This window comes from Bacillus sp. 22446, from assembly GCF_052044955.1.
GTDB lineage: Bacteria > Bacillota > Bacilli > Bacillales > Bacillaceae > Bacillus > Bacillus altitudinis.
Map to the genome: position 1 here is coordinate 156,848 of NZ_JBQEOD010000006.1, position 57,671 is coordinate 214,518.

General features: G+C 42.2%; 51 protein-coding genes, 2 pseudogenes and 1 riboswitch (2 of these 54 running past the window's edge). Of the genes and pseudogenes, 40 read left to right on the forward strand and 13 right to left on the reverse strand.

Going from position 1 to position 57,671, the window contains the following annotated elements; genetic code table 11:
- The 6 genes from ACTJJD_RS13585 to ACTJJD_RS13610 all read left to right on the forward strand — a co-directional run.
- Positions 1 to 272, forward strand: partial view of an HAD-IIB family hydrolase gene (locus ACTJJD_RS13585; RefSeq protein ID WP_440608530.1) — the final stretch only. The gene continues 595 nt to the left of window position 1, outside the view; 272 of the gene's 867 nt are visible here — the last part of the coding sequence; the start codon falls outside the window, past its left edge; it ends in the stop codon at positions 270 to 272.
- Entirely contained in the window at positions 269 to 1,315 is a 1,047-nt protein-coding gene (locus ACTJJD_RS13590; RefSeq protein WP_007498302.1) for a Gfo/Idh/MocA family protein, read from the forward strand. Before ACTJJD_RS13585 ends, ACTJJD_RS13590 begins: the two co-directional genes overlap by 4 nt.
- Positions 1,316 to 1,372: 57 nt before the next feature.
- On the forward strand, positions 1,373 to 2,560 hold the full coding sequence (locus tag ACTJJD_RS13595; RefSeq protein WP_065459787.1) for an MFS transporter: 1,188 nt from the start codon (positions 1,373 to 1,375) through the stop codon (positions 2,558 to 2,560).
- 125 nt (positions 2,561 to 2,685) lie between these two features.
- Positions 2,686 to 3,315, forward strand: a complete 630-nt coding sequence (locus tag ACTJJD_RS13600; protein ID WP_017358576.1) for a LysE family translocator — start codon at positions 2,686 to 2,688, stop codon at positions 3,313 to 3,315.
- A gap of 121 nt (positions 3,316 to 3,436) precedes the next feature.
- Positions 3,437 to 3,820, forward strand: a complete 384-nt coding sequence (locus ACTJJD_RS13605; RefSeq protein ID WP_138278070.1) for a UPF0715 family protein — start codon at positions 3,437 to 3,439, stop codon at positions 3,818 to 3,820.
- 504 nt (positions 3,821 to 4,324) lie between these two features.
- Complete coding sequence (locus ACTJJD_RS13610) at positions 4,325 to 5,083, forward strand: YqcI/YcgG family protein (protein ID WP_035703119.1); 759 nt, start codon at positions 4,325 to 4,327, stop codon at positions 5,081 to 5,083.
- Here ACTJJD_RS13610 and ACTJJD_RS13615 read toward each other — a convergent pair.
- Positions 5,078 to 6,427 carry an amino acid permease gene (locus tag ACTJJD_RS13615; RefSeq protein ID WP_025206708.1) on the reverse strand — a complete coding sequence of 450 codons (1,350 nt, stop codon included), beginning with the start codon at positions 6,425 to 6,427 and terminating at the stop codon, positions 5,078 to 5,080. The genes ACTJJD_RS13610 and ACTJJD_RS13615 overlap by 6 nt on opposite strands.
- Before the next feature lie 82 nt (positions 6,428 to 6,509).
- On the opposite strand from ACTJJD_RS13615, the gene ACTJJD_RS13620 reads away from it, so the two are divergent.
- The 3 genes and pseudogenes from ACTJJD_RS13620 (at position 6,510) to ACTJJD_RS13630 (ending at position 9,051) form a co-directional block, all read left to right on the forward strand.
- The gene (locus ACTJJD_RS13620; RefSeq protein ID WP_440600280.1) at positions 6,510 to 7,106 is read left to right on the forward strand and encodes a DUF1989 domain-containing protein; all 597 of its coding nucleotides are present in this window, start codon (positions 6,510 to 6,512) and stop codon (positions 7,104 to 7,106) included.
- Between the two features lie 195 nt (positions 7,107 to 7,301).
- Positions 7,302 to 8,123 (forward strand): ammonia-dependent NAD(+) synthetase, encoded by an 822-nt coding sequence (gene nadE, locus ACTJJD_RS13625; protein WP_007498287.1) that lies wholly within the window; start codon positions 7,302 to 7,304, stop codon positions 8,121 to 8,123.
- Between the two features lie 134 nt (positions 8,124 to 8,257).
- A pseudogene (locus tag ACTJJD_RS13630) lies at positions 8,258 to 9,051 on the forward strand (transposase).
- Between the two features lie 45 nt (positions 9,052 to 9,096).
- Here the strand turns inward: ACTJJD_RS13630 and ACTJJD_RS13635 are convergent.
- Complete coding sequence (locus ACTJJD_RS13635) at positions 9,097 to 9,675, reverse strand: hypothetical protein (RefSeq protein WP_440600281.1); 579 nt, start codon at positions 9,673 to 9,675, stop codon at positions 9,097 to 9,099.
- Between the two features lie 92 nt (positions 9,676 to 9,767).
- Here ACTJJD_RS13635 and ACTJJD_RS13640 point away from each other — a divergent pair, with 92 nt between their 5' ends.
- Positions 9,768 to 10,133: a hypothetical protein gene (locus tag ACTJJD_RS13640; protein ID WP_440608531.1), complete on the forward strand. Its 366-nt coding sequence runs from the start codon at positions 9,768 to 9,770 to the stop codon at positions 10,131 to 10,133.
- A 768-nt stretch (positions 10,134 to 10,901) separates the two neighbouring features.
- On the forward strand, positions 10,902 to 12,014 hold the full coding sequence (locus tag ACTJJD_RS13645) for a Rap family tetratricopeptide repeat protein (RefSeq protein WP_041106640.1): 1,113 nt from the start codon (positions 10,902 to 10,904) through the stop codon (positions 12,012 to 12,014).
- Positions 12,015 to 12,263: 249 nt separating this feature from the next.
- On the opposite strand, the pseudogene ACTJJD_RS13650 reads toward ACTJJD_RS13645, so the two are convergent.
- Positions 12,264 to 12,593 (reverse strand): annotated as a pseudogene (locus ACTJJD_RS13650) (sporulation protein); the annotation flags it as partial.
- A 305-nt stretch (positions 12,594 to 12,898) separates the two neighbouring features.
- On the opposite strand from ACTJJD_RS13650, the gene ACTJJD_RS13655 reads away from it, so the two are divergent.
- The 7 genes from ACTJJD_RS13655 to ACTJJD_RS13685 all read left to right on the forward strand — a co-directional run bounded on the left by ACTJJD_RS13655 (position 12,899) and on the right by ACTJJD_RS13685 (position 20,818).
- Complete coding sequence (locus ACTJJD_RS13655) at positions 12,899 to 13,756, forward strand: citryl-CoA lyase (RefSeq protein WP_268373360.1); 858 nt, start codon at positions 12,899 to 12,901, stop codon at positions 13,754 to 13,756.
- Complete coding sequence (locus ACTJJD_RS13660) at positions 13,753 to 15,186, forward strand: aldehyde dehydrogenase family protein (RefSeq protein ID WP_440608532.1); 1,434 nt, start codon at positions 13,753 to 13,755, stop codon at positions 15,184 to 15,186. Before ACTJJD_RS13655 ends, ACTJJD_RS13660 begins: the two co-directional genes overlap by 4 nt.
- Positions 15,187 to 15,195: 9 nt before the next feature.
- Positions 15,196 to 15,969: a type I 3-dehydroquinate dehydratase gene (gene aroD / locus ACTJJD_RS13665; RefSeq protein WP_242731513.1), complete on the forward strand. Its 774-nt coding sequence runs from the start codon at positions 15,196 to 15,198 to the stop codon at positions 15,967 to 15,969.
- Between the two features lie 38 nt (positions 15,970 to 16,007).
- Positions 16,008 to 17,768, forward strand: a complete 1,761-nt coding sequence (locus ACTJJD_RS13670; RefSeq protein WP_440608533.1) for a thiamine pyrophosphate-binding protein — start codon at positions 16,008 to 16,010, stop codon at positions 17,766 to 17,768.
- A gap of 23 nt (positions 17,769 to 17,791) precedes the next feature.
- Positions 17,792 to 18,172, forward strand: coding sequence for a cupin domain-containing protein (locus ACTJJD_RS13675; protein WP_017366575.1), 381 nt, complete (start codon positions 17,792 to 17,794; stop codon positions 18,170 to 18,172).
- 87 nt (positions 18,173 to 18,259) lie between these two features.
- The gene (locus ACTJJD_RS13680) at positions 18,260 to 19,462 is read left to right on the forward strand and encodes a CaiB/BaiF CoA transferase family protein (protein WP_017366576.1); all 1,203 of its coding nucleotides are present in this window, start codon (positions 18,260 to 18,262) and stop codon (positions 19,460 to 19,462) included.
- A gap of 45 nt (positions 19,463 to 19,507) precedes the next feature.
- A complete protein-coding gene (locus ACTJJD_RS13685; protein ID WP_008342087.1) occupies positions 19,508 to 20,818 on the forward strand; it encodes an MFS transporter in 1,311 nt (436 codons plus the stop codon).
- Between the two features lie 241 nt (positions 20,819 to 21,059).
- Here the strand turns inward: ACTJJD_RS13685 and ACTJJD_RS13690 are convergent, their stop codons facing one another.
- On the reverse strand, positions 21,060 to 22,421 hold the full coding sequence (locus tag ACTJJD_RS13690; protein WP_440608534.1) for a hypothetical protein: 1,362 nt from the start codon (positions 22,419 to 22,421) through the stop codon (positions 21,060 to 21,062).
- Between the two features lie 143 nt (positions 22,422 to 22,564).
- Here ACTJJD_RS13690 and ACTJJD_RS13695 point away from each other — a divergent pair, with 143 nt between their 5' ends.
- The 5 genes from ACTJJD_RS13695 to ACTJJD_RS13715 all read left to right on the forward strand — a co-directional run bounded on the left by ACTJJD_RS13695 (position 22,565) and on the right by ACTJJD_RS13715 (position 27,921).
- Entirely contained in the window at positions 22,565 to 23,338 is a 774-nt protein-coding gene (locus ACTJJD_RS13695; RefSeq protein ID WP_100325507.1) for an IclR family transcriptional regulator, read from the forward strand.
- A gap of 85 nt (positions 23,339 to 23,423) precedes the next feature.
- Positions 23,424 to 23,981: a shikimate kinase gene (locus ACTJJD_RS13700; RefSeq protein ID WP_025206715.1), complete on the forward strand. Its 558-nt coding sequence runs from the start codon at positions 23,424 to 23,426 to the stop codon at positions 23,979 to 23,981.
- Between the two features lie 410 nt (positions 23,982 to 24,391).
- On the forward strand, positions 24,392 to 25,339 hold the full coding sequence (locus ACTJJD_RS13705; protein WP_217816199.1) for a dihydrodipicolinate synthase family protein: 948 nt from the start codon (positions 24,392 to 24,394) through the stop codon (positions 25,337 to 25,339).
- A 77-nt stretch (positions 25,340 to 25,416) separates the two neighbouring features.
- Positions 25,417 to 26,424, forward strand: a complete 1,008-nt coding sequence (locus tag ACTJJD_RS13710) for a LacI family DNA-binding transcriptional regulator (protein ID WP_065459800.1) — start codon at positions 25,417 to 25,419, stop codon at positions 26,422 to 26,424.
- A gap of 120 nt (positions 26,425 to 26,544) precedes the next feature.
- Positions 26,545 to 27,921 (forward strand): MFS transporter, encoded by a 1,377-nt coding sequence (locus ACTJJD_RS13715; RefSeq protein WP_440608535.1) that lies wholly within the window; start codon positions 26,545 to 26,547, stop codon positions 27,919 to 27,921.
- 230 nt (positions 27,922 to 28,151) lie between these two features.
- On the opposite strand, the gene ACTJJD_RS13720 is transcribed toward ACTJJD_RS13715, so the two are convergent.
- On the reverse strand, positions 28,152 to 28,925 hold the full coding sequence (locus ACTJJD_RS13720) for a class I SAM-dependent methyltransferase (protein ID WP_327877968.1): 774 nt from the start codon (positions 28,923 to 28,925) through the stop codon (positions 28,152 to 28,154).
- 118 nt (positions 28,926 to 29,043) lie between these two features.
- On the opposite strand from ACTJJD_RS13720, the gene ACTJJD_RS13725 reads away from it, so the two are divergent.
- Positions 29,044 to 29,949 (forward strand): LysR family transcriptional regulator, encoded by a 906-nt coding sequence (locus ACTJJD_RS13725; RefSeq protein WP_440608547.1) that lies wholly within the window; start codon positions 29,044 to 29,046, stop codon positions 29,947 to 29,949.
- A 45-nt stretch (positions 29,950 to 29,994) separates the two neighbouring features.
- On the opposite strand, the gene ACTJJD_RS13730 is transcribed toward ACTJJD_RS13725, so the two are convergent.
- Positions 29,995 to 30,780: a carbon-nitrogen family hydrolase gene (locus ACTJJD_RS13730; RefSeq protein WP_181891158.1), complete on the reverse strand. Its 786-nt coding sequence runs from the start codon at positions 30,778 to 30,780 to the stop codon at positions 29,995 to 29,997.
- A 210-nt stretch (positions 30,781 to 30,990) separates the two neighbouring features.
- Here ACTJJD_RS13730 and ACTJJD_RS13735 point away from each other — a divergent pair, with 210 nt between their 5' ends.
- Positions 30,991 to 31,953, forward strand: a complete 963-nt coding sequence (locus tag ACTJJD_RS13735; protein WP_440608536.1) for an acetylxylan esterase — start codon at positions 30,991 to 30,993, stop codon at positions 31,951 to 31,953.
- A gap of 70 nt (positions 31,954 to 32,023) precedes the next feature.
- On the opposite strand, the gene ACTJJD_RS13740 is transcribed toward ACTJJD_RS13735, so the two are convergent.
- Positions 32,024 to 32,338 carry a hypothetical protein gene (locus ACTJJD_RS13740; RefSeq protein WP_008342068.1) on the reverse strand — a complete coding sequence of 105 codons (315 nt, stop codon included), beginning with the start codon at positions 32,336 to 32,338 and terminating at the stop codon, positions 32,024 to 32,026.
- A 60-nt stretch (positions 32,339 to 32,398) separates the two neighbouring features.
- Here ACTJJD_RS13740 and ACTJJD_RS13745 point away from each other — a divergent pair, with 60 nt between their 5' ends.
- The 5 genes from ACTJJD_RS13745 to ACTJJD_RS13765 all read left to right on the forward strand — a co-directional run bounded on the left by ACTJJD_RS13745 (position 32,399) and on the right by ACTJJD_RS13765 (position 38,638).
- Positions 32,399 to 33,202 (forward strand): nucleotidyltransferase domain-containing protein, encoded by an 804-nt coding sequence (locus tag ACTJJD_RS13745; protein WP_440608537.1) that lies wholly within the window; start codon positions 32,399 to 32,401, stop codon positions 33,200 to 33,202.
- A gap of 161 nt (positions 33,203 to 33,363) precedes the next feature.
- Positions 33,364 to 34,281, forward strand: a complete 918-nt coding sequence (locus ACTJJD_RS13750) for a proline dehydrogenase family protein (protein WP_007498256.1) — start codon at positions 33,364 to 33,366, stop codon at positions 34,279 to 34,281.
- Positions 34,282 to 34,304: 23 nt separating this feature from the next.
- Complete coding sequence (gene pruA / locus ACTJJD_RS13755; RefSeq protein ID WP_440608538.1) at positions 34,305 to 35,852, forward strand: L-glutamate gamma-semialdehyde dehydrogenase; 1,548 nt, start codon at positions 34,305 to 34,307, stop codon at positions 35,850 to 35,852.
- 125 nt (positions 35,853 to 35,977) lie between these two features.
- Positions 35,978 to 37,210 carry a PucR family transcriptional regulator gene (locus ACTJJD_RS13760; RefSeq protein WP_017358555.1) on the forward strand — a complete coding sequence of 411 codons (1,233 nt, stop codon included), beginning with the start codon at positions 35,978 to 35,980 and terminating at the stop codon, positions 37,208 to 37,210.
- A 129-nt stretch (positions 37,211 to 37,339) separates the two neighbouring features.
- On the forward strand, positions 37,340 to 38,638 hold the full coding sequence (locus ACTJJD_RS13765; RefSeq protein ID WP_008342056.1) for an arsenic transporter: 1,299 nt from the start codon (positions 37,340 to 37,342) through the stop codon (positions 38,636 to 38,638).
- A gap of 227 nt (positions 38,639 to 38,865) precedes the next feature.
- Here ACTJJD_RS13765 and ACTJJD_RS13770 read toward each other — a convergent pair whose 3' ends face one another.
- Both ACTJJD_RS13770 and ACTJJD_RS13775 read right to left on the reverse strand, forming a co-directional pair.
- Positions 38,866 to 39,543: an amino acid ABC transporter permease gene (locus tag ACTJJD_RS13770; protein ID WP_008347854.1), complete on the reverse strand. Its 678-nt coding sequence runs from the start codon at positions 39,541 to 39,543 to the stop codon at positions 38,866 to 38,868.
- A 12-nt stretch (positions 39,544 to 39,555) separates the two neighbouring features.
- Positions 39,556 to 40,371, reverse strand: a complete 816-nt coding sequence (locus ACTJJD_RS13775; protein ID WP_440608548.1) for a transporter substrate-binding domain-containing protein — start codon at positions 40,369 to 40,371, stop codon at positions 39,556 to 39,558.
- Positions 40,372 to 40,609: 238 nt separating this feature from the next.
- On the opposite strand from ACTJJD_RS13775, the gene ACTJJD_RS13780 reads away from it, so the two are divergent.
- Positions 40,610 to 40,939, forward strand: a complete 330-nt coding sequence (locus tag ACTJJD_RS13780; RefSeq protein WP_256688990.1) for a YckD family protein — start codon at positions 40,610 to 40,612, stop codon at positions 40,937 to 40,939.
- A 46-nt stretch (positions 40,940 to 40,985) separates the two neighbouring features.
- On the opposite strand, the gene ACTJJD_RS13785 is transcribed toward ACTJJD_RS13780, so the two are convergent.
- Positions 40,986 to 41,750 carry an MBL fold metallo-hydrolase gene (locus ACTJJD_RS13785; RefSeq protein ID WP_440608539.1) on the reverse strand — a complete coding sequence of 255 codons (765 nt, stop codon included), beginning with the start codon at positions 41,748 to 41,750 and terminating at the stop codon, positions 40,986 to 40,988.
- 115 nt (positions 41,751 to 41,865) lie between these two features.
- Between ACTJJD_RS13785 and ACTJJD_RS13790 the strand changes: the two genes are divergently transcribed.
- Both ACTJJD_RS13790 and ACTJJD_RS13795 read left to right on the forward strand, forming a co-directional pair.
- Positions 41,866 to 42,285, forward strand: coding sequence for an Lrp/AsnC family transcriptional regulator (locus tag ACTJJD_RS13790; RefSeq protein WP_024718958.1), 420 nt, complete (start codon positions 41,866 to 41,868; stop codon positions 42,283 to 42,285).
- Between the two features lie 24 nt (positions 42,286 to 42,309).
- On the forward strand, positions 42,310 to 43,116 hold the full coding sequence (locus ACTJJD_RS13795) for an aminoglycoside N(3)-acetyltransferase (RefSeq protein WP_440608540.1): 807 nt from the start codon (positions 42,310 to 42,312) through the stop codon (positions 43,114 to 43,116).
- 1 nt (position 43,117) lies between these two features.
- On the opposite strand, the gene comJ is transcribed toward ACTJJD_RS13795, so the two are convergent.
- From comJ to ACTJJD_RS13810, 3 genes are all read right to left on the reverse strand, one after another.
- Positions 43,118 to 43,504, reverse strand: coding sequence for a competence protein ComJ (gene comJ, locus ACTJJD_RS13800; RefSeq protein ID WP_050826928.1), 387 nt, complete (start codon positions 43,502 to 43,504; stop codon positions 43,118 to 43,120).
- Between the two features lie 137 nt (positions 43,505 to 43,641).
- Complete coding sequence (locus tag ACTJJD_RS13805) at positions 43,642 to 45,339, reverse strand: methyl-accepting chemotaxis protein (RefSeq protein ID WP_440608541.1); 1,698 nt, start codon at positions 45,337 to 45,339, stop codon at positions 43,642 to 43,644.
- A gap of 126 nt (positions 45,340 to 45,465) precedes the next feature.
- Positions 45,466 to 45,894 carry a NucA/NucB deoxyribonuclease domain-containing protein gene (locus ACTJJD_RS13810; RefSeq protein WP_007498233.1) on the reverse strand — a complete coding sequence of 143 codons (429 nt, stop codon included), beginning with the start codon at positions 45,892 to 45,894 and terminating at the stop codon, positions 45,466 to 45,468.
- A gap of 366 nt (positions 45,895 to 46,260) precedes the next feature.
- On the opposite strand from ACTJJD_RS13810, the gene ACTJJD_RS13815 reads away from it, so the two are divergent.
- The 7 genes from ACTJJD_RS13815 to ACTJJD_RS13845 form a co-directional block, all read left to right on the forward strand.
- Positions 46,261 to 48,330 carry a hydantoinase/oxoprolinase family protein gene (locus ACTJJD_RS13815; protein ID WP_440608542.1) on the forward strand — a complete coding sequence of 690 codons (2,070 nt, stop codon included), beginning with the start codon at positions 46,261 to 46,263 and terminating at the stop codon, positions 48,328 to 48,330.
- Positions 48,320 to 50,305, forward strand: coding sequence for a hydantoinase B/oxoprolinase family protein (locus ACTJJD_RS13820; RefSeq protein ID WP_406886713.1), 1,986 nt, complete (start codon positions 48,320 to 48,322; stop codon positions 50,303 to 50,305). Before ACTJJD_RS13815 ends, ACTJJD_RS13820 begins: the two co-directional genes overlap by 11 nt.
- Complete coding sequence (locus ACTJJD_RS13825) at positions 50,302 to 51,387, forward strand: ABC transporter substrate-binding protein (protein ID WP_242731530.1); 1,086 nt, start codon at positions 50,302 to 50,304, stop codon at positions 51,385 to 51,387. The genes ACTJJD_RS13820 and ACTJJD_RS13825 overlap by 4 nt, the downstream gene beginning before the upstream one ends.
- Positions 51,388 to 51,395: 8 nt before the next feature.
- A complete protein-coding gene (locus tag ACTJJD_RS13830; RefSeq protein ID WP_440608543.1) occupies positions 51,396 to 52,487 on the forward strand; it encodes an ABC transporter ATP-binding protein in 1,092 nt (363 codons plus the stop codon).
- Positions 52,487 to 53,356, forward strand: a complete 870-nt coding sequence (locus ACTJJD_RS13835; protein ID WP_008347830.1) for an ABC transporter permease — start codon at positions 52,487 to 52,489, stop codon at positions 53,354 to 53,356. Before ACTJJD_RS13830 ends, ACTJJD_RS13835 begins: the two co-directional genes overlap by 1 nt.
- On the forward strand, positions 53,349 to 54,152 hold the full coding sequence (locus ACTJJD_RS13840) for an ABC transporter permease (RefSeq protein ID WP_008347828.1): 804 nt from the start codon (positions 53,349 to 53,351) through the stop codon (positions 54,150 to 54,152). Before ACTJJD_RS13835 ends, ACTJJD_RS13840 begins: the two co-directional genes overlap by 8 nt.
- Positions 54,153 to 54,520: 368 nt before the next feature.
- Positions 54,521 to 54,614, forward strand: a riboswitch (cyclic di-GMP riboswitch).
- 147 nt (positions 54,615 to 54,761) lie between these two features.
- Positions 54,762 to 57,671 carry part of the coding region annotated (locus ACTJJD_RS13845) for an amino acid adenylation domain-containing protein (RefSeq protein WP_440608544.1) on the forward strand (this coding region is incomplete at its 3' end). Its footprint extends 5,725 nt past the window's final position, so 2,910 of the 8,635 annotated nt are shown.

Here is a 57,671-nt window from a genome sequence, read left to right on the forward strand (position 1 = left end):
ACGTTGATTTTTTACCAGTGGGAACAGGGAAGGATGAAATCGTTCGTTTTATGCTGAATCAATATAACCTGTCAAAAGATAAGGGCTTTGCTTTTGGTGATAGTGGGAATGATTTGCGGATGCTTCAATCCGTCACGCACGGCTTTCTTGTCCAAAATGCAACAGCGGAAGCCAAACGGCACCATCATCAAATTTGTCATCATGGGTATGCAAAAGGAATCTATGAAACATTGAAATCAGTGATGTATAAACATGAGGAGGCACATTCATGAAGAAAATTGGAATTGTTGGAGCAGGGAATATTGCAAAAGCACATGCTAGAGCATTATCAACGATCAAAGGTGCAGAATTATCTGGGGTCTATGACTTGCACGAATCCGTCGCACAAGGATTTATTAAACAGTACGGCGGACGGGTGTATGCCAGTATCGAAACACTAGCGGATGCATCAGATGGATTGATCATTGCTTCCCCTAACTTCTGTCACAAGGACCATGCCCTTCAGGCGCTTAGAGCAGGACAGCCGATTTTATGTGAAAAACCGATGGCTGTATCGTTAAAAGAAGCGAAGGAAATGGTGGAGACAGCCAAACAGTTCCAGGTTCAAGCCAGTATGGGCTTTAACTATCGCTATTTATCCTTTGTGAATATTTTGAAGAACTTGATCGCCAATGGTGAATTAGGACGCGTTTTGACAGTACGGACACATTTTAAGAAAAATAGTGCCCTTAGAAGAAAGACATTTTCGTGGAGAGATAGCGGCGAAAGTCTGCGTACAAGCGGTGCATTAGGAGATTTAGGGATTCATTTGATTGATATGCTGTGGTACTTATTTGGCAGTGAAATGAAAAAAGAATCCCTTAATACGAAGATGCTGACACATGTAAAGGAAAAAGAAGAGAAAAAGGTACAGGTTGATGACCATACCGAAATTTTTGGGCAAATGGAGAATCAAGTGTTCTTTCATTTGGTGACGTCCAAAAGTACGCAGCCCGAGGAATGTGGATTTAGTGTAGAAGTGGTGGGGCATGACAAGGTTTTTAAATACCATACAAACATGAAAAACGAATATGAGATCAGTGATGGTTTGTGTGTAGAGCGTCATCAAATGCCGCAAACATTGCTGACAGATCCGCCGAATGAATTTTATGGATGGTCTGATACATTCCGTGATCAGCTGATGCATTGGGTAAATACAAACTCATATCCATCTCATATGAAGGTAGCTGATTTTGAAGATGGTTATCGCGCGCAGGCTGCGCTGAATACATGCTTCGAGAGGGAAGAGGCTGTCGTCTCTGCCCGTGCATATTAATGAAGAGGTGGAGCGGAGGATATCATGACTCCGCTCCTTTTTAGAGGAAGTGAAAAGATGAAAAAGGTGTTTTATTTTGGCTGTATCTTTTATTTTTTTATTGGGACCATTCATGTGTTTTTTGGCAGTTTAACGCCTTATTTGCTGTCTAGTTATGATAAGGGTCCTGGGGAATTATCTTCTTTAATCTTCTTTCAGTTTATTGGCTTTTTGACAGGCGTTCTTTTGTCGCCCATTCTTGTGAGGAAAAAAGGCTACGGCGCTGTTCTGACGATGGGATTGCTGCTGATGATCGGAGCGCTTCTTCTTGGCCTTTTGGTACCAGGTTGGACGATTCTTGTGGTGGCAGGTTTTTTCCTTGGGAGCGGTGCTGGCAGTCTTGAGACAACGGCCGGGGCGTATGTCATTTCAATGGCAAACAGTGCAAAGCGAATCAGCATCATGGAGGTCTTTTTTGGATTAGGTGCATTATTATTTCCACTATTGATTCTGCTGACTGTGACAGAGGAAACGTGGCATTATGTATTTTTATTTCAAGTCGGTGCACTGACTTTTTTCCTTATGCTGTGGCTTACTTTTATGAATAAACTCCCTCGTGGACAGATGGCAGCTCCTTCTCAAGACATGAAGAAACCATCTTTGCTGTTTGATCGAGGGAATCGAATGATTGTGGTGATTATGATCTGTTTTGCGTTTTTCTACGCAGGAATTGAAACGAACTTTGCGAACTTTTTACCGTCGATCATGCTAGAAAAAGGGGGAGACAACTGGGGTCTTTTTGCGGTCTCTACTTTTTGGACAGCGATCGTCATTGGCAGAACTGTCATTGCGAGAAAAGCCGATCAGCTGCATCCGCTTCGTTTTTTAAAGTTAAGCGCAGCGCTGATGATTGTGCTGCTCGCCGTATTTGCTCTAGCCACCCACATCGCCGCGCAGCTAATTCTTATCTTTTTCATCGGTCTGTGCGCAGCTGGCATGTTCCCTATTGCCCTGACGGCTTCTGCATTAATGATTGAAAATGCCATCGACGAGGCCACGAGTTATTTTATTGCCGCCGCTAGTTTAGGTGGAGCTTGTTTGTCCTTTTTGATTGGGTTTAGCCTTGAGTGGGCAGGTGCGGCAAGCGCCGTCTTTGTTTTCGCCTTTTTAGCTGTTCTCCTTTTTGCGGCTGCCATTCAAATGAATCGATCTCGGAAAAAAGAAACCATACCCACACAGCCGCCGGCGATGAAAGCCGATCGATAAGCAGCTGCTCTGGTGGCTCCTCCTTTTGTATAGCATATCTTCAGAAAAGGTGACGAAGGACTTGTACTAAAACAACGAAAGCGTGAATAACATGTACAAGTCAGCATCAAAAGGAGGACGTCTATGTGGCGGTGTTTTTTGGTTATATCTTTTTAGGGTTGTCACTTTCAGCGCCTGTTGGGCCAGTCAATGCAGCCCAAATCGACAGAGGAATTAAAAGTGGATTTTGGCACGCTTGGATTTTTGGTGTGGGGGCTATGGCTGCGGATATTGTCTATATGCTCCTCATCTATTTTGGTGTCGCCCAGCTTTTGACTGCACCTCTTGTGAAAACCTTTTTGTGGCTGTTCGGCTTTTTCGTTCTGACCTATACCGGTATTGAAAGCCTTCGTAAAATCAATTTGCAGGAAAGCCCAAAGAAGGATGGAGGAAACACGTCGATCGGGCATTCGTTCATGACGGGATTTTTTATTTCTCTTTCCAATCCGCTTAGTATTTTATTTTGGCTTGGAATTTATGGAAGTATTTTGGCCAATACGATTGAAAAGTATGGAGCATCTCAAATGCTGATGTACAGCATGGCTATTTTTATCGGCATGCTCTTATGGGATTTCTGTATGGCGCTGCTTGCCAGTACGTTTAGACGGTATTTAAATGAACGAATTTTGCACGGCTTATCCGTTCTGGCAGGTCTCTCTTTACTTGGCTTCGGTGCCTATTTTGGATATCAAGGAATCATGGCGCTCATTGGATAGAATGGTTGATAAGAAAAAGGGCTAAAATCTAAATCATTTTAGCCCTTTTTTATATTTGACAGAAATAGGACACTCTTCAATAATGATGGAAGAGATACATAAAATTGAAGGAGTTTTTGCCATGCGTATGTTCCTGCCAGCATTCAACTATGTGTGTATGCTGATTTTGTCTGTGATCACAGCGACATTTGTTTATACCATGTTGTTTGCCCCACCTGAATCCAGATTCAGTTATGTGGAGGTCACCAGTCTTTTCATTTTGATCGCTTATGTCCTATTTGCTACACCTATCCAAATGGTTTTACACCGTCATCCTGAGAAGTTTCGACGCCGTGATTTATTGGTTTATTTTATCGGGGCGTGGGTGGTTTGTACGGCGCTCGCATTATGGATTGATTATGGTGTTGTCGTCTTTATTAGCTACAAAGTTTATCTATTTAGCTTTTGCGCGGCCTTCATTTATTGGCTGCTTGATTCCGCCTTTTTAAAGAAGAAACAATCATAAAGGCTTTTCCCGTTTTTTCTCTTGAACATGAACGTGTATGACCTTCGAGAATCCGCTTGATACAAAAGCAAAAGCCGTCATCAGAAGGACCCAATATAGATTGCTAAGGTCAAATCCAGTATAAGCGAAGATGAAAATCATCGAAATCACGGACGTTAATATGAGGACAGGCCATATCCGTTTAAATAGCAGATAACCAAAAAATCCCCAAAGGAAAGCCATCACTGGTAGTGTAAATAAGATCAGATACATCGGATGGAGAAAAAGAAGACGCATGTCATTCACCCATTTCTTTTATAATGACCAACTCTATTAGATAGAGGCGGCTAAATGATGATATGCAGAAGCATACTCATACATGATTAGATAAATGGAAGTGAATTCCTGCCTCATCTGGCAAATCAACCACCTTGTGAATGTCCGTGAAAGTCGTTGAAGGACAGTCACCACAGCTTTTTCCTCCTCATAGGCTATGGAGAAGACGCTAAAACGAGGTGGAAGAAAATGGCCCAGCTGTATGCAAAAAGTTGCCTTGATCAAAATCTACGATCACTCGAAGAATGGAAGCAGGATGCCTTCACACAGTTTGGAGAGATGGTAGGGGATGAGGCAGATACATTTCCGTGTGTACCAGGCAGACAAGGATTTTTTCTCGATCATTTACGCTATGGATTTGTCGGTGATCTGCGGGGAGACGGGGCAGTGAATGAGTTAGCAGAGCTGCTAAAAGAATATCAAGGCTGCGCTAAACAAACTGGTCAATACGCTTCATTTATCTGCTTTTTTGAAACTCCGCAGGATTTAAAGGAAAGCCCAATTGAAGAATTTGAGCAGCAGTTCTGGTCATTGCTTCAACGGTTACATCAAAAAGATGAAGTGCCATGGCCAGCGGAGATTCCACTGGACCCTCATCACCATGAATGGGAGTACTGCTTTCATGGCGAGGCTTATTTTATTCTGTGTTCAACACCAGCTCATAAGCTCAGAAAGAGCCGCCACTTTCCATATGTCATGATGGCATTTCAGCCCAGATGGGTGTTCGAAAAATTGAATGGATCGACCAAGTTTGGACAAAAAATGAGCCAGCTCGTTCGCAAGCGGCTCAAAGCATATGATCAAGTTGACGTCCATCCATCGTTAAAATGGTACGGTGATCCAACAAATCATGAATGGAAGCAATATTTTCTCCCAGATGAAGAGGCGGAGAAACCAGCCTCCGCCAAATGCCCATTTACTGCTTTAAAAAACATGATGAAATTATGATGCGGCCTGATCCTGTTTCCACTTTTTTCTCATAAAGAGTACCATGATGCCAATCACGGCGATGATCCCAATGCTTATAAAAAAGCCGGGGCGTCCGCTTGCCTCTGTCAGAGTGCCTGAAACAGCCGCACCAATCAAGAGCAGGGCAAGAACCGTTTCACACGTTTGACGAGTAGATGGTTTTGACAGCTTTTTGCTCGAAAGCAGAATAAACACCCATGTGTATAAAAGAGTTAAGCCGGCTGCTGTTGTGAGATGCTCATATATGTGTTTGGACAAAAAGAGTGCCAGCAAAATCGAGACAATCAATCCAGCAGCAGTTAACAAGATCGAAGACCATCTGACATGAGATGGTTCTTTTTGTTTAAAACAAGCAGGTGCATCGTGATGTTCCGACATCGTGCCAAGCAGCGTCGTGACTGCATAGAGGGAGGCAACCAATGTGGAAAACCCAGCAATAATGAAAATGCCATTAAAGATATGAAGAAAAATCGATAAATGAAATGGTTCCAGTGATGTAATGAATGGACTGCTATTCTCGTTAAAGGCTGTCACTGGCACAAGCAAAAGCGCAAGTCCGATGGAGACGATATAAATGACAGCAAGAATGATCAGCATCACACGTCCAGATTTTGCGGCATCTTTCGGGTCTTTTAAATGAACCGCCATCAGCCCCATGACTTCAATTCCCCCGAAAGCATAAAACGCATAAATCAGCCCATTCCATAGACCGAGCGGGCCGAGCGGCATCCATTCATGGTCTTTATTTGGCAGGTGGAGAGTGGGCCTATGCTCTGTGAGAATGCCGCATAAAACAAGAACGGCAAGGACGACAAACAATAGGATCGCCCCGGTTTTCAGCACGGCAAGAACATTTTCCGTCTTTTGAAAAGAAGAAAGCCCAATGATAATCACAAGCAGGGCAAGAGCGGAATAAATCGCTGAAAATACCCAAAGTGGAATGGATGGAAACCAGTGACGAGTAAAAAGAGAAATCGCCGTCAGCTGACTACCTGTAATCAGCATTTCTGAAAACCAATACACCCAGCCATTACTAAAACCCGCCCAGCGCCCATAGGCTTTTCGGGCATAGGAACAAAATGATCCCTTATCTGGGTTTTCGGCTGTCATCGCAGCCAGGTGTTTAAAGACGAGATATGTGCCGACTGCCGCAAGCAAAAATGAAATGCAGACGGAATAACCGGATTTTGTAATGGCGATGCTGGAACCAAGGAAGAAACCAGTGCCGATTGTACAGCCGACTCCGATAAGAGAAAGCTGCCACCAAGATAAAGATTGTTCTTCTTTCAATTTGTGTGCAACACCTTTCCGATTCAATAGCATTAGCTTGTGACCGCCTCTTTTTTTTATACATGATCAAGAGGACGTTTTGGGCATACTGTCAACATGGAAAGGAGTGCATGTGATGAACGGAGAATACGTGATTTTACCAAAGGATGGATTTGGCTTTCGGTTAGGAAAAGGACAATGTATGCGAGTGGTTGATGTCGAAGGGCAGCAAGTAGCAGACGTGATGGCCTATCATGAAAAGGATTTTTATGAAAAATTTGATCAAGGCGCTACAATGGATAGCCTGTTCTCTTCCAAGGTGAAAAGGGGAGATCAGCTTTATTCTAATTTATATAAACCAATGTTTACGGTCATTGAAGATACAGTCGAATGTCATGATTTATATATGCCTGCGTGCCGGCAAGAAATGTATCAGCTCTTATACGGCAGGACGCACCTAGAGGTCATGCATACATGCTACGATAATCTCAGAACGGCTTTTGAGCCATTCGGGATTCCAAAGGAGGATATGTATTATCCTTTTAATGCGTTTATGAATACAGTCATTGATGAGAAAGGAAAACTGTCTGTCGAGCTACCAAAATCGCTCCCTGGTGATTACATTCGTCTGCGTGCAGAAATGGACCTTATCGTCGCGGTGTCTGCATGTCCTGCCGACATTGGAAAATGCAATGGCTCAAGCTGTACATCCATCCGGGTGGAGATTGATTGAAAAGGAAAGACCAGTCAAAGAGACTTGGTCTATTTCGTTTGTGAATGTTTGATCATTTATGAAAAAGGGGAACGTCTAAAAAATATCTTTTTTCAAAACATGATATAATAAAGTGGCTAAAATCGTAGGTAAATCAATTGAAATGGAAGTAAAACCTGTTCTCTTCATGTAGAGGATGCTTAGGAGGAAAAGTGTATGAGTTTGCAGAAAAAAATCAGCCAAGAGTTGCATGTGCAGCCCTCAATTGACCCAAAGCAGGAGATCGAAAAACGGGTTGGATTTCTAAAGGCTTACTTGAAAAAGACCGGTGCAAAAGGATTCGTTCTCGGTATTAGCGGCGGACAGGATTCAACGCTTGCCGGCCGTCTCGCTCAGCTCGCTGTAAGTGAGCTTCGTCAAGAAGGAAAAGAGGATGCTGTCTTTATTGCAGTCCGCCTTCCGCATGGCACGCAGCAAGATGAAGACGATGCGCAGCTGGCTCTATCATTTATTCAGCCGGACAAGTCTTGGAAATATGATATCGCGCCTGCCGTGACGGCATTCAGTGAACAATATCAAAAGGAAACAGGCGGTGCGCTGTCTGATTTTAATAAAGGGAACGTCAAAGCACGCATGAGAATGATCGCACAGTATGCCGTCGGTGGACAGGAAGGCTTACTTGTCATTGGAACGGATCATGCAGCCGAAGCTGTGACGGGCTTTTTCACGAAGTATGGTGATGGCGGTGCAGATGTTCTCCCGCTCACAGGTCTGACGAAACGCCAAGGACGGTTGTTACTTGAGACTCTTCAGGCGCCGGAGCGATTATACTTAAAGAAACCGACAGCCGATCTGCTGGATGACAAGCCTCAGCAAACGGATGAAACAGAACTTGGTATTACGTACAATGAAATTGATGATTACTTAGAAGGAAAACCAGTTTCAGATCAAGCAGCAGAAGCGATTGAAAAACGCTATGTTCAATCAGAACATAAACGTCAAGTACCCGCTTCTATGTTTGATGACTGGTGGAAATAGAATAAGTGACCTCTCCAGAAGATGGAGAGGTTTCAGGCTGTCGAGAAAATCTCGACAGCTTTATTTTTTTCCTTAAAGTTTCCATCTCCAAATTTTATAATAGAGATAATCCACTAAAGGAGGTGTTTTTTCTTATGTTCCACACTAGAAATTCTTCTCAGCACGAAGCCGAATTTGTATTACTAGATCAACTGGTCGAAGGATCACCTGCTTCGTAAAATTGATCATTGATTTTTCATTTATCATAGACAAAGTCAAACCTTATTATAGTGAGAATAATGGTCGTCCTTCTCTTGATCAACTTATTTTGTTTAAAATGAAATTTATCGCATACCTGTACGGTATCCGTTCTGTATCTTGATCGATTGGATCACCAAATCACCCGATTTGATTTTCAAGTAGAAGCGGTTACCATTGATTCTGGTTATTTGACAACATCAATCTGTAAAGGATTTATCCGATCGCCGCATTTTTGGTGTCATCGCACATAGACGCTTTCATCGAACAAGAGGAAATTCCAGTATCATTTTGAACATGATCATTACATATGCCCAAATGGTGAAAAGCTATCATATACGACAACTGACCGAAAAGGTTATAGGTACTATAAATCAGACCCTAAAAAATGCGTTTCTTGTCCTTTCCTTGAAAGCTGTACAAGATCGAAAAATTATCAAAAAGTGATCTCAAGACATGTATGGGAGGAACAAAAAGAAAAGATTAGACAAAATCGTCTGTCTATCTCTGGAAAAAATTATATAAAAAGAGAAAAGAAAAAATAGAGCGAAGCTTTGCAGATTCAAAACAACTGCATGGGCTTCGCTACTGTTGGTTGAGGGGAAAACAGAATGTGAGTGTGCAAGTTCTCCTCACAGCTACGTGCCAGAACATGAAAAAGATTGCCACAGACCTAGCCAAGCTAGGCTAGGTCTGTGGGAGGCCTTTTTTATTTATTGTTGCTTAACAGTAATTTTTAAGGTATTTTTACAGTATATGCTAAATTAACAAACATAATATTTACGCCTACATCAACTTTCTTATATTTGTTTTTAACTGCCCATGCAACAGCACCAGAAGTTCCAGCAGTAATAGCCGCAGCGGCTCCAGCACCCCATGGTCCAGCAGCAGCAATTCGACTTGTGTACCAACCGATATATCCGGCTGCAAATCCACCTGCTACTATGGCATTCATGCTTCTAACTTTCGGTCCTAATTTGAGGTGTAAACCTACAAAACCTAATGTCTGCATGTCACCTTTTTTCTCATTCTCTTCAAAACTAAATTCTTCTGATTTCATTGAAGTCATTAGTAGACTGTCGTGTTCTGAAATTCCCATTTCCATAAGGGTTTCTTTATCAGCTGTAAAATGAATATTTCCATCCGCATCTAATTCAAAGAAATTAGATAGTTTCTCTGCTAATTCCAATTGTTTTTTATCTACACTGACTGGGGGGTTCTCATTATTACCTTGACTGGCATGACTAATCATTGGAGAAGAGAAACCAGATGTAATAGTAAGCACACATAACACTACTAGAAATTTTTTAAACATAGGTACCACTCCTATTTGTTTTTTGGGGTAACGCATACATGATATTTCCTTCTATTGGGGTGGAATACTTAGAGGTTAAGGAGAGTAATAAAATGTATTTATTCTTATTTACTTTGATTTATTGTGTAATCACACAAATGTTGAGTTTTTCCTTTGAGATGTCTTTTGGTGTGTACTTGATAGGGTTAGCTTTAATCAAAGGACTTTCCAGTGGGGAAATTAAAGACATCTTTAATTTCAAAAAGACAAGGGATGTGTTCAAAGAAAACAGATTTATAGATTCTTTGATGGAATTGTTTTCTTTGGTAATAGTGTTTATTAATGCATACTTAATTGATTATGAGCCATTCTCTCCCTTTGAGTTTGTTTATACTTTTTTCTTGCTTGTAGTTCTGTACAGGTTCCTATTTTGGGGGATCATAAGAGAGTCTAAAAAATGGTTGCATAAAGAGTCATAAGAGACATGGGCTTATAAAAATCACTCACTTTCTTTGATACATTCCAATGCTACCATTTATTTCTTTATAATTGGTAATTTGATGGGAATTTTATTTTTCAGTTGCGGTGTCCGCAATTATGGTTCTTTTAATTGGGAGGAGAAATTTCGAATAGAGAAGAATTAGATTGTCAATTATCGCTAATGAACAGGCTGGAGAGCCTGTTTTTAAAAAAAAATATTATGTTTTTGTTGAAAAATCCCATTTTGCTTGCGGTGTCCGCAAGCATTTTTTTTATTTTTCAGTGCTTCATTTTGACGGATTTTTTTGTGATAAAATCCAGTCACTGCGGAGGTGAATCATGTGAAGATAGAAGTAGGAATAAACCTGTTTGAGATAGGATTTCTCATTCTAGGTGTTTCAGTTTTGTTTTTAATCAAAGCTAATAAGGAACGAAAACGAAAGAGAAAGAGCTAGGGTGCTTCTTGAAAGGCGCTTGACGGAAATCAAGAGATTTTAACACTTACATAGAGGTATACTTAAAAATTTCAGTTGAGATCGCTCAGATTTGATTCTGATCGCTTTTTTGTTTAGGTATTAAAAGTAGGGGTGGTGTGTCAAAAACGCTTATAAGGGCTTTAAATGTGTTTTTTCGTTTTGGCTACTGAAATCAGTTTGAAAATCTGTTTGCGAGATACCAAAAATTTTCAAAATTGGAACTAAAATGGGTTTTGGGCGTATTTCATGTGCTAGGATTTAACATAAAACGGCAAAAATTGAGGGGGATGAATGGCAGCTGTATCTTCAGCGAAAATCGGTCAGAAGATTAATGAATGGTATCAGAATATCAAGAGGCTGAATGTAACAGATGCGGAAATGCTTCGGAGTGAGATCAGAAGGGATTTAGACATCATGGAGGAAGATGAGCAAGCTGTTCTTTATTTTCAGCTTATGGAATTCCGCCACGAACAAATGCTTGAATACATGAATCTAGGAGCTCGGAAATTAAATAAAGCGGAGTACCTGCGATCAGTTGAAGGGCAAGGGCGGAAGCTTACTGGAATCCTGGAATACTATTTTAATTTTTTCAAAGGGATGTATGAGTTTTCGCAAGGTGATTACATTACTGCGATTACTTTTTATCGACAGGCAGAAAAACGGTTGGATCGAGTGGCGGATGAAGTTGAAAGAGCAGAGTTTTACTTCAAGATGGCAGAGATTTTCTATCACATGAAGCAAACTCAAATGTCTATGTATTACATCATGCTAGCCCTTGATACATATAAGGCGCACCCGACTTATCTTGTCCGAGAAATTCAGTCTCGTTTTGTTGTTTCAGGAAATTATATTGATCTTAACAGTTCTGAAAAGTCTCTCCCGCATTTAGACAAAGCATTAGAAAAATCACATGCGATTAAGGATGAATTAATGATTGGTATAAGTTTGATGAACTTGGGTCACTGTTATTCTAGTTTGGAAAAATATCAGTTGGCATTAGATCATTTGGAGGAAGCTGAAATTTATTTGAAACGTCATTCTCACATACGAGCAATCCTTTATCAGCAGGCTCTGATCCATTTTAAATTGGGTAACGATGAATTGGCCAAGGAATATTTGCAGCGTGGCATAGATTATCTAAAATCAAACCCTGATCAATTATTCGAATCTTTGTACGATTTTCTTGTAAACCTATATATAAAGCCACTTAATCTTGATGATCTCAAGGATATTTTGAAACGATTTGATAACATTAGGGGTTATCCATATTTAGAAGAACTGGCATTAGAGTCCGCAGAATTTTATACTAAATGTGAGCGTATGGAGGAATCTGTATATTTGTATCAGCAAATGGTGTACGCTCAAAAACAAATTCGAAGGGGCGACTGTTTGTATGAACATTAGAAAAAGCTTTGTTTTAGCTGGTCTTGCGATCATGATGTTGGTTGGTGGTTCATATCTGAATCATACCGAGACTGCTATGGAGTTGGCTATTCGATTAGGTACATGAAAAATGGCAGACCTTTTGGGTCTGTCTATTTGGAAATTCTTCTGGAACAACACCAATGCACTAACAGACACTCAGAAAAAATCCCTTCCAATTGGATAGGGATTTTTTGAGTAAGCTGTGATCTAATTCAAAGTTGCATAACCCTAATCAACAACAAACAGTACTGCCGTTCCATCTTCGTATTCATTTAGTTGATGGGATACCCAATATCCCGCACCTCGATTGTCTGAAAGAGATATTTATTCAATATCGGCTCCTGCACCGCCTTCTTCACACATAGCCATAGGGAATTCATCTCGATCATATTCCCTTTTTACTTGTATGTTTTTCAATGATTCTTCTCCATTTTTATCGGCACCTTCTTTATCAATCGTGCAGACGGCAGAAGCGCCCTTTTTTATAGCATTTTTTATGTCTCGTGCTGTTTCTGGATACTTATCAAACGGAAACTTCAATTTCACATCATACTGAGACCTCTCCAGAAGAAGGAGAGGTTTTTTTATGTCGAAGTGGGTTTGACAAAACAACCAAAAATTCATTAAATTAGTAGAACGATCTACTTAAGTCCATTTAACTAAATATCAATTTTTTTGATTAAAAAAGAAAACATAATTAGTTCGATTCACTTAATTTCACTTATATTGACAGTATTTTCAGAAAAAATGATTGACGATAAAAACGAATGCGCTTACAATGAAAACACATTCCAAAAAGTGAAATTGAATTCCACTAGACGGAATAAAAGGAGTCGTTCATCTCCAAATAAGTGGCTAAAGGAATGATTCACACAATGAAAAATCGAAGTGCACTGGAAATATACAAAGAAGGAGGCGCTTGGTGGGAGACTGAGATTAGTCATATTCAAAAAAATTCAATTGAACTTCGGGGCTATCCAATTGAAGAGCTTATTGGTCAATTATCGTATCCACAGATGCTTTATCTACTGCTTGTTGGTGAATTACTAGATGATTCGAAGGCAGCTCTTTTTGAAAGTGTTCTTGTCGCAGGTGCGGATCATGGGCCAAGAGCACCGTCTATTGCAGCGGCAAGAATGGCGGTTACGTGCGGCATTTCGTTTAATTCTTCTGTTGCAACAGGGGTGAATCTATTAGGTGATATTCATGGCGGAGCCGGAGAAAAGGCGATGCGTATGTTATACGAAGCCAAAGCAGCCTACGATGAATACAAGGATATCAAGTCTGCTGCAAAGCAAGTATGTCAGACGTGGTTAGCCCGCAAGGAAAAAATTCCGGGAATCGGTCATCAGCTGCATGATGATGATCCGAGAGTGAGACGGCTGTATGAGCTGAGTCAAACATATGTGCAGCAAGGTGATATCAGCGGAACGTACTTACGGTTAGCTGAGGCGATTAGACATGAACTTGAACAATTAAAAGGGAAAAAAATCACGATGAACATAGATGGTGTATCTGCTGCGATCCAATGTGAATTAAACATTCCAGCTGAAGCGGCAAAAGGCATCTTTTCCTTATCCAGAGGAATGGGCATCGTGGCGCATGCATATGAAGAGCTGACAAAAGGTGCCCTAGTGAAAGGTCCTTGTCCGAATGAAGAAAGACTTGTTCGTTATGCGGGGGTCGGGACGCGTCACTTGAAGGAGGGTGAGAGAATTTGAGTGAATTGAAAGCGTTGTCATATATAAACGGCGAATGGCTGGATGCAAACCATGTCAAAGAAGGCATTATCAATCCATACTCTGGGGAAATGATCGGTACATCCTATCTTGCCTCCTCAGAAGATATAGAACAGGCGCTTTCTATTGCGCAGCAAGCTAAAAAACAATTAGCGGCAATATCAGCATTAGAACGCTCAACGCTTCTAACAAAGGCAGCTGCCTTATTGGAAGAACAAAAAGAGCATTTTGCAAAACTCATTTCTTTAGAATTAGGCAAACCGCTTAAAAATACAAGAGATGAAGTCTCACGATCAATTGAAACGCTGGTGCAGTCAGCCGAAGAAGCCAATCGACTAATCGGTGAGACCATTCCTGGCAATGTATCTTCCCGTGGACAGAGAGCAATGGCGATGACATTTAAAGTGCCGGTTGGGGTTGTGCTGGCGATTACGCCTTTTAATGCGCCTCTCAACTTAATTTGTCACAAAATCGGTCCAGCTTTTGCGGCAGGGAATGCCATTATTTTAAAACCAGCACCGCAAACATCAGCTGTTGCCACAGCGTTTGTTAAGCTCCTGCTTGAAGCAGGGTTTCCTGAAAAGAGCCTGCAGCTTGTGATTGGAGGAGTAGACGCCGGCAGACAGTTAGTCACGGATGAAAGAACCAATCTTGTTTCTTTTACTGGCGGTGCGGTGGGAGGAGAACATATTTCAAACTCGGCTGGATTAAAAAAGGTACTGCTGGAACTCGGAGGAAATGGAGCGACGATTGTTCATCATGATGCAGATATCGAGCAAGCCGCATCTCTTTGTGCCAAAACGGGCTTTAGCAACTCTGGTCAAAGTTGTATTTCTGTTCAAAGAATTTATGTTCACAAGCAAATTTTGTCGACATTTACTGAGACACTTAAACAAAAAGTAGAACAGCTTGTCGTTGGAGATCCGCTGTCTAGTGAAAGTGATATCGGCTGTATGGTTGATGTACAGGCAGCAAAACGTGTGGAGGCATGGATACAAGAGGCAGAGAAAATGGGTGCCGAGCTTTTATCTGGAGGACAACGAAATGGCGCAAGCATCACACCGGCTATTTTGCTAAACCCGCCAAAACAAGCCAAGGTCGTCTGTGAAGAAGTGTTCGGCCCAGTTGTCAGCATTCTCCCATATGAGGAGCTGGATGAGGCAATCAAAGAAGCAAACGATAGTCGATATGGTTTGCAGGCAGGTGTCTTTACGAATCAGCTAGATGTTGCGTTACACGCAGCAAAAGAGCTTGAAACTGGCGGCGTAGTCATCAATGGGACATCGAATTTCAGACTAGATCACTGGCCATATGGCGGGATTAAACGAAGCGGTATTGGAAGGGAAGGCCCGCGTTTCGCCATCGAGGAGATGACCGAAACCAAAATGGTTGTGCTGCCAAATGGGCTATAAAGGGGGCAGATGGTTGTGAATGTCTTTCAGCAAAAGGTAAAGAGTGCGCAGACAGGCGGTCAGCCAATGATTTGTACGCCGCTCATTGGACAAACAAAGGAAGAATTGTTTCTTGAAGTTGAGGTGTTAGCTGAGAAGAAACCTGATGTGATAGAGTGGCGAGCGGATTTTTTCAATCACCTCAATGACATGGAACAAGTCATCGACACCCTGAAAGGGATGATCGAAAAGGCAGATAACATCCCATTTTTATTCACCATTCGTTCTGAAAAAGAGGGCGGCGAACGCATCTCACTCTCAGAGGATGAAAAGGTTTCCCTGCTTGTCGAGCTTTGTTCCACTCAGCTTGTGGCTGCCGTTGATTTTGAATTAATGCATGATGTCTCGCATATCCAGCAAGTCAGTCAGGCGGCTAAGAGAAACGGGGTCATCTTGATTGTGTCGTACCACGATTTCCAGCGTACCCCTGCGGCGGATCGGCTCGTGGAGCTATTCACCCATGCAGAATCGGTTGGCGCCGATATCGCAAAGATCGCCGTCATGCCGTATTCCTATGAGGATGCATTGACACTGCTTTCTGCGACGGGCAAGGCGAACAAGCATCTGTCCATCCCCGTTATTTCGATGGCGATGGGGGAATATGGCGCCTTCACAAGAATGGTAGGTGGACTCTTTGGGTCTATCATGACCTTTGCTGTAGGGAAAGAAAGCTCAGCACCTGGACAAGTTGCGATACAGGATTTGAATACCGTTCTATCGATTGTGTTTTCAAAGAATCAGTGAGTAGCAGATTCATAGCTGCACCGTGAGAGGAGAGAAACATGAAGAAGAATATATCTACACAGGTCATTCAGTATTTAGAAAATCGAGGAGTTGAGCATATCTTCGGTCTGTGCGGTCATACGAATATTGCTTTTTTATCAGCGCTAGAAAAAAGCCGTATTCAATTTGTGAATGTCAGACATGAACAGATAGCTGCGCATGCAGCAGACGGTTATGCACGAGCGAAAAAACAGACGGCTGTTGTGCTCAGTCACTTAGGTCCTGGACTCACCAATGCGGCAACAGGCGTAGCGAATGCTGCACTCGATTCCATTCCAATGGTTGTCATTGCAGGAGATGTTCCAAGTCATTACTACGGAAAGCACCCACACCAAGAAATCAATCTTCATTCCGATGCTTCTCAATACGAAATTTATCGCCCGTTTGTGAAAAGAGCATGGCGAGTCGACATTCCAGAATTATTTCCAGAAATTCTATCAAAAGCGTTTCAATTAGCTGAAAGCGGCCGCCCTGGGCCAGTCCTGATTTCAGTTCCGATGGATGTGTTCTCAAAAGACTTAGATGTGTCGTTATTTGAACAAATCGCTCATCATACACACACCGTTGAAAAACCATCTATTGATGATCAAACAGCGAATCGGATATTAGATCGACTGCTGCAGGCAGACAAACCGCTCTTATATGTAGGGGGAGGCATTTTACTAGCCGATGCAGCAGAAGAGTTAAAGGCATTTTCTGACCATTTGAGTATCCCTGTTGCCCATTCTTTGATGGGGAAAGGGGCGATGCCAGATGATCATCCAATGACCCTTGGTATGACAGGGTTTTGGGGGACGAAATTTATCAATGATCAGTGTAAAGCAGCGGACTATATATTGGCTTTAGGCACCCGTTTTGCTGAAGCAGATGCGAGTTCGTGGGAATCGGAATATACGTTCAATTTCCAATCAACCAAGCTCATTCATATTGACATTGATCCGAATGAAATTGGCCGAAATTATCCTGTGGAAATTGGAGCGGTAGCAGATCTCAAGCAGGCCCTGACCGTACTCAATCGTGTGGCGAAAGAAAGGCTGCCAGAAGGTCTGGATCGCCCTCAATTGAAAAAGGATATTGCGGTATATCGTGAGGAATTTCAGAAGAGCAATTTGACGAATATTCAAGACGAGTCTTTCCCAATGAAACCACAACGTATTTTGCAGGAAGTGCGGGAAGTATTGCCGCCTGATGCCTTCATTACAACCGATGTTGGCTGGAATAAAAATGGGGTCGGACAGCAATTTCCTGTATACACGCCAGGCACTATTTTAACCCCAGGTGGTTTTGCGACGATGGGATTTGGCGCTCCCGCTGCACTTGGAGCAAAGATTGCCCAGCCTGACCGTGTCGTTGTATCACTTGTCGGGGACGGCGGATTCGGTCAAAATCCATCTGTTCTCGCAACAGCTATGGAAGAAAACATTCCTGTCGTGTGGATTGTGATGAACAACAGTGCGTTTGGGACGATCGCCGGCTTGCAAATGGCACACTATGAAACGACATACGGCACTGTTTTTAGAAAAGATGGAGAAAGCTATTCGCCTGATTTTGCAGCCATTGCAAGAGGTTATGGGATGAAGGGGATCAAAATTACGGCGGCTTCTGAATTCAAAGAAGCTTTGACTGAAGCAATCGCTTCTCAGGAACCATGTGTCATTGATGTAGCGATGAAAAATGATCCTGTGCCTACTGATGGACATTGGAACATTAATGATATTTATTCACCAAATACAAAACGTTCACATGTCAGTGTGAACTAAACATGACTAGGGAGGAATCAACAATGAAAATTAAAGTATTAAATCCATTTCAAGACGGTCATCCATTATGGTTAGGTTTAGATCATCCAGAAGAGAAAATGATTCGGAAGGTGTTTCAAACGATCACACCAGATACCGTTGGATCAGAGCATATGATGGCAGGTCTCACTATTTTTGAGCCGGGAGAAGCAAGCTCGGTGCACAATCACCCAGGTTCAGAGGAATTTGATTATGTGATTAAAGGGTCTGGCGAAGTCATTTGCGATGGAGAAAGACAATCATTTAAACAAAATGACTTTATGTTTATTCCAGACGGTGTCCCGCATCAGCATGTGAACACAGGGGACGAACCTTTATGGCTGATTTGGCTCTATACACCGCAAGGGCAGCTTCCGAAGGACTAAAAAAACCTTGCACGAGAGAAAGAAGAAAAGGGGCTAAAATAGAAAGCATTTTAGCCCTTTATCAATTGAACGAAAGGGAGTCAAGCAATGAATAAGAATACACCACTTGAAGGAATCAAAATATTAGATGTTTCAACGATGATTGCTGCACCATACGGCGCGGTGCTTCTAGGAGATTTCGGTGCAGAGGTCATTAAAGTCGAGATTCCTGGAAAAGGGGATACACTGCGGCATGTTGGCCCTTTTGCAGATGGTGAACCTTTGAGATGGTCAGGGCTTTCAAGGAATAAGAAATCTCTTACACTCGATCTACACAAAGAAGAAGCAAAAGACATTTTTAAAAAGCTTGCAGCGCAGGTTGATGTGATCATTGAAAATTTTCGTCCGGGCACACTTGAAAAATGGGACGTTGGGTACGATGTATTAAAAGAAATCAACCCTCGTTTAATTATGATTCGTGTTTCGGGTTATGGGCAAACCGGTCCGTTTAAGGACAAGGCGGGATTTGGTACACCTGCGACGGCGTTTAGCGGCTTTACATATATTCAAGGGTTTCCAGATCGGCATCCAGTCAGCCCTTCCTTTTCCCTTACGGATTATATCGCAGGAATCTATGTGGCGTTTGCCACTGTGACAGCGATGTATTACCGTGACACACATCCAGAAGGAACAGGGCAAATGGTGGATTTGGCTCTCTATGAATCTGTGTTCCGCATGTTAGAATTTTTGGTTGCTGAATATGACAAGCTAGGGAAGGTGCGTGAGCGTTCACCAGGGTTAAGCGGTCATTCAAGCCCTGCCGGCACCTATGAGACAAAGGATGGGCATTATTTGGTTCTTGTGACGAGTACAGATTCGACCTTTAATCGATTGGCAGAGGCGATGAATCGCTTAGATTTACTTGAGAACGAGAAATTCTCTGTGAATGCAGCCAGGCTGAAGCATAACGATGAAATGGATGCGATCGTCTCGCAGTGGATTGCGTCCAAAACAAGAGATGACGTCCTAGACATTCTAGATACACATGGTGTGCCTGTGAGTCCGATTCTAAGCATTCGGGATATCTTTGAGCATCCGCAATTTAAAGCACGAGAAAATATTGTCGAGGTGCATCATCCGCGTCTTGGAAAAGTGAAGGTGCCTGGGATCATTCCGAAGTTTGAAAAAACCCCCGGCCGTATTCGCCATATTGCGCCTGATTTAGGTGAACATAATTATGACATTTTAACGAAAATGCTTGGCTTCACAGAAGAAGAGTGTAAACAGTTAGAAGAAAAAGGGGTCATTTAAGACACTCAACCGATCCGCACGCTGCGGAAACAAAGGAGGATGGTTATGAAAGTGCATTCAGAACTGAAGGGGAACGACTTGCGGCCTGCTTATGCGAAACCAACAAAAGCTCGTTTCGGCATCTTGATTCTGTTGTTTTTTATTACCGCTATTAACTATATTGATCGAGCCAGTGTATCCATTGTTGCACCTGCGATTCAGTCTTCATTGCAATTAAACCCTGCCTTATTAGGCCTCATCTTTTCAGCATTTAGCTGGACCTATACAGCCATGCAGATCCCTGGCGGCTTTATTCTTGATAAGTTTGGATCAAAGGTAACGTATGGAATATCACTCATTACTTGGTCTATTTTCACCGGTTTACAGGCGTTTGCGAACAGCTTTGCCTTCTTATTTGGCTGCCGTTTGTTTATCGGAATTACAGAATCTCCCGCATTTCCTGCGAATAATCGCATTGTGACCACATGGTTTCCAAGGCGGGAACGCGCATTTGCAACAGGGGTTTATACCGCTGGAGAGTATGTGGGGCTTGCATTTGCGACACCTCTTCTTTTTTGGATCATGACAACTTTCGATTGGAGAACCGTCTTTATCACTGCTGGTGCGCTCGGTATTATATTTGCTTTCTTTTGGTACAAGTATTATCACGAACCGAAAGAGCATCCAAAGATCAATGAAGATGAGTTAGAATTGATCCGTCAAGGCGAAGGGCTGACAGTGGCATCACAGGAGAAATTGAAATGGGCAGACTTTGCCGCACTTTTAAAATATCGTAAATTGATTGGACTCTATATTGGTCAATTTTCTGTTGCGTCTACCCTCTTTTTCTTTTTAACATGGTTTCCGACCTATTTAGCAGAGGCGAAAAATATGGCCTTTCTCAAAGTGGGTTTTGCGGCATCCCTGCCATACATCGCTGCATTCTTTGGGGTACTGTTTGGAGGCTATGTGTCTGACTGGTTGCTTAAAAAGGGTGTATCGGTCAATGTAGCGAGAAAGCTGCCGGTTGTGGTCGGTCTGCTTCTGACAAGTACCATTGTTTTAGCGAATTTTACAACGAATATCCCGCTTGTGCTGACCATTTTATCCATCGCATCCTTTGCGCAAGGACTGTCTAATATCTCCTGGACCATGCTGTCTGAGGTAGCACCAAGAGAAATGGTCGGGCTGGCTGGCGGCGTATTCAACTTTTTTGCTAACTTATCCGGCATCATCACCCCGCTGATCATCGGATTCATTGTATCGGCGACAGGCTCTTACAACGGCGGTATTTTATTCGTCAGCCTAGTGGCATTAGGCGGAGCGTTGTCGTATATCTTTATTGTAGGTAAGATTGAACGGATTCAATTAAAATAATAGAGAGTAAGAAAAAGAGAACTCATTGGGTTCTCTTTCAGCGTGTAGACAAACCCTCGCATTCGTTGTCAGTCCTGCGCTTCGGTGCTCACGAATGTCAAATTCGCTCCGCGCCGGTACTCGTCCTTCCTAGGCTGCAAAGGTTTTCTATCACGCTGAAAAGAAGACAAAGGGCTAAAATCAAGTTCATTTTAGCCCTTTGTCAACTATCTTAAAAGAGAACTCATTGGGTTCTCTTTTTCTATGAATAAAAGATGACGGTGATGATCGTTGCACATGCGATCCCCATGCTGATATAAAAACCAGCAAACCAGATATTCCATCGTGTGATTCGGTAAGGGTTGACCTTCATCAAATCGGCTAATAGGGAGACAGATACATTATATGGGCTAAACATGACCGTTGAGGTTCCAGCGATAATGAGCATGATGGCGATGGGAAGGGCAGGCAATTCATGAATGACAGGTGCCATCAAGCTCACTAAGAGAGCAAGCGAAACGAGCGGGTGAAAACCGCAAAGAGCGGTGATGAGAAAATACAGCCCGATGACCCCATAAACCCAAATGGCATGATCTGATATACTGACGATAAATGCTTGAATCGGCTGCAGGCTGTTTGTGACAAGTAGCATATCGACAAAGAAGCCCGCGCTTAAAAATAGACACATATAATTGGAGAGCTGACGGGTTCGTTCTTTCCAATGGGGAATAGAGACAGCTACATATTGTTTTCGTTTTTTGATGATAGACGAGAATAATAGAGCGAAAGGAATAATCGTCAGCACAACAGCGAACAGATAACCTTTTCCAATCCAGGCGTCAACAAGCGAAACGACTGTCATAAAACTGAGCAGCATGAAAGCAAGCTGAATGGTTTTTCTCTTGATGCGATGAGGGTTGGAGTGAGCTTCTGCCGGCTGGATGATATGCGGCAATCGTTTGCTTTGACGAGAAAACAGCAACCAGTCCGTCAACAGCACAATCACCATTAAACAAAAGGTAACGGGTGCAATCTGATAATATTTCAATTTGGTTGCATCAATGGTGACACTCACCAGTACTTCGACAGGACTCCAGCTAAGACATAGCGCATATGACCTTAAAAGATTGCGCGTATAAAGGTGCTGTTTGACTTGTTCCTGAAGGGCGTTCAGCGACGGTTTCAAGGATGTATATAATAAGGGAATCGTTGCGATATTTAAAAACATGCCAAGAACATGAGTGACAAATGAACTCTTGCGATAAAGCTGATTTGTACTCGTTGTATGTAGGGTAAGCAGTTTATTTAATTGAGTATCGAAATGTCCAACATGTATGAGAGAATGAATAAATGGCAACATGAAAAATAAAGAAAGCAAGCCTAGCATGGAATGAAAATGAAGAAAAAGCGTATGCAAAGGCTGTTCTGACCAGAAAAATAACACCAATCCAATCAAGAGAAACATAGCACCCGTTTTCAAATAAAGCCCACTTGCCTTCTTAAAGGAAATGGTGAGCGAAGCAGCCGCCAGCAGACCAACCAAATAGGAGAGAATGGGAGCAGGGAATAGTTGATGAACGATGTATAAGCTAATAAGAAGTGTGAAAATGAGCAGGTAGATCATGATATCTCCTCCATCAAAACATCTATTGGTTTTATTCCATACAGTGGAATTTGTTTTCTTTTAATGGAACATTTAAAATGGATTATAGCAAAATTGGTCAATCATGTCGATAAGAAATCAAAGGGGAAAAGGAGAAAGTGAACATGGCTGATAAGAAGTCAAAAGAAGAATCAGGATTGCGTACCGTTCAGCGCGCTTTGGATATTCTTTCTTGCTTTAGCGAAGAACGTCAAGAGCTGACGCTAACGGACATTTCAAAAGAGATGAACTTAGCAATGTCTACCACAACGAGACTGCTCAAGGCACTTGAAATGAATCATTTTGTGGAAAAGAACCAAGAGACAATGAAGTACCGGCTCGGTCAAAGACTTTATCTTCTCGGTTATATTGCTGGGAAGTCCATCAAATTGAGGGAACTGGCAAAACCGCTCATGTACACACTTCGTGATGAAACAAAGGAAACCGTCAACCTGTATGTGCTCGATCACAAAAGCAGGGTATGTATTGAACAAGCCGAAGGGCTGCAATCGATTCGGCATCTTGTGAAAATCGGTGAGAAGCTGCCGTTATACGCTGGTGCTGGTGGAAAGGTGCTGCTTGCTTTCCAAAGCGAAGAGTTTCAACAGCAAGTTTTCGCGTCTGAGGCTGATCACATGACGATGGAGGAATGGCAAAAAGAATGTCGTCATATTCTTGAAACGTATACCGCTTGCAGTATTGATGAACGGGAAGTCGGATCGGCGGCAGTGGCGGCACCGATCTTTAACATTCATGGGGAAGTGCAGGCATGTTTATCCATATCTGGACCGACCCAACGATTTACTGAAGATGTCATCCCTCAGCTGCAGCAAAAAGTGAAAGAGCATGCCGAGAAGCTCTCCGAACAGCTCGGTTACGTCGTCAAACACAATTTTTAAGAATGCCTATCTTTTCTCAGTCCATTTATCATATAATAGAAACATTATGTAGCATTCCTTGTCGTAAGGAGGACGTGTCACGAACATGAAAAACAATAGAGAGATTCCTGTGAGACAGCGAAATATTGTCCTCATTGGCTTTATGGGCGTTGGGAAAACAACCATTGGGCAGCTGGTTGCCAAAAAGTTATATAGAGATTTTATTGATGTTGATCAGGAGATTGAGAAAAAGTACAACATGACGATTCCAGAAATGTTTCAGCAAAAAGGAGAAGATTTCTTCAGACAGGCTGAAAAGGACTATATCGTCGATTTATGTGAACATACTCAGCTAAAGATCGTGTCTCTTGGAGGCGGTGCGTTTAAACAGGAAGAAATCAAACGATCTTGCTTAAAGCATTGTACGGTTCTTTTCCTTGACCTATCTTGGGAGAATTGGAAGCAGCGGCTGGATATTTTAATTGAAAACCGTCCTGTTCTTCATAACCGCACGCTTGACGAGATGAAAGAGCTGTTTGAAGAGCGCCGTGAAATTTATTCCCTTCATAACTCAAGAGTGGAAACAGATCATCTAGAAGCTGAAGAAGTCGCCAATTATATTGTCGACACACTCAAGCTTGGCTGGGATCTATATTCGAAATAAAAAAGTCTATCCTATGGGGTAGACTTTTTCTATTAGATCAGGAGTAGTCAAAGAAATCACAGTCTAAGTTGGATGATGGATGAAAAAAAGAAGAAAAGATGTTTTTTTCTTCGTCACTATATCAAAATGTATGCATCCTTTATGTGGTGTGTCTAGCCATTTGAAAAAAGTGTTGATTAGACTACAACTAGGTCAAGATGATGAGGTTTTTGATTGATGCGGGAAACGACATATATCTCTCATTTTCTTTTTTTGAAAAAATAAAATAGTATCTAAATTCCAATAATAGTTTTTTGAATTATTATAATTTTTAAAAATCTGGTTGACACCTTCGGTTATATCATTCTATGATTATTAACGTAAACGCTTACCGTAAACGTTTACTATAACGGATGGGGAGGAATTTGTTGATGAAAAATAAAGAAAAATGGAGCGGTGTATTCCCGGCAGTCTTAATTCCTTTTAAAGATGACTATTCAATTGATGAACCTGCTTTTCGTAAGCTTGTTCGCTGGGTGGCGGGGCACGAAGGGATTAATGGGATCGTTGTCAATGGACATACTGGCGAGATTATGACTTTGCTGCCACATGAACGAGCTGAAGCTGTGCGTATTGCAGCCGATGAATTAAAGGGAGAAATTCCTGTCATTTCTGGGGTTTCAGCTGAAGGGACAATTGAAGCGATCCAGCATGCAAAAGCAGTGGAGGAAGCTGGTGGAGAAGGTATTCTTCTTATGCCGCCACATTCATGGCTGAGATTCGGTATGCAGCCTGAGTCACCTGTCCAATTCTTTAAAGATGTTGCAGAAGCAATTGACATTTCAATCATCGTCCATCAGTATCCAACATGGACAAAAACCTCTTATACAACCAGTCAATTATTAGAAATGTCGGAGATTCCAAACGTTGTCTCATTTAAAATCGGTCAAAGAGACATGGCGCAATATGAAGTCGATGTGCGCGCACTGAAAAAGCATGCACCAGATGTATCGTTGCTCACATGTCACGATGAATATTTATTGCCAACATTAGTTCAAGGAATTGATGGGGCGCTTGTAGGTTTCGGCTGTTTTGTACCAGATTTGATTGCTGAGCTTGTGAAATGTGTGGAAGAACAAGACCTTGTAGCGGCTAATAAAGTGTACGATAGAATCTTTGAATTAAAGCATGCTGTGTATAAAATGGATGAACCTTCCTCTACCTCTCATCTGCGAATGAAGGAAGCGATGTTCCAGCGAGGTTTGATCAGCAGTTCGCTTGCGAGGAAGCCAGTATTACCTTTAACTCATAAGGAAAAAGAAGAGATTCGTCAGGGCCTTCAAAGTGTTGGTTTACTTAAGGAAAACGTTAGTAAATAACAGACCATTGATTTCATGATGAAGGTGAGTCAGGTTATAATAGAGTATAAAACAACAGACTCCCGGAGGTATGAAATGTGTCAGTAAGTATTAAAGATGTCGCATTGAAAGCTGGAGTGTCTATCGCTTCTGTTTCACGAGTATTAAGTGGCAAACCAGGAGTAGGTGCTCAAACGGCTGAAAGAATTAAACAAGTGATTGATGAATTAGGCTATCGTCCTAATTTAGGAGCTAGAGGGCTCGTTAAAAGAAAGACTGGCAATATTGCTGTCGTGGTTCCGCGTGGTTCATATATTTTGAATAATCCATTTTTTTCGACGATTTTAGATGGGATAGCGAAGGAATTAGATGAGACTGAATTCAATATGTTGATGTCATTTACATCTGTACAGCAGCAGCGATTACTTGAAACGCAGGCTGTAGATGGTGCTATTTTATTTTCTCCAAGAAATGAAGAATTGAGCATGGATTGGTTAAAAAGTTTGGCTATTCCCATTATCGTTGTCGGAAGTTACTTAGAGGATTCTCCATTTCCATGTGTCAGGCCTGATGATGAAGAAGGTGTGTGCCAATCTGTAACGGCCTTATTTGATAAAGGTCATCGAACCATTGGACTGGTCAATGGTCCAATGAGTTCGATGCATAGTGTGAGGTATTATAAGGGGTATGAGCGTACTCTGAAAAGTTTAGGATTAACAATGAACAAAGAGCTTGTGTTTGAGTTAGATGAATTTGATGGGGGAAAAGTAGTAGAAGTGGTTTCTCAATTTCTCCAAGGAAACCAGCACATGACTGGAGTTGTTTGCTCTTCAGATTTTTTGGCGATAGGGGTCATGAAAGCGGCAGATATCGCAAATGTGTCAATACCTCATGATTTATCTGTCGTTGGTGCTGATGATGTGCCCATTGCAAGTTTTCTAACCCCTTCTTTATCTTCTGTTCATGTTGATTTAGTTGGAATGGGAAGAAAAGCGGTTTCTTTACTAATGCAGTTAGTAGAAGGAGAACAGTTAGAGAAGATGGAACATATCTTTCCGATGTACTATGTAGATCGTGGCACCACGGGAACGCCAAAAAAGAAATGATAGATGCTGAAAACTCGTATGATCGCTTTAGAATTTCTCTTCATTTAAAATGTAAGCGATTTCTTTTGTGTTCATCAGCATGTACTTTTGCATCATTTCCTCTATTAAGGAGGAGATACTATGACGTTAGAACTCAGCGGAAATTCAAATTCTCATGATGAGCAAGTTGTTGATAGAGCTTCACAACTATTGACTAGGATGGAAAGTGTACCTTTTTCGAGATGGCATTTAAAACCTCGTATCATTATGGGATCTGCTACCTTTTTTGATGCTTTTGATGCGCTATCTTTAGCGTTTGTTCTCCCAGTTCTCATCGGCATGTGGAATTTATCACCTGCTCAAATTGGTCTTCTTATTGGGTCTGGTTATATCGGACAAGCGATTGGTGCTATTTTCTTTGGATGGTTAGCAGAAAGACGTGGCCGTGTATTTAGTGCAAAGTGGACTGTATTTCTCATGTCTATTATGAGTATCGCATGTGTATTTTCAGGTAACTTTATGGCCCTTTTTATTTTTCGTTTTATACAGGGGATTGGAGTAGGAGGAGAAGTGCCAGTAGCGGCCTCATATATCAATGAGTTGTCTCGGGCCCAAGGGAGAGGGAGGTTTTTTATGCTTTATGAGATGATTTTTCCATTAGGATTAATGATCTCAGCTCAAATTGGTGCATTTGTTGTCCCTAGCTTTGGGTGGAAATGGATGTTCTTGATTGGTGGAATTGGCGGTTTAATCGTCTTTGTCTTCTTTTTCATGTTGCGCGAATCTCCAAGATGGCTTATTTCAAAAGGCAGGTTAGATGAAGCCGAAAGAATCATTGAAGAGATTGAAGCTAGTACGGACAAACGAATGCCTGTTGCAAATCAAGTATCCAGCAGCACTGAAAAAGGCGACTGGAAAGAGCTCTTTTCTACTTTTTATCGTAAAAGAACATTGATCGTATGGGGACTATGGTTTTCTGCCTACTTTGTATCGAATGGACTAAATAACTGGTTACCGAGTCTTTATAATACTGTTTACAATTTGCCAGTTGGAGATTCATTAAGGGCAGCCTCTCTCACAAATATTTTACAGACCATAGGGGTATTCGCTTGTGCATTTTTAATCGATAAAGTAGGACGGAAGCGCTGGGCAACCATTGCATTTTTCGTAACAGGTGCTTTATTAACGGCTTTATGGATCAGCGGAGCGAATTCTCCAGAAAGCGTTATTTATTTAGGGTCCGCTGCCTACGGAATGATGGGGACCATTACAGTTCTTCTCTATTTATATACACCTGAAATCTATCCAACCCGTATGAGGGTAATTGGTACGGCATTTGCTACAGCGTGGCTTAGGCTGGCCTCAGCGATTGCTCCTATTATGATAGGTTTTATTTTAGAGGTGAGCGGTGTTTCAACTATTTTTATTCTTTTTGCAAGTGTGACTGTAGTGGGAGCAATTCTTGCTTTTAAAATGATCGAAACGAGAGAGAAAGTATTAGAGGATATTGCACCGTAAGTGATGCATGCAGTGAAGAACTTATTCTAAAGAGGGTAGGTTCTTTTTTTATTCAGAGGATTTACGTACACTTTTGAAAAAGCCTAACCTACCTCAGTTCAATTATCTTATAATAGAAACATCATGCAACACTCCTTCTCACGAACATGAAAAGTAATATCTATCAGATAGTGGAAATGTATATTCATAATATAAAAGTCTACCGGCTAGGGTAGACTTTTTCGATCAGGTTAATGTTTGATCCCTTGAAGCAGTGCAGCTTTTAGGCAAAAGGATGTTGGCTGACGATGTTCGTCGAATTGCAGTTGAAACAGCTGTTTCGTTTCATCGTCTGCAGCATGAAGGTGGGCAACGATTTCCTTTTGAACATTTTCTGGTGTACGTCCTCGTATGATCCAGTCCTGATAATCAATATGCAGATCCCAGTAACGGATATCTTCTTTCGTCAGATGGTTGTCAGCGAAAAGCTCTTTCCATTCTGATAACGAGCTTTCTCGCACATGGGAGGGATCTCTCAGTCTATTTAAATGATTAATAAAGTCATCCTGTGCTTGGTTTTCAGGTGCATAATGATCGACAAGTAGAAATTTGCCGCCTTTCTTTAAGACTCGGCTGATTTCAGACATGGCTGCCGGGAGATGTGGAAAGTGATGAGCAGCAAATCGGCATGTGACCAGATCAAATGATGCATCAGAAAAGGGCAATGCGTCTGCGGATGCCTGCTCAAACGTAATGTGGTTCAGCTGTCGCTCTTCTGCAAGTGCTGTAGCAACCTCGATCATTTTGGGTGTGACATCAATCCCGATTCCTTTAGAGATGACGTCTGAAAAGGAAAAAACGGTATGACCTGCCGCGCAGCCGATATCAAGTAGATGCTCATCGCCCTTTGCCTTCGCCGCCGTTTTCATCCATTCAAGTTCTTTTCCAGCTGCAAAGATGGGTGAATCTCGGTAGTTCTCTGCATTTTGTGAGAATTGTTTCTCGGCTTTTGAATATGGATTCATTCCTTTACCCCCTTTTTGTTGTTTCTTTATCGTAGGGTTCTTCCCGTGATTTGTCTAAGACATAAAAGATATGATATGAATAGTTAAAACCTATGAGGTGAGAGAAGTGGATATACGAATGATGGAATATGTCATGGAAGTGTACCGGCAGCAAAGCTTTACAAAAGCAGCGGAAAAACTTCACATTGCACAGCCCTCGTTAAGTCAGCAAATTAAAAAACTTGAGGAGGAATTAGATACTCCTCTGTTTATTCGGAAGTATGGACAAGTCACTCCTACACCTCAAGGAAACCGATTGATCAAAAGAGCAGGAACCATTTTGAAGGAACGAGATGATTTATTGCGTGAGATGGGGGAAGCTGCTTATGAGGTAGGGAAAGAACTGTTGATCGGTGCGCCAGCTGTCACAGGGGGATATGTCCTGCCAAGTTTATTAAAAACCTATTGTCAAACGTATCCGCACGTTCACGTTCATTTGATAGAAGAATCGCCTCGTGAGCTAGAAAGACGTTTACTCGCTGGGAAACTGGATCTGGCGATTCTTTCTCTGCCTGTCGAGCATGAATCATTGAAAACAAAACAAATGCTGACAGAGCCGCTTCTCCTCGCCATTCCGCAAACGGCTCAACCGTGGTTGACGGATGAACTGAATGAAATCATCAATCAAGCGGAACAAGAAGGGTCTGTCCCGTTTCATCTTCTGGAAGATGCCCCATTTATTATGCTGAAAGAGGGATATGGCTTTCGGCAAGTGGTCACGGAACTGTGCCGTCATCATGGCTTTCGGCCGAGGATTGCATTTGAAACAAGTCATATTCAAACAGCTCAGGCATTGGTTGAAAATGAGCTAGGTGTGACGGTGGTGCCGAAAATGGTGGCACAAGAGGAAAGGAAAGCAGTCACTTATTTACACATTGATTCATGCCCAACCCGCACACTTGTGTTTGCATATGTGGAAGAAAGATATTTAACGAAAGCCGCTCAAGCCTTCATGGACCTTCAACAGAATCAAGGAAAAGCTTAAACAAACGTTTAATCAAACGTAAAAAGCAGGGGAGCCCCCTGCTTTCTAATATAAATCCAGCCGCTGATCTGTCATGACGGGGATTTGTTGTCTCACTTCATCTACGAGCTGAAGATCAATGTTTGCATAATAAATGTCTTCTTCATCATTTGTCTCAAGTAGAATGCGTCCAAGCGGGTCAATCACCATGGAGTGACCAGGGAATTCAGTGTCTCTGCTTGTGCCCGTCCGGTTCACCGCAATCACAAATGACTGATTCTCAATGGCTCTTGCGATGAGCAGACTGCGCCAATGGTCCACTCTTGCTGACGGCCATTGAGCGGTATTAACAAGCACCTTCGCCCCTTTGTTCACGAGCGTCCTAGAAAGCTGAGGGAAGCGGAGGTCATAGCAGATCATGGTGCCAATCTTGACATCTTCATCATAGTTAAATAAACCAAGCTGATGACCGGCGGTTAAATAGTTGTGTTCATCCATTAAGCGGAATAAATGAATTTTATCATAATCTAACAAAAGCTCACCTTGACGGTCAAACACATACATCGTGTTGGTGATATCTTCATTTGTTGTCCGTTTATTCAAGACACTTCCAGCGATGAGATACACTTGGTGCTGACGAGCAAAGGAAGAGAAGAGTTTTTTTGTCCGCTCACCATCTGCATCGGCAAGCTCATCCGCTTGTTCCAGCGCATAGCCGGTATTCCACATTTCAGGTAGAATAATCAAATCAGGCTGTTGGCGGATGGCTTCTTCTAAACATGCTTCTGCTTTCTGAAAGTTTACATCAGGTTCTCCTATTTGTACGTCCATTTGAATCAGGGCGATGTTCATGTCGGTCGTCCTCCTTTATTCGTTTCATGCAATGAATGGTTCGGGTGATATTGCCTGAAACATCTAGTCTTCAAGCCAGTTTCTTTATCATAAAGCTTTCCGCCATCTTTGCCAATAGAAATGTCAGAAGGTTTTGTTAAATGACTTTCTCAATCAAGAAATGAGTGGTATGATACTCATAACTAATAAAACAAAGGGGAATAGTATGATATGCAATTGTTCGATTTATCACTAGAAGAGCTAAAAAAATATAAACCAAAGAAAACAGCACGTCCTGATTTCTCAGACTTTTGGAAGAAATCGCTCGAAGAACTGCGCCAAGTGGAGGCAGAGCCAACACTTGAATCTTATGACTATCCAGTGAAAGGCGTCAAGGTGTACCGCCTGACGTATCAAAGCTTTGGACATTCTAAAATTGAAGGCTTTTATGCTGTGCCTGATCAAACTGGTCCGCATCCAGCGCTCGTTCGTTTTCATGGCTATAATGCCAGCTATGACGGCGGCATTCACGACATCGTCAACTGGGCGCTGCACGGCTATGCAACATTTGGTATGCTCGTCCGTGGTCAAGGTGGCAGTGAAGACACATCAGTGACGCCAGGCGGGCATGCATTAGGATGGATGACAAAAGGCATTTTATCGAAGGATACGTACTATTATCGAGGCGTTTATCTAGATGCTGTTCGTGCACTTGAAGTCATTCAGTCTTTCCCCGAAGTAGATGAACATCGTATCGGCGTGATCGGTGGAAGTCAGGGGGGTGCGTTAGCGATTGCGGCCGCAGCTCTTTCAGACATTCCAAAAGTCGTTGTGGCAGACTATCCTTACTTATCAAATTTTGAGCGTGCAGTTGATGTTGCCTTGGAGCAGCCTTATTTAGAAATCAATTCATACTTTCGAAGAAACAGTGATCCGGAAGTGGAGGAAAAGGCATTTGAGACATTAAGCTATTTTGATTTAATCAATTTAGCTGGATGGGTGAAACAGCCAACATTGATGGCGATCGGTCTGATTGACAAAATAACCCCGCCATCTACTGTGTTTGCGGCATACAACCATTTAGAAACAGATAAAGACCTGAAAGTGTACCGATATTTTGGGCACGAGTTTATTCCTGCTTTTCAAACAGAGAAGCTGTCCTTTTTACAAAAGCATTTGCTTCTATCAACATAAGAGCATGACAAAGAGCTAAAATGACATTTATTTTAGCTCTTTGTCTTTTTCAGCTATTGGAGCGATCAGCTTAATAACTGGTGTTCTGTCTTGTTTTTTCATCAGGCACTAATGCTGTAACGATCAGGGCAAGGGCTGTGATGATGTGAAGGATGAATCCGAGAATCGGAATCCATGCAAGGCAGGATGTGACAATTCCAATGATACTTCCAATCATTGGTCCCTGGTCTCGCTTCGATAAGACGAGTGTGATAATATGCAGAATAAGCATGACCATGAGCGGTGAATAGCCATTGCTGATAACGAATAGACCTCCGATCACAGGGATAGCAAGGCAAGCTTCAAAAATCCCAGTGATCCATTTCATAATGCGAGATATAGACATCAGATCCAACTCCTTTTTCATATATGTCTTATTCGTATTTTCCCAAAAGGTGAAGAAGTCATGCAGAATTCTATAGAAAGAGTTGATGGACACTTGAGAGAGAGAATTAAGGAAGAGCTGAAAATCATCGAAGAAACGTATGACGTCAAGATTTGTCTCGCTATTGAATCGGGCAGCAGGGCATGGGGTTTTCCCTCGACCGATAGTGATTATGATGTTCGCTTTTTATATGTTCCCCGGAAAGAATGGTATTGGGCGATGGAAGAGCATCGTGATGTCATAGAACGACCTATTGATGACATGCTTGATATCAGTGGCTGGGAGCTTAGAAAGGCACTGCGCCTATTCAATAAATCAAATCCGTCCATTATGGAATGGCTGTCTTCTGATATCATCTATGCTGAATCTTTCTCTTTGGCAAAGCAGCTAAGAGAATTAAAGGATCGAGCGTTTTACCCTGCGGCTTTGATGTATCATTACCTCAATATGGCGAAGCGGAATGAAAGCCGGCATTTACGAGGAGAGCAGGTGCGAATCAAGAAGTATTTCTATGTGCTTCGTCCGCTGCTTGCCTGCCAGTGGATTGAACGTTACCGAACAGTTCCACCAATGGACTTTCATGAATTACTCAAGGAGCTAGTGGAGGAAGGCCCGCTGTTAGCAGAAATTCACGAACTGCTCAAACGTAAAATGAACGGAGAAGAAATGGATGTAGAGAACCGTCTCGCTCATGTCCATCCATTTATTGATCAAGAGCTGGCGCGTTTTGATGAATTGGTGAAAAGCTACAATCAGCCGAAAGACAATCTGATGCAAGAATTAAATGAGCTTTTGCAGTCTACCCTTGATGAGGTGTGGGCGTAGGAGGGGAGAGTCAGCCGGATAGCGGCAGACTCTTTTTTTATCTCCTATTGTGATAAAACCACAAAAAAAGTCAGAATTTTTGTCATCTTCAAATATTGTAGCGGACAGCTCATGAGCCTTACAATAAAGACATAGCTTACAAAGAGTGGGAGGTGCCCTTTATGGAGTCGGTCACAAGAAATTTCTTCTTGTTTTTGTCAAAGAGCAGTCTCTTGAACCATATTGCTCGTAATTGGGGAAGTGCTGTTGCATCAAAGAAAATCATCGGTGGGAAGGATTTTGAGAGCGCTATCCCTGTCATCAAACGATTAAACGATCAAGGTATGGCCGTAACGGTTGATCACCTTGGTGAGTTTGTCACAAAGGCAGAGATTGCAAATGAGCGGACGAATGAGTGTATTCAAACCATTCAGCGAATTGCAGAGGCGGGACTCAATTCCCACGTCTCACTTAAAATGACATCGCTTGGCTTAGATATTGACGATGATCTCGTGTATCGCAATATGAAAAGTATTTTAGATACGGCAGAGAAACACCGTATTATGGTGACAATTGATATGGAGGATGAACAGCGCTGTCAAAAAACGCTGGACATTTTTAAAGAAATGAAATCTCAATATGAGTATGTCAGTACGGTTTTGCAGGCGTATTTGTACAGAACAGAACAAGATCTTGATGACCTAAATGAGTTGCAGCCATTTTTAAGACTTGTAAAGGGTGCCTATAAGGAATCCGCCGAAGTGGCGTATCCAAACAAAAAAGACGTCGATCAGAATTACAAGAAGCTGATCGAAAAGCAGTTACTCTCAGGGAATTATACAGCCATTGCGACACATGACGATCAAATGATCGAATTTACGAAACATATTGTGAAAAAACACAATATACAGACAGATCAGTTCGAATTTCAAATGCTGTATGGCATGAGATCAGAAACGCAGCAAGCACTCGTGAAGGAAGGCTATCAAATGAGGGTCTACACCCCGTATGGACGAGAGTGGTATGGCTACTACATGAGACGTCTTGCAGAACGACCGGCAAACATTGCATTTGCTTTAAAAGGGATGACGAGAAAATAATTTGAAACGGGAGCGTGACAAAGATGACAACACCTTACAAGCATGAACCATTCACGGATTTTAGCCAGGAAGAAAATCGCCAAGCGTTTGAACAAGCATTAGCCAAAGTAACAGAATCACTTGGGCAAACCTATCCGCTTGTGATTAATGGAGAAAGAATCGAAACAACAGACAAGATTGTCTCGATCAATCCGGCGAAGAAGGAAGAAGTCGTGGGTACCGTATCAAAAGCTGGGAAAGAAGAGGCAGAGCAAGCGATTCAAGCTGCGGCAAAAGCGTTTGAAACATGGCGCTACACGTCTCCAGAAGAAAGAGCCGGCGTCTTATTCCGCGCTGCGGCAAGCATTCGCCGTAAAAAGCATGAGTATTCAGCCCTTCTCGTAAAAGAAGCAGGGAAGCCTTGGAATGAAGCGGATGCAGATACAGCAGAAGCCATTGACTTCCTAGAGTATTATGCCCGTCAAATGCTAGAGCTTGCGAAAGGCAAACCGGTGAACAGCCGCAAAGGGGAACGCAATCAATATGTGTACACACCAACTGGCGTGACGCTTGTCATTCCACCATGGAACTTCTTGTTTGCGATCATGGCAGGAACAACAGTAGCGCCAATCGTCACTGGGAATACAGTTGTTTTAAAACCAGCAAGTGCGACGCCTGTCATTGCTGCCCGCTTTGTAGAAGAACTGGAGCAAGCAGGTCTTCCGAAAGGTGTTGTCAACTTCGTGCCAGGTAGCGGAGCAGAAGTTGGAGATTACTTAGTAGATCATCCAAAAACAAGCCTTATTACATTCACTGGATCAAGAGAAGTGGGCACACGTATTTTTGAACGTGCGGCAAAGGTACAGCCAGGACAACAGCATTTAAAGCGTGTCATTGCTGAAATGGGCGGTAAGGATACAGTCGTTGTAGATGAGGATGTAGATGTTGAATTAGCGGCTAACGCCATTTTCACATCAGCCTTCGGGTTTTCGGGTCAGAAATGTTCGGCTGGATCTCGTGCTGTCGTCCACGAGAAGCTGTATGACCAAGTCGTTGAGCGAGTGAAAGAAATCACAGAAACGAAAACAACAGCGAATCCGTTATCAGCTGATGTGTACATGGGACCTGTCATTGATCAAGCTTCCTTTGACAAGATCACAGAATATATCGAGATTGGCAAGCAAGAAGGCCGTCTAGTCACTGGCGGAACAAGTGATGATTCAGAAGGGTACTTCATTCATCCAACCGTGTTTGCAGATCTAGAGCCAACATCTCGTTTAATGCAAGAAGAAATCTTTGGACCTGTCCTAGCTTTCTCAAAAGTCTCAAGCTTTGATGAGGCGCTTGAAGTAGCCAACAACACAGAATACGGGTTAACCGGTGCGGTCATTACAAATAATCGTGATCACATCAACCGTGCGAAGCAGGAGTTCCATGTCGGGAACCTTTACTTTAACCGTAACTGTACGGGAGCGATTGTGGGTTACCACCCATTTGGCGGCTTTAAAATGTCAGGAACTGATTCAAAAGCAGGCGGTCCAGATTACCTTGCTCTGCACATGCAGGCCAAAACGATCAGCGAAATGTTTTAATATGGAAAAGCATGAACTCGTGCAGGCGAGTTCATGCTTTTTTTACCTGTCTACGACTTGTTTCTATACAAATCTGACTGGAAAGAAGTATGATAAATGTATCACTTATTCAGGGAGCAATCGGGATGGAAGAGATATTAGAAAAGCTTCATACATTTTTTGATGTCGATAAATTAATTGCATTTATTAGTGGTTATTTAAAAAAACCAGTCATTTTAGAAAGTACTGAATGTCAGCTGCTTGCTTATAATTCTTACAGCATCCAGCAGTTCGACCCAGTCAATCAGCAAACCATTTTCTCAAAGGAATGTCCGGGAGCTGTGGTGGATTGGTTAAAAAAAACAGGGGTCATTGAGCAGCTATATACAGATTCAAATCCTTTTTATGTGAATGGTCATGAGGAGCTCGGGTTTAATCGTCGGGTGGCTGTGAGCGCCAAGCACAAACAAGAGGTTGTCGGCTTTATTTGGGTGCAGGACATTGAGGATTCTCTCTCTCAAGAGGAGCTGCAATTTTTACACGAGGCATCGTTTCAGGTTGGAAAAGTTATTTATAAAAATAAGAAACAGTTGGAGAAAAAGGAAGGCAAGATTGAAGAGTTCTTCAAAAAGGTCATGGATGATCATTTTTATACAGAAGAAGAGCTGAAATGGGAAGCTGAGAATTTAAGCATTCCACTGCCAGCTGTCTTTACTGTGATGGTTGTTCATGCCGCCGATAACAAAAGTGAGACGGCAGAAGATGTGAAGGATGTGATTAGAACCTATTTACAGCTAGAAGACAAGGTCAATCACGTCTACTCTGTGCAAGCAGACATCGTCGTGATATTAGGCAGTTTGTCAGATCGCCACTCACCAAAAGCGACCGCTGCGGATGTCGTCGCCCATCTTCAATCGAAAACGCATACACACCCATCTCCTTTATATATTGGGATGGGAAGAGAATATCGAGATGTCATGAAAATGAGCACAAGTCGATTTGAAGCGATAGAAGTCGTGAAAGCAGTGAAGATTGTCGGCGGACAGGAATTAATCCCATACGATTACGAGCATTTGGGGGTCTTCCGGTTCTTAGACTCGATTTACAGTCACCAAAAAAAGAAAAACGACTTTAATCCAGATTTGTTGCGCCTAAAGGAAAAAGACCGTGACAGCCAAACATCATTTTTAAAAACCTTAGAGGTCTACTTATTGAATAATTGCAAGCTAAAACCAGCTGCAGAGCAATTATTTATTCATCAAAATACACTAAACTATCGAATGAAACAAATTTTTGAAATGACGTCTATCGATTTAAGTCATTTTAGCCAGCGTTGTGAGTTATTTATTGAATTGATGCTGATGAAAAAAGATCAATAGGCGTGGACTCCGCAGGTGCAAAGGATGACCTGCGGATTTTTATGCGAGATGATAAAATGGCATACAATTGCCTTATTTCGTTGTATGATAGATAAAGATTTTATGAGGAAAGTGAAAGGAGGGCCACCTTTGGGATCAGTCACCTTGGCCATTTTAATTTTCATCATGACCCTCGTCCTTGTCATTTGGCAGCCAGGACGTTTAACCATTGGATGGTCAGCGTGCGGGGGAGCGATTCTTGCTCTTGCTTTTGGGGTCGTTCATTTGGGCGATGTATGGGAAGTTACCCAAATTGTTTGGAACGCCACCTTTGCATTTATTGGAATTATCATCATTTCATTGATTTTAGATGAGATTGGTTTTTTTGAATGGGCGGCACTTCATATGGCAAAAGCCGCAAGAGGGAACGGGGTCCGCATGTTTATTTATTTAACATTGCTCGGCGCTGTGGTAGCAGCTTTTTTTGCCAACGATGGAGCGGCACTTATCTTAACTCCGATCGTTTTATCTGTGGTCAGAGCGCTGAAGCTGGATGAGCGTATGATCCTGCCATTTGTCATGGCAAGCGGCTTTATTGCAGATACGACGTCTTTGCCATTTGTCATTAGTAACTTGGTCAATATCGTATCAGCCGATTATTTTCATATTGGCTTTCTTGAATATACAGCAAACATGTTCGTCCCAAACCTTGTATCGCTTGGCGCTAGTATGCTTGTGTTGTATGTGTTTTATCGGAAACTCATCCCGAAAACGTACGATGTTTCGCAGGCGAAGGAACCAGCTTCGGCCATTCGTGATCTGCGCATGTTCCGGTTATCTTGGTATGTGTTAGGGTGCTTGCTTGTTGGATATTTTGCTGGGGAATTGGCAGGCATTCCGGTGTCAATCATTGTAGGAGGCATTGCCATTGCTTTCTTATGGCTGGCGAAACGGAGTCCACAAGTAGCGACAAAACGAGTCGTCAAAGAAGCGCCGTGGTCGATTGTGTTTTTCTCTATCGGCATGTATGTCGTGGTGTATGGGCTGAAAAATGTCGGCCTGACAGAAATTTTAGCGGCGTGGATTGAACAGGGGGCGTCACACGGTTTACTTGCGGGAACAATGTTTATGGGAGTTCTGGCAGCGGTGCTATCTTCTGTCATGAACAACCTCCCAACCGTTTTAATTGATGCGATTGCCATCGGTCACACAGATACAGCAGGTGTGATGAGAGATGCACTGATTTATGCCAACGTCATCGGCTCAAACCTTGGCCCGAAAATGACCCCAATCGGTTCATTGGCGACATTGCTGTGGCTTCATGTCTTGAAGAAAAAAGGTGTGCATATTTCTTGGGGGGCATACATGAAAGCTGGAATCATTCTAACCATACCGACGCTGATCATCACGTTATTGGGATTGTATGTGTGGTTATGGTTGATACATTAAAAAGCAGATCCAATGGATTTGCTCAGCGTGAAGACAAACCCTCGCATTCGGTGTCAGTCCTGCGCGCTGGTGCTCACGAATGTCAAATTCGCTCTGCTCCAGTGCTCGTCCTTCCTAGACTGCAAAGGTTTTCTTTTACGCTGAAAAGGAAACAAAGGGCTAAAATCAAGTTCATTTTAGCCCTTTGTTAACAATCTGAGCAGATCCAATGGATCTGTTTTTTGTTGTTATAGATATTTTGCATAGCGTTTTTCCAAAAAGTCTTGGAGCAATGAGACCACACTGCATATGCCCCAGTAAATCAAGGCAACCAATATATACATGGTCATATAATCGAATTCTCTTCCGCCCACAATTTTTGCTTGTTGGAAGAGTTCGGGTACAGTAATCATTGCCGCTAGTGAGGAAGCTTTGATTAAATCAAGCATGACGTTGGTCAGGGGCGGCAGTGCAATGCGCACGGATTGAGGCAAAATGACTCCGCGCATCGTTTGCCAATAACTGAGACCAAGTGATTTGGCGGCTTCCACTTGACCACTTGGAACAGAGGAGAGAGCCGCCCGGTTAATTTCGGCAATGTATGCAGCACTATTGAAGCTGAATCCAATAATAGCAGCAGTGACAGCTGTAAATTCAATGCCGATGTAAGGGAATCCGAAATAAAGGATAAACAAAATGACCAGAATGGGAACCCCACGCATGAATGAAATATACAGCCGTGCAGGCAACCGAAGGAACCACGTATTTGCCATTCTAGCAAGGGCAATAAAAAAGCCTAGAATCGTACCAAAAAACATGCTCACAAAAGAAATGAGCAGCGTCAGCCAGATGCCTTTCATCACAAATGGAAATGACGCTTTTGCCAGTGCAGGATTAAAGATATATTCTAAATGAATATCTCCCACGTCTGCGGCTCCTTATTTAGAAATGTCGACATCTTCGACATCAACATCAATTTTCTTTGAGACGTCAGCATGATTAAAGAATTTCTCCGAAATCTTTTTCATGGTTCCGTCTTTTTTCATCTCTTTTAATACACGATTTAATTCTTTTTGCAGCTCTGTATTGTCTTTTTTCATCACAAACCCTTGTTTATTCGGCATGTATTTTAAGTCTGGATGGATCGTAATATTTAGCTTAGGGAATGCAGCAAGCGCCAGTGTTTGCAAGTAGTAGTCATTTAAAATGACATCTGTACGGCCGTTTGCGACATCCTTTAAATATTGCTCGTTTGTAGCATTATCATAAATGACTTCTTTTGCACCATACTTACGGGCAACATCCATATAAATGGTCGTTGCAGCACCTGCTGCTTTCTTTCCTTTTAAATCCTTTAGCGTTTTAATACCTGACAGATCATCTTTTCTGACGATAGCGGTTCCATATGAGTATTTATAAGGTGTTGAAAAGGCGAACTTATCTTTCCTGTCATCTGTGATGTCGATATCGTTTGCAGCGGCATCCACCTGACCTGAATTAATGGCACTGAGCATACCATCATAACCCATTTCTTTAAATTCTACTTTTACGTCAAGGCGCTTAAATGCTTCTTTGACGACTTCCACTTCATAGCCAGTCAATTGATCCTTGCCGTTCGATGTATCATGGTAAGACGTAGGATACAAGGTGCCTGAAGTAGCGACCACGATTTTCCCTTTCTTTTGAATCTGATCCCACTTTGATTCTCCAGACTGAGATGAGCCTGATTGATTGCAAGCAGACATGACAAGCATGAGAGCAGACACAACAAGCAGCACCCATATAGGTTTTCTATGATAAAAACGACTCATTTAAGAATCCTCCTCTATTTTTTATACAAAACAAAACATAGCACGCTTTTTCAGTTAGGACAACGTTTTCAGATGAAAAGCGAAAAAGTAAGAATATTATGTGCAATTTGACGGTGTGAATAATGTATAAAAAAGGAAAGGATGCACAAATTAAAATCGAATAAAGGAGGGAACGACAGAGATGAAAAAAACAAGTGGTTTGATCTTACTAACGATGGTGCTATTATTTGGTTTTCAGGTGAATACGGCTTATGGAGAAACACCCCAAATGGAAAAGCGCCCCGTCACGCATCAAGTAAAATTAACGACAGAGCAACAAAAACAAATTGAAGTACTTGAACAGCAAATTTTGTCTAAACGAAAAGAAGTGATTGAAAAATACGTTCAGTATGGTGTGTTAACGAAGGAACAAGGCACGCACATCACAAAACGAATGGATGAACATTACAATCACTTAAAAAATAACGGGTTTGTTCCATTACTAAAAAAACCACAGCACCATCGACCATAAGTTCAAGAAAACCGGCAGCAAGGTGCCGGTTTTTATTGTTTATGTGTTAAAAGGTCAGCGTCTCACCATCTTGAGGGACAAAAATGGCCTGATCTGCATGATTCTCTCGAATGTAAGATGTTAATGCCGCTCTTGTTAATAAACAATGATTCGCGGCTTCAAGGTGACAGGCGATGATTTGAGCTTGTGGTTGAGTATGGTGAATGTCTACAATCTCTTCCTTTGTCATCGTAATTGGATCTCCCTCTAAAAATTGGGCAGCCCCACTATTGACCACAATAATATCTGGCTGGCATGTATTCACAACCTTTTTCGGCTCATCACACCAAATGGTATCTCCTGCAATATAAAGAGTAGGCTCATCAGGATGAGAGAAAACAAAACCGCTCACTTGTCCCATCCGTTTAGCGGTTTCTCCTGTCCCGTGCTGCCCGCCAGTTCGTTTGATATGAACACCGCAAACATCCATTTCATCTTCAATGCATGTAACATGCTGAAATCCAGCTTCTTTTACTTCCGTGCGATCTTTCTCTGATTGAGTATAGATCGGCAAAGTTTGAGCTAATCTCTTTTTTGCCTCGTCGTCAAAGTGATCTACATGTAAATGAGTGAGCAGGACAGCATCAGGCTGTAATATCTTGTCCAAATCAATGTTTGCAGGCAGCTCAACAATTGGATTGTTTACATGTTGATTGGCAGTATGTGGGAACGGTGGATAGGTTCCTTTTGCTGATAAAAAGGGATCGATTAAAAATGTTGACGGACCATATTGAAGGTATAAAGTAGCATTACGAATGAGTGTTATTTTCATTAGAAGGCCTCCTTTTTTTCTTATTAAGTTTACAGTATATTAAAAGAGCTTCATGTGACAGAGGATCATGAAAGTCTTTCAGCGGAACGACTTGATTTTTGAAAGAGGTGAGCCAATGCTAGACAAAACAGATATGGATATATTAAAAGAACTCTCAAAGAATAGCCGATTGACGATGAAAGCACTTGGTGAAAAAGTCCATTTAACCGGTCAAGCTGCTAAAAATAGAGTTTTAAAGCTTGAAGAAGAGGGGGTTATTGAAGCCTATACCATTTCAATTAACTGGCGGACACAGCAGAACATCCAAACATTTTTACAGCTCTTTACCCGAAGTCATGATCATGAACCGCTTTTATCGTTTCTCCATCAAAAGGAAGAAATCAAAAACCTGTTTAAAATAAGTGGAGAGGGCTGTTATATGGCTGAAGGACATTTCTCCAGTCATGATGAGCTTGATCAATTTTTAACGGAGCTAACAAAGCATGCAAATTATAAATTGTCTATCGCTGTGAAACGTCTCACTCATCAAGAATAGATGAGGCGCAGGAGGAAATAACCGATGAAAAGATTAATTGAACATCAGGCTGAACCGATCACAAAGGAAAGAATCAAAGCGGATTTGGTTCAACTTGGTGTAAGGAAGGGCATGATCTTATGTGTCCACTCATCCTTGTCATCTATTGGCTGGGTGAATGGAGGAGCTATAGCCGTTATCCAAGCTATGATGGATATTTTAACAGATGAAGGAACACTGATTATGCCGGCACAAACATTAGAGCTGTCTGATCCTGCTGATTGGATCAATCCGCCTGTTCCTTATTCTTGGTGGAAACCGATCAAAGACACGATGCCTGCATTTGATCCGGCTTACACAGCTCCAACAGCAATGGGAAAGGTAGCGGAGACCTTTTGGAAATACCCAGGCGTAGAAAGAAGCAATCATCCTCATTTCTCATTCACCGCCTGGGGGAAAAGGAAACATGAAGTGTTGAACCACCATGCGCTTCCTTATGGTTTAGGAGAAAATTCACCTCTTGGACGTATGTACGATCTTGATGCAAAAGTGCTGCTAATTGGCACGTCATTCGAGAGTGTGACAGCTTTTCACTTAGCTGAATATCGAATCTCACAGCAAGACCTCATGACACGAGGGGCCCCCATTTTAGAGGATGGTTGGAGGGTGTGGAAAGAGTATCAAGATATCATCACAAGAGAAGAACTATTTGAACAGATTGGTCGTGATTTTTTACAATCAGGATGTCGTTATAACCACAGTCGAATCGGGCTAGCCCATTCGTATTTATTGCCGATGAGAGAATCGGTCGATTTTGCGGAAAAATGGCTTGAACAGTACGACCAGGCGTGATCTAAGCAGTCTGAAAATCAAAATAATAGAGATCTTGATCAGGGTGCTCAGATATATAGCAGGTGAGCTGATAGTCTCCTTTTGGAATGGAGAAAGACAGTACCTGTGCCATGACGCTTGTCAGATAAACATGATCACTTGAATGAGTAAATGGCACTGTGATGACTCTATCAACGGATGATGGAGGCTCATGGCTGTTTAATGTCACGATAATAGAAGCCTTTCCGTTATTGATGCCTTCAAAAGAAATACCTCGATCCCCAGTTGCGAATCCTTGAAGAATATCGTCATCTGTCCAATCAATCACAGGTGGCGTCGTGCTTCCAGTGTATACGGTGATTTGGTGATAGGAGATAGATAGGGGATACATTTGATTTAAATCATTCATATAGATTAACTCCTTTATTCATAAAATTTGTCCAGCTGGCGATCATGTTGAAAAGTGAATGTTTGAAAGTATGATAATTGAAGAGAATGTTAGGCAGCAAGACGATTGTCGCCGTCTTGCGCTACTGTTTGAGGGATCTAGATGTGAAATTGCGAAACCATTTCTTTTAGGTCTCCTGCTAAATGGGCGAGAGCCTCTGATGAAGCTGTTACTTCTTCCATTGCTGCGAATTGTTCTTCTGTTAAACCTGCTACTTGTTGTGAATGTTCACTCGTCAGTTTAACGCCTTCTGTGATAGAGGCAAAGGTCTGCTTCGCATCATTTGTATAAGCTGCGATTTTTTGGGATGCATCTGATAAATGTTGAATGCCATCTGCCATTTCCTTCATTGACTGCTGAATGTCAATAAATGATTCCTCTGTATGAGATATAAGAACAGCCCCTTGAGCCGCTTCCTCTCGTACTCGTTTAATGGCACTCGTCGAATGATTCATCTCTTTTTGTATTTCGGAAATGAGATGTGAAATCATGTTGGATGAGGTTTGCGATTCTTCTGCGAGCTTCCTCACTTCGTCTGCCACAACGGCAAAACCTTTTCCGTGTTCACCTGCGCGTGCTGCCTCAATGGCCGCATTAAGAGCAAGTAGATTAGTTTGGTTAGCGATATCTGTAATCACTTTGGAAATTTGATCAATCTCGGCTGAACGTGTTTCTAGCGCTTGAATTGCTGAACCGTTCTCTTCAATTGATTTTGCAATAGATGTCATTTGTGAATTGACTTCACCGATATTTTGTACACCTTTTTGGGCCATTTCTTGTGCGGACTGGCTTCTTGTTGCCATTTGTCCCGCATTTTCAGTGATGTTTACTAGCTCGTTAGATACTTGTCTCATCGTGTGCTCACTAGCTGTCATTTGGGCTGATTGCTGTTCAGACGATTGAGCGACTTCTTGAATGGTATGGGTAATCTTCTCTGATGCTGCACTCGTTTCTTCTGCGCTAGCTGACAGCTCCTCAGAAGAGGTGGCTACTAATTCAGATGTTTTGATCACATTTAAAATGGTTTGATTTAATTTCTCACGCATCTTATTAAAGTGACCTGCCAGCTCAGAAAGTTCATCGCCTGTGTGATCTGTCACGTTGATGGTTAAATTTCCTTCGCCTGCACTCTTAATAGCAGATGCCATATGTTTGAGACGTGTCTGAATCCGCTTTGTGAAAATAGAAATAATGATAACAGAAACAATTAAACTTAACAGTAGAACCGTGACAAATTGAATAAAGAAAGACTGAAGCATTTGTGAAATCATGCTTTGATTTGCACCGGTATAGAAAATACCAATCGTTTCCCCTGTATCATTTTTGATGGGCATATAAGCCGTTTGGTAGTCTTTCCCGGCAACATTGGCTGTTCCGTAATAATTCTCGCCTTTATCCAAAACAGCGGCCTTTACTTCAGGTGAGACTTCGGTTCCTACAGCTCGTTTCCCGTTTAACATGACATTTGTGGCAACTCGGGTATTTCCTTGGAAAATCGTGATTGTATCACCAGTATATTCGGCTAATTGATCAACCAATGTGTCATGGTTATTGATTTGAGTATTTCCTTTGTAAAGCTTGCCATCTTTTATCTGCCACGAGCCAGCAACCTTTTCAGTTAGGTAAGCGTATCCTAGCTTTAGATCGCCTTTTGCTTTTTCGGTGGCCATTTGCTTAATGTTCTCTGTCATTTCGCGGTTCACTACATAACCAACCACTGCTGAAAATACGATGAGGACACTTAAAAAGATCAGCATTATTTTGGCGCCAAGCCTCAGTTTTCCTTTTTTCTTCATGCTTTTTACTCCTTTAGGTATAAGGTAGGGTATCCCTCCTTAAAGATTATCGGCATGAAAAAAATGTTTGATATACGTGAATGCACTTACACAGAAATTTTTGTTATGAAAAAAGGAAAGATAGTGCTACTCGATAATAAATTGGATTCTTGTGCCATCAGGATCATCTGATAATTGATGACTTACCCAAGAGCCTGCCCCCCTATTATCCGAAGGACGTACATATTTGACAGAAGCCCCTGCTCCACCTTCTTTACACATCGCCATTGGCCATTCATCACGATCATAACCACGCTTTGTTGGAATGCCATGAAGTGATTTGTCTCTTTGCTCATCACTATTTTTTCGATCAATGGTGCAAATGGAAGAATGACCTTCGTCAATAGCTTCTTCTATGTGCTTCGCGGTTTCTGGATATCGATCTGATGGAAAGTGAATGGTTTTGTCATAAGAAGAGTTTGTCGTCTCTTGTTTATGTTGCCCTAGTTGGACATAGCCTGTCGCTATACCAATGACAATCAATAAAAGCAATAGAATGGTTTTAAGAAGTTTCATAGATGCTAGCTCTCTTTCTCTTTAGCGTATTTTGTAAACAGAAGTATAGCAGAATTACTTACCAATTTCTCCTCGTTTTGAAAAAACGTCTTTTAAAGTTCGAAAAACGTTTTTTACCTGTTTATGCTCTTTTCCTCGTTGTACAAACTCATAAAAATTTAATTTTGCTGCTCAAAAAACATATATGCTGATGCAAAATGGCTTTATGATTGGTTTTTAGGCTAATTTCAAGATTTTAACACACAGAAATTTCAAAAAAATAAAATTGACTAGACCGATATGCTTTAATAATATGGAGTCAAATATCAAAAAATGTCGTAATTTATCAAAATATGATTCCAATTACATTGCAGGAGGGAAGTACAAATGGCGGATGTCTCTTATCGGCTCGGAATAGACATAGGTGGAACATTTACTGATTTATCGCTGATGAATGAAGCGACAGGGGAGCTGACTGAACTCAAGACACCTACAGTGACAGATGACCCAGCTCAAGGAATTATCAATGGGCTGAAACTTCTAAAAGAAAGAGGTGTCGATTTATCCAAAATACAATATCTCGTACACGGGATGACAATCGGTCTTAATACATTATTGCAGAGAAAGGGAGCAGATTTAGCCCTTTTTGTAACGGAAGGTTTTCAAGACATTTTGTCATTACAGCGTTTACGTCTACCCATTCCTTATGACTTCAATTCTCAATTGCCAGAACCATTGATACCACGAAAACATGTATATCCAATCTCTGAAAGGCTCATACACGATGGTTCGATCAAAAAACCTCTCCAACTGCAGCAATTAGATGATGCTGTCCAGCAGGTCATCTCTAAAAAACTAGCAGGCATTGTCATTTCTTTTTTACATAGTTATCAAAATCCAGTTCATGAATTACAGGCAAAAGCCTATATTCATCATCATTACCCACAGTTAGAAGTCCTGACATCATCAGAATTATGGCCACAAATGAGAGAATATGAGCGGACAGTGATGTCTGTTGTCAATTTGTACATTCAACCAAAGGTGAAACAATATTTACAAACGTTGAAAAACCGCTTGAAAGAAGAAGGTGTACCAATTTCTCCATACATTACCCAATCAAATGGTGGTTTAATGGATGCAGAAAGCGCAGCCACTTCACCCGTTAAAACACTTTTTTCTGGCCCGGCAGCTGGTGTAATTGGTGCGGCAAGAATTGCAACATCTGCAAATGAACCCAATTTAATTACATTTGATGTTGGTGGCACAAGTGCAGATATCTCGATCATTCAAAATGGGCAGCCTACAATGGCTCAATCGAATCAGCTTTCAGGATTTCCGATCATTCTTCCATCTGTTGCAATGTATTCGATAGGGGCTGGCGGAGGTTCTGTCGCATGGCTTGATCAAGGCGGGCTTCTTAAAGCAGGACCGGAATCAGTTGGCTCGCAGCCTGGACCGGCTTCGTATGGAAAGGGAAAAAAAGCTGCTTTAACCGATGCATTTCTCATATGCGGTTACCTCAATCAAGATCGGTTTGCCGGAGGACATTTACAATTGCAGAGGTCTGCAGCGGAAATAGCCTTTCAGCCAATTGCTGATCAGCTTCATAAAACGGTCGAACAGGCGGCTGACCAGTTGATTCAAGTGGCTGTTGCCAATATGTACACAGAACTAAGCAATGTCATGGAGCAGCAAGGGTTTGATCCTAGAGATTTTAGTTTGCTGGCATTTGGCGGGGCAGGGCCTGTTGTTGCGAATTTCCTTGCGAGAGAAATTCATGCGAAAAATGTGGTCGTCCCTCCAAGTCCAGGAACATTATGTGCGCTAGGTGCACTTACAGCCGATTTTATCCATGATGCTGTGTTGTCTAAGAAAATCTGCTTACAAGACTATACGATTGACGAATTAAAACAAGATTATGAAATGCTTTCTCGCAAAGCAACGGATTGGTTCAGCCAGCAAAACATTCAACATATCAAACAAACGTCCATTTTGTTATTAGCAGATGCCCGCTATCAAGGACAGGCATTTGAGATTGAATTGCCATTATCGGTGGATTGGCTAAAGCAGGAACAAGACGTCTATCACCTGATTGAAGCTTTCCACAACCTGCATGAGCGTCAATATGGCCATAGAGATGATCAGGCGAACATTGAATTTACTCATTTGCGAGTTCGGGTTATAGGTGAAACGCCTCCACTGCCTTTCTCTCTTGGTGATGAAAGCAGCGGACAGCCTTTAATACCACAATCATACAGACGAATCTTTATAGAAGAAAAAGAGTACGAAGCATCTGCTTACAATCGGAGTACTTTGTCATTAGGTGCTGTTGTGAAAGGACCTGCCATCATTGAGCAAGATGATACGACAACATTGATTTTGCCAAACTGGGCAGGCAGCATAGACCATTCAGGAAACTTGGTGATTTCAAGGGAGGCGGCTTTACATGGGAACTGATCCAGCAAAGCTTGAGATGATGAGGAGTTATTTTAATGCGATTGCATCAGGCATGGGACATGTCATTGAGCGGACATCCTTTACAACATTCGTAAAAGAATCGGCGGATTTTGCCACAGCATTAGCCACGCCTTCTGGAGATTTCTTTGTTTACCCAAAAACAGTCGGTGTCACGATCTTTTTAGGGCTGAGTCTCAAAAAAGCGATTGAAGAAAGCGGACCGATGCAGCCGGGTGACATTATCATCACAAATGATCCTTATACGACAGACGGTTTAGCGACTCATTTGCCAGATGTTCATATCATCAAGCCCATTTTTATAGAAGATGAAATTGTCAGCTATGCCTGGTCTTTTGTTCATGTAAGTGATGTGGGCGGTCTTGTCCCTTCAAGTATTTCTCCAACTGCAACAGATGTTCATCAAGAAGGATTAAGAATTCCACCAGTGAAAATCTATGAAGGTGGAAAAGAGAATCAGGTTGTTCGTACCTTTTTAAGAGCTAATAGCCGGGCGAGTCATTTAAATGATGGCGATATTAATGCGATGATTGCCGCTGTTAATACAGCAGAAATCAGACTAAAAGAAATGATCGAGAAATTTGGAAAAAACGAAGTGAAGCAAGGAATGATTGATCTGCTGAAGCAAGCAGAGGATCGCGCAGGAAAAGTAATTGAAGCCATTCCTGATGGAACGAGTGAATTCGCTGATTACTTGGATGATGATATGATTTCGGACGTGCCGATCCGATTAAAGATTAAGCTGACGGTCAAAGGGAAACAGCTGACACTGGACTTCTCTGAGTGTGACCCGCAAGTTAAGACAGCTTTTAATCTTGTCACCAATGGTCAAAAGCACTCCTTCTTATATCAAGGATTGATTAATTACATCATTAGTAAAGATCCTTTTATTCCGATTAATGGTGGGATTACGTATCCGATAGACGTGATTTCACCTAAAGGAACGCTTGTCCATCCAGAATATCCGGCTTCTGTCGGTATTCGGCATTCCATTACAATGAGATTGTATAATGTCGTGCTAGGTGCTATTGGTAAGCTTTTGCCTGAAGCAGTGCCAGCGGCAGGTGCAGGTCAATCCGCTATCGTCGTTCTCTCTGTTCCTGATGATCAAACAGGAGGCAGAAAAATGTCTGTGGTCGAACCGTTAGGCGGAGGCGGCGGTGCTCAAAAAGGGACTGATGGAGTAGATGGAATTGATCATTCGTCAGGCTTTTTAAAAAATACACCCATTGAGAGCTTGGAACAGCATATTGATATTCATGTACACCGATATGAACTGCTGCCGAACACAGGTGGAGCAGGGGAACATAGAGGGGGACATGCGATTGGTTTAGAATTTGAAATGATCAAGCCAGAATCGATGGTGACGGCACGAGGAATGGAACGAATGAAGTTTCAACCTTGGGGGTTAATGGGCGGCCGAGCAGGAGCAATTGGTGAGGTGAAATTGACCAAACCAAATGGGGAGACACAAAACCAGCCGAAAATTGATGTCATGCGTCTTGAAAAAGGCGATATTGTTCAATTGATTTCACCAAGTGGAGGAGGATGGGGGAATCCATTTGCTAGAAAGAAAGAAAAAGTCCTTCATGAAGTGGAAGCAGGGCTATTAAGTGAAGAAAGAGCACTGCAGCAATATGGCGTCAAAGTCTATCGAGACCATAATGAATGGAAAATTGATGACGAACAGACGAGCAGGCTTCGTGAAAAGATGAATGATGCTGATGCTGTCGCTTGGGATTTTGGAGAGCAAAGAGCAGCTTATGAGAAAGTGTGGACGGACGAAGCCAGCAGTGAGCTTGCTGTGCAGCTTCGTTCATACCCAGCAAATGAGCGTACGCACTATAAACATGCGGTTCATTCTCATTTTGGTCATAGACAGGAACCGTTAACAAAGATGGATATTATTCAAGCACTTCATCACTTGAATCAACAAAAAGGGGGAAATGAATCATGAAAAGAAGAGTAATCGCCATATTTGCAGGTATCCTATCCGTCATGTTACTGCTGTCTGCATGCGGTGGAAATGGGCAGGACCAAAGTAAACAGCAGCAGACTGTGATCGTTGGTGTCTACGGAGGGGATTGGGAAAAGAATATTAAGCCAATCCTCGAAAAGTTTGAAAAGGATACAGGCATTAAAGTACAAACGGTCTCTGGGGCAGATTCTGAATGGTTTACAAAATTAAAAGCATCTAATGGTAAAAATCCACCGTATGATTTGCTTATTTTACAGCCTGATACGATTCAAAGAGGTATTGCGGCAAACGTTCTTGCGCCTATTGATGAAGATCAAGCACCAAATGTGAAAAAGCTTTATCGTTCTGTTCAAAAGAAACTCACTGTTGATGGAAAACAATATGCAGCAGGCTTTAGTATGGGACAGCTTGGAATTGCTTATAGAAAAGATCTTGTCAAACAGGAGCCAAACAGCTGGACAGATTTATGGAGCGATCAGCTGAAAGGGAAAGTGGCGATTTCTTCCCCAACTTATTCAGCGGGCTTGCAATTTTTCTCTGCACTTGTCCATGCTCAAGGAGGGACAGAATCAAATCCTAAGGATATTGATAAAGCATTTAAAAGCCTCGCACAATTAAAAGGGCGTGTAGCAGCTTTTCCTGATAACCCAGGGTCTATTCAAACGCTGTTAGAACGTGGTGACGTGACGGCAGTTCCATATTGGGATGGCCGATCATTTGCACTTGAAGAAGAAGGGATGGATATTGGATTCTCATATCCGAAAGAAGGCGCTGTGGCAGCAGTTGCGAGCTGGGCGTTAACAAAGGGAAGTCAGCATGAGGAAGCGGCTTATAAGCTATTAAACTACCTTAGCGGGAAAGAAGCTCAAGAAGCCTTCTCAGAAAAATCTTACTATGGCATGTCGAATTCTGATGTGAAATACGGAGACAAAATTAAGGGGAAAGTGAAGGTTGGCGAAAATTATTATAGCAAGCTGACTTGGGTAGATTACGAAACAGCGACTTCAGAGCTCGGTCAATGGACGAATCGATGGAATGAAGTATTAGGCGGAGGAAAATAGGTGATCGCATGAGTGGAATCAATTTAGAACATATCAGCCAGCATTTCGGCGAACAAATTGCTCTTGATGATGTCAGTCTTACGGTAAAAGAGGGAGAGTTTTTCTCCCTTCTTGGCCCTAGTGGCTGCGGAAAATCAACTTTACTCAATATCATTGGTGGTTTTTTAGAACCAACAAAAGGAGTCGTCTATATTGGTGATCAGGATGTGACGACTTTACCTCCTTATCAAAGAAAAACGGGGATGGTCTTTCAAAGCTATGCACTTTTCCCACATCTCACCGTATTTGATAATGTTGCATATGGGTTGAAGGTTCAAAAGAAAAAGAAGGCGGAAATCAAGCAAAAGGTGATGGAGAGCTTGTCTCTTGTTCAATTAGAGTCATTTGCCAAACGTATGCCGCACCAATTAAGTGGTGGTCAGCAGCAACGGGTCGCAATTGCACGGGCACTTGCTATCCAGCCGGCTGTTCTCCTTCTTGATGAACCACTCAGTAATCTAGATGCAAAGCTAAGAAAAAATATGCAGACGGAGCTGCGAAATATTCAACGGAATGTCGGAATTACGACTATTCTTGTGACGCATGATCAGGAGGAAGCCTTAAGCCTTTCCGACCGAATTGGGATATTAGGTGAGGGGAAAATTCAGCAGATTGGGACACCTTTAGAAGTATATCGTCAGCCAAATAATCGTTTTGTTGCTGAATTTATCGGACAGGTCAATCTATTTGAAGTGGAGTATGATGAAGTTACTTCCACATACACTGTTCCACATTTCACTCAATCAAACGGGAAGCAAGTTCAGCTAAAAGCTGCCGCATTTAAAGAGAAGAGCGAGAAGCGTTTACTCATGCTGCGTCCTGAGAGAATCAAGTTATCTTCTGGCGGGGAGGAAGTTCAGCCAAATCATGTCACAGGAATGTTGGCAGATGTCAGTTATATTGGGCACTCTTTACGTTTGGTCGTTGGACTTGATCAAGGTGAAATCATTGTCCATGCATCAGACACAGCATTTCCCGAGCTGCCTCGAGTTGGAGAAACTGTGCATATTCATTGGCAGCCTGAAGATATTGTTTTCTTAGATTCGAAGGTGCATGCGTGATGCGAATCAAAAAAAAGAATCAGCGCTTTCATTGGTTTATGCTGCTGCCAGCTTGTTTGTTTCTAGTTGTATTCCTTCTTGCTCCGCTTGTGATGATGTTTGTCCTCAGTTTTCGTGATGTGGATTCGATGATGAATACGTTACAATCCTATAGTTTGTCTCAATATTTACATGTATTTACGACAGATGCATATGTGAAAGCAATTGGAAGTACTGTGTGGGTGGCCTTACAGACAACGGTGATTTGTTTATTGATGGCATATCCTGCAGCTTATGTGCTAGTGAAAGCACCTCATCCAAGATTGCGGGCTTTTTTCTATATCTTACTTGTATCGCCGCTTTTGACGAGTGTCGTCATTCGGACATTTGCATGGATCGTTCTTCTTTCGCAAAATGGCTTGATCAATGGCATGCTGATCGATTTACATCTGATTGAGAAACCGCTATCGATGCTGTGGAATATGAATGCGGTCATTATTGCTTATGTTCAAGTGATGCTGCCTTTTGCAGTGCTGCCTATTGCAACGAGCTTAACTGATATGGACCGTCACTTAAGACCGGCTTCTATGAGTCTTGGTGCTGGGCGTATACGGACATTTTTTCATGTGACCTTGCCGCTTACGATTCCAGGCATGATCACCGGAGCAATTATTGTCTTCTCACTTGCAGCAGGAAGTTATATTACTCCTCTGCTAGTCGGCGGACGGATGCAGCCGCTCTTGCCACTGTCCATTTATCAGCAGGTCATGCAGGTGTATAATTTGCCTCTTGCCGCTGCGATGTCCTTTACTTTATTGATTTGTGTGCTAGCGGTCGTCAGTCTATTAAGCTATCTATTGAAGCGATGGGAGGCGAGGATGCATGCGTAAAAAATCAATAAGTGACCGTTTGCTTTCGGTTCTGATATGGACCGCAGGCTCACTCGTTTATCTCTTTTTAACCGTACCTGTTCTTGTCATTGTTCTTTCTGCTTTTAGCCCGAATGCCTTTCCTGAATTCCCGCCGACTTCGTTTTCCGTTCGCTGGTTTCATGAGGTCGTGTCGAATCCAGAATGGATGGAATCTTTGCGTATCAGCGTGATTCTGTTATTGATTGTGACGCCGCTTACTGTTCTTTTAGGAACGATGGCTTCTTATGCTTTAGCAAGGCTTTCCTTTAAGGGAAAGGAAGCTGTTCAAGCCTTTATTTTGTCACCTCTTATGATTCCTCAGGTGGTATTAGGGATTGCGATGCTGTATTTGTTTACGGCTATGGGTTTTACAGGGTCTTTGTGGGCATTAGTCATTGGGCATGTCATCATTGGTTTTCCTTATGTGGTACGAACCGTGGGTGTCAGTGTTTCAAATCTTGATCCGCGTCTTGAGCTAGCTTCCATGAATCTTGGTGCAGGGCCCATACGTACTTTCTTTCGTGTGACACTGCCCTTGATCAAGCCGGGCATTATCGCAGGTGGCGTGTTTTCTGCAGTGACATCATTTGGTGAAATCTCGATTAGTTTGTTCGTTTCTTCACCTCAAACCATTACGATTCCCGTGAGGACGTTTAATTACATTGAGCAAACTTTTGATCCGAGTGTCAATGCGATATCTGTCATATTTATTATCATTTCTATCATTGCGTTGCTCATTATTGAGAAAACGATTGGTCTGTCTAAGGTGATGTAAATATAATGAAGAAACAAGGAGCTGTCATTTGAAATGACAGCTCTTTTTGTATTGTTTTTTATGGTAAAAATATTCAAAGTTTTAGGGAATATAGTTCTTAAGATTTAAGAAAATGCGAGGCGTGATAGGAGACCTCTCTCCTACATTTTCGGTCATATTTGCAAAATTTAAGGAAAAACATGAAATTTTTGCGGTAATTGGTCATTTATTTTCGGTGGAACGCAACTATTATTAGTTATTTTCGGTAAATATCGTAAATTATGATGTGATCCCTTCGGCATAACGCATGAATCTTTACACCCATTTTTCGGTGAAAAAAACAATAATTTCATATAAAGTGGACGTAAATAGAAAATATCTAAAAGAAAAGAAGAAAAAGGCAAATCTATGGAAACATAGAGACGCAAAGCCATGTCCTAAGGTAAAAGTTTCTTTTTTTACTATGGTCGGCAGGTTACCGAATCAAAATGGGAGTCCCTCCGTTTTATTCGGGGTGGGCTCCTTTTCTGTTATTCCGTCTATTTTAATGAAATAGACTTGGTTCTTTTGATATAGAGGGTGCAGGGTATCACATTTGGTGGAGAAAACATAGAAGAGCGGAGGATAAGAATGAGTACAGTTTATTACCCCTTAACACATGCGCAAAAGCGAGTATTCTACACGGAAAGATTTTATCCAGGCACAAGTATTTCTAATTTGGGTGGGTTTGCCAAGTTAAGATCGGTATCAGGTCTAAATCCTTCTTTGATCGTTGATGTGCTTCAAGCGTACATTCGTGAAACTGATTCTCTTCGTTTAAGGCTGGTGTATCAACATGAGCAGGAGGAGCCCGTTCAATATATCAAGCCATATGAAAAACAGCCGATTCGTTTGGTGAAAGGATGGAGTGAAAAGGAAGTCAGGGCGTGGGCGAACGAGGAGATTCGAGAGCCGATGGAACTGATTGACCGTTCCTTAATCGAATTTACGGTCTTTCAAATCAGTGATCAAGAGTGCTGGCTGTTCTGTAAAGCACATCATATTGTGGCTGATGGTATTTCAATTATCTTGATGGGAAACCGAATCATTGATCTATACCATGACATGCTGCAGGGGGCAGACATCTCCCCAATTGAAGACATTTCCTTCGTTGATCACATCATGAGTGAGCAAACGTATGAATCTTCTAAACGTTTTCAGAAAGACCAAGCTTTTTGGAACGAGCAATTTGCCAATATTCCAGATTTCGCTTCTTTAACACCGCATAAAGGTTACGAGATGAGTTTACATGCGGAGAGATTTTCAGGGGATATTCCAGATGCTTTAAAGGAGAAGCTTCGCGTTTTTTGTGAAGAAGAGAAAGTCAGTATGCTTTCTATGTTTATGTCCGCTGTCTATATTTACTTGCACCGATTTAGCGGCATGGAGGATGTGGTCCTTGGAACCTTTATGGGCAATCGGACAAATGCAAAGGAAAAAAAGATGATTGGGATGTTTGTGTCGACCATTCCGATGCGCGCATCTGTGCAAGGATCCCTCACGTTTCTTGATTTCGTGAAGCAGGTCATGGCGGATCAGATGAAGATCTTGCGTCATCAAAAATATCCTTACAATGTGCTCATGAATGATTTAAGGGAAAGAGATGGATTTACAGGACGCCTGTTTGATATTTCTTTAGAGTATCAGGTCATGCAGTGGCAGAAAAAAGAGAATCTTTCGTTCATTACGGAGCCGATTTTTAGTGGAAGCGGGATGAATGATATATCGATTCATGTGAAAGACCGCTGGGATACAGATACATTGACCATTGATTTGGATTACCGTACAGACCTATTTAGTGAAGACGATATGAGTAAGCTGTTTGATCGATTGATCATTTTGCTGGAGGCGGCGGTCTCTCAGCCAGATCAGCTGATTGGGGCTCTCTCTTTACTGCCAGCAGATGAACAAAAGCAACTGCTTCAATTATCTAAGGGAGAAGCATTTGATTTACCAGGAGCGAAACCAGTTCACCACTTATTTGATGAGGCAGCTAAAACGTATTCAGAACGGGCAGCTGTGGTTGCGGAAAATGGAACGTTCACTTATGGAGAGCTGTATCAAAAAGCGGACAAACTGGCACGATTTTTACAGATGAAAGGTGTCTCGGGTGATGTACCAGTTGCCGTTTTAATGGAACGGACGGCAGATGCGATGGCTGCCATTTTTGGGATATTAAAAGCTGGCGGTGCATATGTACCGATCGATCCGGCATTACCTGAGGAACGCATCCAATTTATTGTAGAAGATTCCGGTGCTTCTATCGTTTTAACAGAAGAATCGTTTGTTCAGCGATATTCATCTATTGCGGAAAAAATGATTGTCCAGCAGCATATGGAATTAGAAGATCGTCCGCTGCCTGAGCTGATCGATCAGACGACATCACAGGATTTGGCTTATCTCATTTATACATCGGGTACGACTGGAAAGCCGAAGGGAGTGATGATCGAGCATCTTCAGCTGCATCATTTGGTTCATGCCCTGCATCACGAAGTGTATGAGGGGGCAAATCAGCTTCAAGTGGCGCTTCTTGCACCGTTCCATTTCGATGCATCTGTTAAACAAATCTTTGCTGCTCTTTTATTTGGACATACGCTTCATATTGTGCCAAGAGAAACGACACGAAACGGTGTACAGCTAGCGGCTTATTACAAAGAACATCAAATTAAGGCAACAGATGGAACGCCAGCACATGTGCAGCTTTTACTTGCAGCTGATTTGGATGGGCTTGCACTGACTCATATGCTGATTGGGGGAGAAGCACTCCCTGCGAAAGCAGCGCAGGCGCTGATTGAAGCTGTGCGTGTCAGCCAGCCGGATTTTGCCTTGTGGAATGTGTATGGTCCGACAGAAACGTGTGTGGATGCGACAGTTCACCGTCTAGATCTCAGTGAGCTGCAGAAGTCACCAGAACAGCGCTATGTGTCAATTGGAAAGCCACTGGGCCATCACCGGATTTATATTTTAAATGAACATGAACAACTACAGGTGCAGGGAGCTGTGGGAGAACTATGCATTGCGGGAATAGGAGTTGGACGGGGCTATGTGAATCAGCCTGAATTGACGGAGAAGGCATTCAGACCAGATCCATTTTTCTCTGAAGACCGGATGTATCGCACAGGTGATGTAGTGAGATGGCTTCCAGACGGCACAATTGATTACCTTGGAAGAATAGATGACCAAGTAAAAATAAGAGGTTACCGCATCGAAACAGGTGAAATTGAGGCGGTCATGGAGCAGGTAGACGGAGTCGATCAGGCTGTTGTCCTTGTCGTGGATGAACCGGACGGTGGAAAGGCTTTAAGTGCTTACTATCAAGCAAGACAAGAATTTCTTTCCGTGGACACCCTGCAAGCCGCTATCAAACATCAGCTGCCAGCTTATATGATGCCGCTTTATTTCAAGCAGCTTGAGGCATTTCCACTGACAGTGAGTGGGAAAGTCGACCGGCGTGCGCTTGCTGCATTAAAGGGAGACAAGGCTGTCAGTGCTGTTTATGTA

Excerpts from the sequence above, each read along its gene's own strand:
- ACTJJD_RS13590 (WP_007498302.1), top strand. The coding sequence starts at position 269 with ATGAAGAAAATTGGAATTGTTGGAGCAGGGAATATTGCAAAAGCACAT.
- ACTJJD_RS13595 (WP_065459787.1), top strand. The coding sequence starts at position 1,373 with ATGAAAAAGGTGTTTTATTTTGGCTGTATCTTTTATTTTTTTATTGGG.
- ACTJJD_RS13605 (WP_138278070.1), top strand. The coding sequence starts at position 3,437 with ATGCGTATGTTCCTGCCAGCATTCAACTATGTGTGTATGCTGATTTTG.
- ACTJJD_RS13610 (WP_035703119.1), top strand. The coding sequence starts at position 4,325 with ATGGCCCAGCTGTATGCAAAAAGTTGCCTTGATCAAAATCTACGATCA.
- ACTJJD_RS13615 (WP_025206708.1), bottom strand. The coding sequence starts at position 6,427 with ATGCTATTGAATCGGAAAGGTGTTGCACACAAATTGAAAGAAGAACAA.
- ACTJJD_RS13620 (WP_440600280.1), top strand. The coding sequence starts at position 6,510 with ATGAACGGAGAATACGTGATTTTACCAAAGGATGGATTTGGCTTTCGG.
- nadE (WP_007498287.1), top strand. The coding sequence starts at position 7,302 with ATGAGTTTGCAGAAAAAAATCAGCCAAGAGTTGCATGTGCAGCCCTCA.
- ACTJJD_RS13635 (WP_440600281.1), bottom strand. The coding sequence starts at position 9,675 with ATGTTTAAAAAATTTCTAGTAGTGTTATGTGTGCTTACTATTACATCT.
- ACTJJD_RS13640 (WP_440608531.1), top strand. The coding sequence starts at position 9,768 with ATGTATTTATTCTTATTTACTTTGATTTATTGTGTAATCACACAAATG.
- ACTJJD_RS13645 (WP_041106640.1), top strand. The coding sequence starts at position 10,902 with ATGGCAGCTGTATCTTCAGCGAAAATCGGTCAGAAGATTAATGAATGG.
- ACTJJD_RS13655 (WP_268373360.1), top strand. The coding sequence starts at position 12,899 with ATGATTCACACAATGAAAAATCGAAGTGCACTGGAAATATACAAAGAA.
- aroD (WP_242731513.1), top strand. The coding sequence starts at position 15,196 with ATGGTTGTGAATGTCTTTCAGCAAAAGGTAAAGAGTGCGCAGACAGGC.
- ACTJJD_RS13670 (WP_440608533.1), top strand. The coding sequence starts at position 16,008 with ATGAAGAAGAATATATCTACACAGGTCATTCAGTATTTAGAAAATCGA.
- ACTJJD_RS13675 (WP_017366575.1), top strand. The coding sequence starts at position 17,792 with ATGAAAATTAAAGTATTAAATCCATTTCAAGACGGTCATCCATTATGG.
- ACTJJD_RS13680 (WP_017366576.1), top strand. The coding sequence starts at position 18,260 with ATGAATAAGAATACACCACTTGAAGGAATCAAAATATTAGATGTTTCA.
- ACTJJD_RS13685 (WP_008342087.1), top strand. The coding sequence starts at position 19,508 with ATGAAAGTGCATTCAGAACTGAAGGGGAACGACTTGCGGCCTGCTTAT.
- ACTJJD_RS13690 (WP_440608534.1), bottom strand. The coding sequence starts at position 22,421 with ATGATCTACCTGCTCATTTTCACACTTCTTATTAGCTTATACATCGTT.
- ACTJJD_RS13695 (WP_100325507.1), top strand. The coding sequence starts at position 22,565 with ATGGCTGATAAGAAGTCAAAAGAAGAATCAGGATTGCGTACCGTTCAG.
- ACTJJD_RS13700 (WP_025206715.1), top strand. The coding sequence starts at position 23,424 with ATGAAAAACAATAGAGAGATTCCTGTGAGACAGCGAAATATTGTCCTC.
- ACTJJD_RS13705 (WP_217816199.1), top strand. The coding sequence starts at position 24,392 with ATGAAAAATAAAGAAAAATGGAGCGGTGTATTCCCGGCAGTCTTAATT.
- ACTJJD_RS13715 (WP_440608535.1), top strand. The coding sequence starts at position 26,545 with ATGACGTTAGAACTCAGCGGAAATTCAAATTCTCATGATGAGCAAGTT.
- ACTJJD_RS13720 (WP_327877968.1), bottom strand. The coding sequence starts at position 28,925 with ATGAATCCATATTCAAAAGCCGAGAAACAATTCTCACAAAATGCAGAG.
- ACTJJD_RS13725 (WP_440608547.1), top strand. The coding sequence starts at position 29,044 with ATGATGGAATATGTCATGGAAGTGTACCGGCAGCAAAGCTTTACAAAA.
- ACTJJD_RS13730 (WP_181891158.1), bottom strand. The coding sequence starts at position 30,780 with ATGAACATCGCCCTGATTCAAATGGACGTACAAATAGGAGAACCTGAT.
- ACTJJD_RS13735 (WP_440608536.1), top strand. The coding sequence starts at position 30,991 with ATGCAATTGTTCGATTTATCACTAGAAGAGCTAAAAAAATATAAACCA.
- ACTJJD_RS13740 (WP_008342068.1), bottom strand. The coding sequence starts at position 32,338 with ATGTCTATATCTCGCATTATGAAATGGATCACTGGGATTTTTGAAGCT.
- ACTJJD_RS13745 (WP_440608537.1), top strand. The coding sequence starts at position 32,399 with ATGCAGAATTCTATAGAAAGAGTTGATGGACACTTGAGAGAGAGAATT.
- ACTJJD_RS13750 (WP_007498256.1), top strand. The coding sequence starts at position 33,364 with ATGGAGTCGGTCACAAGAAATTTCTTCTTGTTTTTGTCAAAGAGCAGT.
- pruA (WP_440608538.1), top strand. The coding sequence starts at position 34,305 with ATGACAACACCTTACAAGCATGAACCATTCACGGATTTTAGCCAGGAA.
- ACTJJD_RS13760 (WP_017358555.1), top strand. The coding sequence starts at position 35,978 with ATGGAAGAGATATTAGAAAAGCTTCATACATTTTTTGATGTCGATAAA.
- ACTJJD_RS13775 (WP_440608548.1), bottom strand. The coding sequence starts at position 40,371 with ATGCTTGTCATGTCTGCTTGCAATCAATCAGGCTCATCTCAGTCTGGA.
- ACTJJD_RS13780 (WP_256688990.1), top strand. The coding sequence starts at position 40,610 with ATGAAAAAAACAAGTGGTTTGATCTTACTAACGATGGTGCTATTATTT.
- ACTJJD_RS13785 (WP_440608539.1), bottom strand. The coding sequence starts at position 41,750 with ATGAAAATAACACTCATTCGTAATGCTACTTTATACCTTCAATATGGT.
- ACTJJD_RS13790 (WP_024718958.1), top strand. The coding sequence starts at position 41,866 with ATGCTAGACAAAACAGATATGGATATATTAAAAGAACTCTCAAAGAAT.
- ACTJJD_RS13795 (WP_440608540.1), top strand. The coding sequence starts at position 42,310 with ATGAAAAGATTAATTGAACATCAGGCTGAACCGATCACAAAGGAAAGA.
- comJ (WP_050826928.1), bottom strand. The coding sequence starts at position 43,504 with ATGAATGATTTAAATCAAATGTATCCCCTATCTATCTCCTATCACCAA.
- ACTJJD_RS13805 (WP_440608541.1), bottom strand. The coding sequence starts at position 45,339 with ATGAAGAAAAAAGGAAAACTGAGGCTTGGCGCCAAAATAATGCTGATC.
- ACTJJD_RS13810 (WP_007498233.1), bottom strand. The coding sequence starts at position 45,894 with ATGAAACTTCTTAAAACCATTCTATTGCTTTTATTGATTGTCATTGGT.
- ACTJJD_RS13815 (WP_440608542.1), top strand. The coding sequence starts at position 46,261 with ATGGCGGATGTCTCTTATCGGCTCGGAATAGACATAGGTGGAACATTT.
- ACTJJD_RS13820 (WP_406886713.1), top strand. The coding sequence starts at position 48,320 with ATGGGAACTGATCCAGCAAAGCTTGAGATGATGAGGAGTTATTTTAAT.
- ACTJJD_RS13825 (WP_242731530.1), top strand. The coding sequence starts at position 50,302 with ATGAAAAGAAGAGTAATCGCCATATTTGCAGGTATCCTATCCGTCATG.
- ACTJJD_RS13830 (WP_440608543.1), top strand. The coding sequence starts at position 51,396 with ATGAGTGGAATCAATTTAGAACATATCAGCCAGCATTTCGGCGAACAA.
- ACTJJD_RS13835 (WP_008347830.1), top strand. The coding sequence starts at position 52,487 with ATGCGAATCAAAAAAAAGAATCAGCGCTTTCATTGGTTTATGCTGCTG.
- ACTJJD_RS13840 (WP_008347828.1), top strand. The coding sequence starts at position 53,349 with ATGCGTAAAAAATCAATAAGTGACCGTTTGCTTTCGGTTCTGATATGG.